Raw genomic sequence first — 57671 nt, forward strand, 5'->3', positions numbered from 1 at the left:
GCCTGCACCCACAGCAGTTCCACGGCGTGCGACCCGGTACCGACGTACACGTTGTTCTTGCCGACGGACAGCTCCCCCGGAGTGAGGTCGTCCCGGTCAGGGGTGAGCGCGACCTGGACGAGCTTGAGCCGCTCGCCCCGGAACACGGTCCACGCACCGGGCGCCGGCGTGCAGCCGCGCACGACGCGGTCCACGCGTAGCGCGGGCGCCGACCAGTCCACCTGCGCGTCCTCGACGGTGATCTTCGGCGCGATGGTGATGCCCTCGGTGGGCTGCGGCACGGCCTTGAGGGTGCCGTCCTCGATGCCGTCCATCGTCGCGGCGAGCAGCCCGGCGCCCGCGAAGGCAAGCCGGGTGAGCAGATCGCCGCTGGTGTCGGTGGGGCGCACCTGTTCCGTCACGGTGCCGTAGACGGGCCCGGAGTCGAGCCCCTCCTCGATGAGGAAGGTGGACGCGCCGGTGATCTCGTCGCCCGCCATGAGGGCGTGCTGCACTGGGGCGGCGCCGCGCCAGGCGGGCAGCAGCGAGAAGTGCAGGTTGACCCAGCCGTGGACCGGGATGTCGAGGGCGGTCCTGGGCAGCAGCGCCCCGTAGGCGACGACCGGGCAGCAGTCGGGCGCGATCTCCCGCAGCCGCGCCAGGAAGTCCTCGTCGCGCGGCTTCGCGGGCTTGAGCACCTCGATCCCGGCCTCCTCGGCACGCGCGGCGACCGGGCTGGCGACCAGGTGGCGTCCGCGCCCGGCGGGCGCGTCCGGCCGGGTGACGACGGCGGCCACCTCGTGCCGTCCGGAGGCGATCAGGGCGTCCAGAGCGGGAACGGCGACCTCGGGGGTCCCTGCGAAGACCAGCTTCACTCGGAAATACCTCGCATCTCTCGTGCAGGCCCACATATGCCCGGCCGCTGGCCGGGTCTGTGACGGCAGCTCACCAGTCTATGGGCCGCGGGTGGGCGAGGGATCGGCCCGGTCGGTGACGCCGAGCGGGCACCCGATGACCTCGGGCGGGCGTCGCGGGGGCGTACGCGCAGATGTGCGCCCTGCGCATATGCCCTTACGCCCTATCAGCGTGACCACACACCGTTCGGCGCGTTGGTCAAGAAAGAGTTGACACCATGGGCCGCCGACACGGCCCGATCCCTTTCAACGCCGGTTCGAGAGGCTTGTTCATGGCCGACCATGCAACCCACGACGCCCAGGCTCGGGCCAGCCTGCACCTGCTGGTGCGGGACATCGAGCGGGTCCGCCGGCAGGTGGACGCATTGCGCACCCTCACCGCCCAGTTGGGCAACGTCTACCGCCCGCGCCGCTCCGGCCCCGCCACGGGCTTCGTCGTCTACGGACGGGCACCCGCCCCCACGGTCCGTCTCGCCCAGGAACTGCGGGACAGCGTAGAGACCCTGGTCACGGCCGCCGTGGACTTCGATCGCTCACTGGGGTTCTCGTGGGACGCGGTGGGCTCGGCGCTCGGCGTGACGAAGCAGGCGGTCCACCGGCGGTACGGTGCCCGGCGGGCCGCGGCTCAGGCGGCGGCCAACGCGGAGCGCGCGGCGGAACCGTCGGGCGCCCGCGCCGTGCCCCTCGGCACGGCGATCCCGGCCGTCCCCGCCGCCCGGTCCATGCCGACCCAGCCGACGGCGGGCAGCCCCGGACTCCGCGACGAGGCGCGTCCCGGGGCCTTCCCCGGCCCGCGCAACGGCTGACCCCAGCGTCTGCCTCCCGACCACGCGGCGACGGGGCGTGGTCGGGAGGCAGACGCATGTCGCTCTCGCTCGCCTGCGGGCTCACGTGGAGCCCCTGAGCGCCTGGGCATACGCCGCACCCGCTGCGGGCAGGCGTTCCTCCTCGCCCAGCTAACGCCGGGGCCCCCAGGGCGACTGGTCCCCTGCTCGTGAGAGCCGAGAGCCCTGGGCTGGGCACAGCCGAGCCCCCGCGGCGCCGGGTTGCGCATCCATCCCGGTCGGCGCGCGCTCGGGTGAACCCGAGCGCGGTGCTGCCGCAGCTTCGCCATCGCCGCCTTCCTCCCGCGCCAGCGGCCGGCCGCCGCTGTGGGGCGGCGGCCCCGCTTCCGCGACGCCGTCCGCCGGGGACTCGGCCCTGGCGGGGAAGATCGACCGCTTCGGGACGAGCGCCCTTCGCCGAGGTCTCCGCCGCCCTGCTCGAGCGCCTGGCCGGGAGGCGCCGAGCATGTCGGTCGCCGCCCCGCGGTCCCGCAGTGCGCTCTCTCGGCCCCTCAGGTGCCGAGTCCTCCCCGCGAGGCTCACCCGATGTCCGGCGGATCGATCCGAATCCGGACCGGCTCCACACCACCCCGCGCCATCCGCGCGGCCTGGGCCGCCTTCAGCGCGGACGCCAGTGCCGCTCCGCGGCCGGGCGGCACGCGGATGAGCGCGCGCTCCCAGAGCTCGCCGGGCGGCGGCGCCCCCGGGCGGCGCGACTGCCCGGGCCCCGTCACGGGCAGCGGCACGGGGCCCAACACCTCGGCGTCCGGGGGCAGTTCGGTGCCGGCGAGGAAGGACGCCAGAGCCTCCGGTGTCCCCGACACCGCCGCCATCCGGGACACTGGAGGAAAGCCCAGCTCCGCACGCTCGGCGAGCTCGCGCGCCGCATGCCCGACGGGGTCCCACCGCACCAGTGCCTGCACAGGCCGCAGCGTCGGCTCGGCGACGACCACAACCGTCCCGCCCGCGCCCTGGTCCCGTACGAGCGCGGCAGCCCCGATCCACCGGCGCAGCGCATCCTCACCCGCCCGCAGATCCGGCCGCCCCAGCATCGCCCAGCCGTCCAGCAGCAACGCCGCCGCGTAGCCGCCTTCGGCGACGGGTTCGGCCCCCGGCGTACTCACCACCAGGGCAGGCGCCGCCGGCACCGTGTCCAGCACGTGTTCGCGCCCGGAGGTGCGCACCGGCACCGCGGGGAACGCTCGTCCCAGCTCCTCAGCGGTGCGCCGGGCCCCGACTATCCGGGCCCGGAGCCCGAAGCCCCCGCACTCGGGGCAGTGCCAGGCGGTCTCGTCCCGCCCGCACCAGGCGCACCGCAGCGGCCCGGCGTCCGGGGCGGCCTCCAGCGGCCCGGCACAGTGCCGGCAGCGGGCAGGCGCCCGGCACTGCGTACACGACAGCCTCGGCACATAGCCACGTCGCGGCACCTGCACCAGCACGGGCCCGTGCTGGAGCGCGTCCCTGACGATCTGCCAGCCGATTGTGGGCAGGCGTGCGGTCCGCGCCGCCTCGTCCCGCGCGAGGTCCGCGTCCCCCACCGTGCGTACGAGAGGGGCCGCGCGGCGTATCTGCTCGCGGTCGGCCACGAGGGGCAGTGCCCAGCCGCTGTCGACCAGTTGAGCGGCCTCCACTGTGCAGCTCCAACTCCCGAGCAGGAAGGCGGACTTGGTGTGCGCGGCCCTCAGCAGCAGCACCTCGCGTGCATGGGGCTGCGGGGCATGCTGCTCGCTGTGGCTGCCGTCCCCGTCGTCCCAGATCGCGACAAGCCCCAGATCGCGGACCGGAGCGAACATCGCGGCCCGCGTCCCCACGACGGCCCGCACGGACCCGCGCCGGGCGCCGAGCCACTGCCGGTACCGCTTCTCCGGCCCGGCCTCGGCGGTCAGGACCGCGTGCCGTCCCGTGCCGAGCACCGCGGTCAGTGCGGCATCGACCCGGGCGACCGTCCGCCCGTCCGGCACCACGACCAGGGCTCCGCGCCCCGAGGCGAGTGTCGCGGCGACGGCACGCGCCAGCTCGTCCGCCCACTCAGGCCCCGGAAGGGCGTTCCACACCGCCCGCGGAGAGGCCCCCGTGGCGAGCGCCTCCAAAAACGCCGCGCCCTGCGCGTACCGCCCCCACGATCCGGGCTCTGGCGCCGGCGGCGCCGGCAGGGGTTCCGGTGAGGGCTTGCCCTCTGCCCGCCCGTTGCGCGGCGGAACGGCCAGCTGCAGCACATCGGCGAGGCTCCCGGCATACCGGTCGGCGACGGCCCGTGCGAGCCCGAGCAGTTCCTCGCTGAGCACGGGCTCGGTGGACACCACCTGTGCCAGCGCGGCCAACGGCCCTGAGTAGTCCGACTCGGCGACCCGCTCGACGAGGAACCCGTCGACGAGCCCGCCGCCCTCGCGACGCCCCTCCCGCACGTGATGCCGCCCGGCTCCGAACCGCACCCGGACCCGCACGCCCGGCTGCGCCTGCTCGTCCAGTTCCTCGGGCACCGCATAGTCGAAGTACCGGTCGAGGTGCAGGACGCCCTTGTCGACGAGCACCCGCGCCACCGGCCGCTCCTTGGCAAGCGCGGCGCCCCGCCAGGTCCGCGGCTTGGCCCGCGGCGTCCTGGCCCTCCGCACACTCTCCCGAATCAGCGCGAGCTGCTCCGGCGGCACGCCCCCTGCGCCCGCATCCTGCCCGTTGTCGCTGCTCACAGCAGCATTCCTACCAGACACCACCGACAACCGGCCCAGGCCGAGCTCCCGGCCGACGGTGTCCGGAAACGGCGCGAGGCCCGGACCCCTGTGGGGTCCGGGCCTCGCGGCATGCTCGGTCTTGCGGGCCTTACAGACCCACCGCCTTGCGCAGCGCGTCCACCCTGTCCGTGCGCTCCCACGTGAAGTCCGGCAGTGCGCGGCCGAAGTGGCCGTACGCCGCGGTCTGGGCATAGATCGGGCGCAGCAGGTCCAGGTCGCGGATGATCGCCGCCGGGCGGAGGTCGAACACGGCACCGATAGCCGCCTCGATCTTCTCCGGGTCCACGGTGTTCGTACCGAACGTCTCCACGAAGAGGCCGACGGGCTCGGCCTTGCCGATCGCGTAGGCGACCTGCACCTCGCAGCGGGCCGCGAGGCCCGCTGCGACGACGTTCTTGGCGACCCACCGCATCGCGTACGCGGCGGAGCGGTCGACCTTGGACGGGTCCTTCCCGGAGAAGGCACCGCCACCGTGGCGGGCCATGCCGCCGTACGTGTCGATGATGATCTTGCGGCCGGTCAGGCCGGCGTCGCCCATCGGGCCGCCGATCTCGAAGCGACCGGTGGGGTTGACCAGCAGCCGGTAGCCGTCGGTCTCCAGCTTGATGCCGTCGTCGACCAGGGCCTTCAACTCCGGCTCGACGACGAACTCGCGGATGTCGGGGGCGAGCAGCGAGTCCAGGTCGATGTCGCTCGCGTGCTGCGAGGAGACCACCACGGTGTCCAGACGGACCGCCTTGTCACCGTCGTACTCGATGGTGACCTGCGTCTTGCCGTCCGGGCGCAGGTAGGGGATGGTCCCGTTCTTGCGGACCTCGGTCAGGCGGCGCGAGAGCCGGTGCGCGAGGTAGATGGGCAGCGGCATCAGCTCGGGCGTCTCGTCGCACGCGTAGCCGAACATCAGGCCCTGGTCGCCCGCGCCCTGCTTGTCCAGCTCGTCGTCGTCGCCCTCCACCCGGGACTCGTACGCCGTGTCGACACCCTGCGCGATGTCCGGGGACTGCGAGCCGATGGACACCGACACACCGCAGGAGGCGCCGTCGAAGCCCTTCTTCGAGGAGTCGTACCCGATCTCGAGGATCTTGTTCCGGACGAGCGTCGCGATGTCCGCGTACGCCTTGGTCGTGACCTCACCGGCCACGTGCACCAGTCCGGTGGTGATCAGCGTCTCCACGGCGACCCGGGACGTCGGGTCCTCCCGCAGAAGCGCGTCGAGAATGGTGTCGCTGATCTGGTCAGCGATCTTGTCGGGGTGACCCTCGGTCACGGACTCCGAGGTGAACAGGCGACGGGACACAACGCTCCCTGTGGTTGCAGCGGCTGCTGGCTGATCATTGACGGACCGGCCGGAGGCTGCGCCCGGCGTCGTCCGAGACCAGTTTATCGGTCGTGCCCGGCCGCCGGACCACGTGTCTCGACACATGGAAGCCCTGTGACCTGGGGCACTGGCATTCTGCGGTACGACGATCGGCCCACACCAGGGCTTCAGGCCCCGAAAATGCGGGGTCCGCGACGTCCGGGGGAACGCAAGGCGACGTTCGCGTGAACGGCGCCTCCCATCATTGTTCGAATGAAGAATGACACGGCCGAGGGCGGATCCTTCGGCGTGTCGCGTCACCGTATGTGCTGCCGTCGCGCCTTGGGTGTGTCACCCGCCACAGGCGGGCCGCAACGCCGCTGGCCTCTGTCAGGCGAGGCGGCTCAGGCGAGGCGCTGTGCGACCAGGTCCCACACGGTGTCGGCGAGCGCCTCCTTGGGGCCGTACGGCACGGGGGTCTCGCTGCCGTCGGCGCTGAGCACCACGGCCTCGTTCTCCTCGGAGCCGAAGGTCTTGCGCTCCCCCACCTCGTTCACGACGAGCAGGTCGCAGCCCTTGCGCTGCAGTTTGGTGCGGCCGTTCGCCAGTACGTCGTCGGTCTCGGCGGCGAATCCGACGATCACCTGGCCGGGGCGGGGCCGGTCGGCGGAGATCTCGGCGAGGATGTCCGGGTTGCGGACCAGCGTGATCGCCTCCGGATCCTCGCCGTCCTTCTTCTTGATCTTGCCCGTGGCGTACGTCGCGGGGCGGAAATCGGCCACGGCGGCGGCCATGACGACTGCGTCGGCGTGTGCTGCGGCCTTGATGACCGCCTCGCGGAGCTGGACGGCGGTCCCCACCGGGACGACCTCCACGCCCGCCGGGTCGGGCAGCCCGGTGGTGTTGGCGGCGATCAGCGTGACACGGGCGCCGCGCGCCGCGGCGGTACGGGCGAATGCGTACCCCTGCTTGCCGGAGGACCGGTTCCCGAGGAATCGGACGGGATCGAGCGGTTCACGGGTGCCGCCCGCGCTCACGACGACGTGGCGGCCGGCGAGGTCCACGGTGTGGGTGTCACGGGCCAGTGTCCGGCGGCAGAGCTCGAAGATCTCCACGGGATCCGGGAAGCGGCCCTTGCCGGTGTCGACGCCGGTGAGGCGGCCGACGGCGGGCTCGATGACGATGGCGCCGCGGCGCCGCAGCGTCGCCACGTTCTCCTGCGTTGCGGGGTGCTCCCACATCTCGGTGTGCATGGCGGGGGCGAAGATCACCGGACACCGGGCCGTGAGCAGGGTGTTCGTGAGCAGGTCGTCGGCGAGGCCGTGGGCGGCCTTGGCGATGATGTCGGCGGTGGCGGGGGCGACGACGACGAGGTCGGCCGCCTGTCCGATCCGTACGTGCGGAACCTCGTGCACGTCCGACCAGACCTCGGTCGACACGGGATGGCCCGAGAGCGCCGACCAGGTGGCGGCGCCGACGAAGTGCAGCGCGGACTCGGTGGGCACGACGCGTACGTCGTGTCCCGACTCGGTCAGCTGCCGCAGCAGCTCGCATGCCTTGTAGGCGGCGATGCCACCGCTGACGCCCAGAACGACCTTCGGCTTGTCCACCGTCTGCTCTTCTCCCTGCCGGCTGCCGGCCCGCTGATCTGCTGGCTGACCTGCGGACCCGGTGACGAACGCGTACCCACTCATGACACACCACAGGCCCGGCAGTCGAGCTGCCGGGCCTGTGGTGCTGCGAAACGCCCCCTTGGGCGCTTCGGAAAACGCCTTACTGCGCCGGGCCCTCGACGGACTCGGAGGTCAGCAGTCCCGCGTTGATCTCGCGCAGGGCGATCGAGAGCGGCTTCTCGTGCACGTGCGTGTCCACGAGCGGACCCACGTACTCGAGGAGGCCCTCGCCGAGCTGCGAGTAGTACGCGTTGATCTGGCGAGCACGCTTGGCCGCGTAGATCACGAGGCTGTACTTCGAGTCGGTTGCCTCGAGGAGCTCGTCGATCGGCGGGTTGATGATGCCCTCGGGCGTGGTGATGGAAGAGGACACGCTCTACCTTCCGATGGATGGGAAAACCAGAAAGATCAAACACTGGGGTCCGGGGATGCTGGGATCCGGGGGTTGTTCCCCGCTGCGGCTCGTCCCCCCATTGAGAGGCGTTCCCCGCTGGGAGTGGATCCCTATTCCCCAGAAGACACCGCCATCAAGGCTAGCAGCTCACGCGCCACGTCCTCGACGGAGGTGTTGACCAGGGTGGTGTCGAACTCTGACTCGGCTGCCAGTTCGACCTTGGCTGCTTCCAGACGGCGCTCGATGACCTCGGGCGGCTCGGTGCCGCGGCCGGTCAGCCGACGCACCAGCTCCTCCCAGGAGGGAGGAGCCAGGAACACCAGCAAGGCGTCCGGCATGGACTCCCTGACCTGACGCGCGCCCTGGAGGTCGATCTCCAGGAGAACGGGCTCGCCGGCCTCCAGCTTCTCGACCACGGCACGGCGGGGAGTGCCGTAGCGGTTGCCCGCGAACTCGGCCCACTCCAGCAGCTCGCCGTTGGCGATCAGCTTGTCCATCTCCTCGTCGGTGACGAAGAAGTAGTGGACGCCGTGCCGCTCACCCGGGCGCGGCTTGCGGGTCGTCGCCGACACCGAGAGCCAGACCTCGGGGTGCTTTGCGCGCATATGAGCGACGACCGTGCTCTTGCCGACCCCGGAGGGGCCGGAGAGCACGGTCAGCCGCGGACGTACGTCCGGGGGTGCGGGGGTCGCCCCCCGGGTTGTTGCAGCCATGCAGTGATTATCCAGGTTCTCAGGGGTGCCCGAGAACGTCAGGCGGCGCCGCCGCCGAACTCGCGCTCCAAGGAGGCGATCTGGTTGGAGCCGAGGCCGCGCACCCGACGGCTCTCGGAGATACCGAGTCGCTCCATGATCTGCTTGGCGCGGACCTTGCCCACGCCCGGGAGGGACTCGAGGAGGGCGGAGACCTTCATCTTGCCGATGACGTCGTTCTCCTGGCCCTGCTTGATGACCTCGTGAAGGGAGGCGCCGGAGTGCTTGAGTCGATTCTTGACCTCGGCCCGCTCCCGGCGAGCCGCGGCGGCCTTTTCGAGCGCGGCTGCGCGCTGTTCAGGGGTAAGGGGCGGAAGAGCCACGCCTACGTCACCTCGGATGTCGAACTGTCGGATACGGACCGGTGAGGAACCTAGTCGCCCCACACCTGGGGAGCAACGAGCAACGCTTTGCCCGTGCACTCTCGACGGAGACTAGCGGCCAAGTCCGCCGGAGTCAGCGAGAACAGACGAAAAGTCCTGGTCAGCCTCCATTGAACCCGACATAACGGGCATATTGCCCCGGATTTGAGGGTGTATTCGCCTGGAGCTCGGGCCGCGAGGCCCTGTGACGGGGGGCTTGGACACCCTGCGGGGCGTGCGGGGTGGCCCCCAGACCCAGAAGAAACGCTCCCTCGGGGCATCGGTGCGGGTGGGCCGGGGCGGGGTGGGGGTGTGCCGCGCGGCGCGCGGCGGGCGGCGGGCGGCGGGCGGCGGGCGGCGGGCGGCGGGCGGCGGGCGGCGGGCGATCGTCCCGACGCAGGGCGGCGGGCAGCCCGGGTCCGTGGCCGCAGCGGCCGATCGTCCGGCCGCAGGGCGCCACGGGGCACTGGAGCGGTGTGCCGGCGCCCTTGCCGCGCCCCGGGCCGGGCGGCGAGCGCCCGGCGGGCCGAAACGGGCCGGCACCGGGCTGCGGTGGACCACCCCCATCGCTCGCCGGGCGCCACGAGGCAGTGGAGCGGTGTGCCGGCGCCCTCCGCCACGCCTCGGGCCCGGGGCGGGCCGCGAGCGCCCGGCGGGCCGAAACGGGCCGGCACCGGGCTGCTGGGGTGGACCACCGGCCCATCGCTCGCCTGGCGCCACGGGACACCGGAGCGGTGCGCCGACGCCCGTGCCGCGCCTAAGGGCGGCACCCTTAGGCGACCGCCGAGCCAAAGCGGGCCGGAACGGGCCGCAGCAGCCGACCGTCCCGCGGCCGACAGCCGCTGCCGGACACGGGGGGCAATCGGCCAGCGAGTGGAACCGCTTGAGCCCCGGGCCCGGCCGGGGAGCGCCCGGCCGATGCGGGTCGGCACCGGGCCGCACAAGGCCATCGTGCCGTTGCCGGGCGCCACGAACGGGACACCGGAGCGGTGCGCCGACGCCCGTACTCAGGCCAAGGGCCGGGCGGGCGGGCGCCAGGCAAGGGGGCAGGACCGGGCCGAAGCGGCCGGATCGGCCCGCCACGAGGGGCCGCCGGCTCCCGGAGCGACGAACCGGCGCTGATGCCGTGCCGCAGGACCAGAGCCGGGCGGCGAGCGCCGGGGTATGCGGGACAGTACCGGGAGGGGCAGAGGCCGTAGTGGTCGAAGCCGACGGCGGTCGTGGCCCGGTCGAAGGGAGACTTTGCTCACGCCGGCCGGGCCGCAGCAGGCCACGGGCCACAGGCGGGTGCAGGCCACGGACCAGAAGGTCACCGCCAGGAGGTCACCGCCCCGCCCGGTGCATCCGGCGTCTTACGCGCTCTCCACCGCCTCGCGCACCTCGTCCGCGAAGCGGACCGCCGCGTCGCGCAGGGCGGCCGGAGAGGGGCCGGCCTTCAGGACGGCCCGGCTGACGTTCGGCACGACATTGCGTACCGATTCGCCGAAGACCCGCGGAAGGTCGGCGGGGGTGGCGCCCTGGGCGCCGATGCCGGGGGCCAGGAGCGGGCCGTTGATGGCGAGGTCGTACGACGAGAGGTCGCCCAGCGTGGCGCCGACGACCGCGCCGAAGGAGCCGAGCGGCTCGGCGCCCGCGTTGTCGTCGGCAAGGTGCGCGAGCATGGTCGCGCCGACGGTGCGGCCGTCCGCGCGCACCGCGTGCTGGACCTCGGCCCCCTCCGGGTTGGAGGTAAGGGCGAGGACGAAGAGCCCGGCGCCGCTCTCCCGCGCGAGATCGACGGCCGGCTTCAGCGAGCCGTACCCGAGGTACGGGGAGACCGTCAGCGCGTCCGAGAACAGCGGCGCGTCCTTGCGGAGATACGTCTCCGCGTACGCGGCCATGGTGGAGCCGATGTCACCGCGCTTGGCGTCCATGACGACGAGGCCGCCCGCGTCGCGCAGGTCCGCCACGGCCTTCTCCAGGACGGCGATGCCGGGCGAGCCGAAGCGCTCGAAGAAGGCCGACTGCGGCTTGAACACAGCGACCTGGTCGGCGAGTGCGTCGACGACGGTGCGCGTGAAGGTCTCCAGGCCCTGGATGTCGTCGTTCAGGCCCCAGCCGGCGAGCAGCGACGCGTGCGGGTCGATGCCGACGCAGAGCGGCCCGCGGGTGTCCATGGCGTGGCGCAGACGCGCGCCGAAGGGTTCCAGAGGGCTCATGCGGATGCCTTTCGGGTGTCGGCGCCGACGGCCTCGGCGAGGGTGGCGTACGGGCTGGTGCGCAGCCGGGCGGCCAGGCCCTTGTGGATGGCGCGCGCCCAGAACGGGCCCTCGTAGATGAAGGCGCTGTAGCCCTGTACGAGCGTCGCGCCCGCGAGGATCCGCTGCCAGGCGTCCTCGGCGTTCTCGATGCCTCCGACGCCCACGAGGGTGATCCGGTCCCCCACGCGCGCGTAGAGGCGCCTCAGGACCTCCAGGGAGCGCTCCTTGAGGGGCGCTCCGGACAGACCGCCGGTCTCCTCGACGAGGGCCGGGTCGGACTTGAGTCCCAGCCCGTCCCGGGCGATCGTCGTGTTCGTCGCGATGATGCCGTCCAGGCCGAGCTCGACGGCGAGGTCGGCGACGGCGTCGATGTCGTCGTCGGCGAGATCGGGCGCGATCTTGACGAGCAGGGGTACGCGGCGGTCGGGGACGCTCCGGTCGGCGGCCTCGCGGACCGCGCTGAGCAGCGGACGCAGCTGGTCGACGGCCTGGAGGTTGCGCAGGCCCGGGGTGTTCGGCGACGACACGTTCACGACCAGGTAGTCGGCGTGGCGGGCGAGCCGCTCGGTCGACTTCACGTAGTCGCCGACGGCCTCGGCCTCCGGCACGACCTTGGTCTTGCCGATGTTGACGCCCACGGTGGTCTTGAAGACCGGTACGCGGGAGGCGAGGCGCGCGGCGACGGCGGCCGAGCCGTCGTTGTTGAAGCCCATGCGGTTGATCAAGGCGCGGTCGGGGACCAGCCGGAACAGCCGCTTCTTCGGGTTGCCGGGCTGCGGCTCGCCGGTGACGGTGCCGATCTCGATGTGGTCGAAGCCGAGCATCGACATGCCGTCGATCGCGACGGCGTTCTTGTCGAAGCCCGCGGCGAGCCCGAACGGGCCGTGCATACGCAGCCCGAAGGCCTCGGTACGCAGCTCCTTGTAGCGGAGGGCGAGCGCGGCCGCGACGAAGGTGCGGAGCACCGGGATGCGGGCGGCGAGGCGGATCCAGCGGAAGGCCAGGTAGTGGGCCTTCTCGGGGTCCATCCGGTGGAAGACCAGCCGGAAGAAAAGCTTGTACATGGTCATGTCCTCATGAAGGGCTTCATGAAGCCTCGTGAAGAAGCCTCAAGAGACTGAGAAGCCTCACGAAGAGGGGGACACCGTTTCCGGTGTCCCCCTCTTCTGGGCTGCTAGTCGCGGGCCGCGGTCAGATGCTCTGCGTGTTCCTGGAGCGAACGCACTCCCACGCCTCCGTGGTTGAGCGCGTCGATGCCCTGGACGGCCGCGGCGAGCGCCTGGACCGTCGTCAGGCACGGGACCGACCGCGCCACGGCGGCCGTACGGATGTCGTAGCCGTCGAGGCGGCCGCCCGTGCCGTACGGGGTGTTGACGATCAGGTCGACCTCGCCGTCGTGGATCATCTGCACGATCGTCTTCTCGCCGTTCGGGCCCTCGCCCTCGCTCTGCTTGCGCACGATCGTGGCGTTGATGCCGTTGCGCTTGAGGACCTCGGCCGTGCCGGACGTGGCGAGCAGCTCGAAGCCGTGGGCGACGAGTTCACGCGCCGGGAAGATCATGGCCCGCTTGTCGCGGTTGGCGACGGACACGAACGCCCGGCCCTTGGTCGGCAGCGGGCCGTACGCACCCGCCTGCGACTTGGCGTACGCCGTGCCGAACACCGAGTCGATGCCCATGACCTCGCCCGTGGAGCGCATCTCCGGGCCGAGGACGGTGTCGACGCCGCGGCCGTGGATGTCGCGGAAGCGCGACCACGGCATGACGGCCTCCTTGACGGAGATCGGCGCGTCGAGCGGGAGCTCACCGCCGTCGCCGTTCGCCGGGAGCAGGCCCTCGGCCCGCAGCTCGGCGATGGTCGCACCCAGCGAGATGCGGGCGGCGGCCTTCGCCAGCGGCACCGCGGTCGCCTTCGAGGTGAAGGGGACGGTGCGCGAGGCGCGCGGGTTGGCTTCGAGGACGTACAGGATGTCGCCCGCCAGCGCGAACTGGATGTTGATCAGTCCGCGCACCCCGACACCGCGGGCGATGGCCTCCGTGGAAGCGCGCAGCCGCTTGATGTCGAAGCCGCCGAGCGTGATCGGGGGCAGCGCGCACGCCGAGTCACCGGAGTGGATACCGGCCTCCTCGATGTGCTCCATGACGCCGCCGAGGTACAGCTCCTCGCCGTCGTACAGCGCGTCCACGTCGATCTCGATGGCGTCGTCGAGGAAGCGGTCGACGAGGACCGGCCGGGTCGGGCTGATCTCGGTCGACTCGGCGATGTACGCCTCGAGTCGCGCCTCGTCGTACACGATCTCCATGCCGCGACCGCCGAGCACGTACGAGGGCCGCACCAGGACCGGATAGCCGATCTCGTCGGCGATGGCCTTGGCACCGGCGAACGTGGTGGCGGTGCCGTGCTTCGGAGCCGGGAGACCGGCCTCGGCGAGGACGCGGCCGAAGGCACCGCGGTCCTCGGCCGCGTGGATGGCCTCGGGCGAGGTGCCCACGATCGGCACGCCGTTGTCCTTGAGCGCCTGCGACAGGCCCAGCGGGGTCTGGCCGCCGAGTTGGACGACGACGCCCGCGACCGGGCCGGCGAGCGACTCGGCGTGGACGATCTCCAGCACGTCCTCGAGCGTCAGCGGCTCGAAGTACAGGCGGTCGGAGGTGTCGTAGTCGGTCGAGACGGTCTCGGGGTTGCAGTTGACCATCACGGTCTCGTAGCCCGCGTCGCTCAGCGCGAAGGAGGCGTGGACGCACGAGTAGTCGAACTCGATGCCCTGGCCGATGCGGTTCGGGCCGGAGCCCAGGATGATCACCGCGGGCTTGCTGCGGGGCGCGACCTCGGACTCCTCGTCGTAGGAGGAGTAGAAGTACGGCGTCTTCGCGGCGAACTCGGCGGCGCAGGTGTCGACCGTCTTGTAGACCGGGCGGACGCCGAGGGCGTGCCGAACCTCACGGACGACGTCCTCGCGCAGGCCGCGGATCTCGGCGATCTGGGCGTCGGAGAAGCCGTGGCGCTTGGCGTCGGCGAGCAGCTCGGGGTCGAGCCGCTCGGCGGCGGCCAGCTCGTCGGCGATCTCCTTGATCAGGAAGAGCTGGTCCACGAACCACGGGTCGATCTTCGTCGCCTCGAAGACCTCCTCCGGGGTCGCACCGGCGCGGATGGCCTGCATGACGCAGTTGATGCGGCCGTCGGTCGGGCGGACCGCCTCGCGCAGCAGCTCGGCCTTGTCGCCGGGCTCGCCGACGAACGTGAACTGGCTGCCCTTCTTCTCCAGCGAGCGCAGCGCCTTCTGCAGCGCCTCGGTGAAGTTGCGGCCGATCGCCATCGCCTCGCCGACCGACTTCATGGTGGTGGTCAGCGTGGAGTCGGCGGACGGGAACTTCTCGAACGCGAACCGCGGGGCCTTGACCACAACGTAGTCGAGCGTCGGCTCGAAGGAGGCCGGGGTCTGCTCGGTGATGTCGTTGGGGATCTCGTCGAGCGTGTAGCCGACGGCCAGCTTGGCGGCGATCTTCGCGATCGGGAAGCCGGTGGCCTTGGATGCCAGGGCCGACGACCGGGACACGCGCGGGTTCATCTCGATGACGATCACACGACCGTCCTCGGGGTTCACCGCGAACTGGATGTTGCAGCCGCCGGTGTCGACGCCGACCTCGCGGATCACGGCGATGCCGATGTCCCGCAGGATCTGGTACTCGCGGTCGGTGAGCGTCATCGCGGGCGCGACGGTGATCGAGTCACCGGTGTGCACGCCCATCGGGTCGAAGTTCTCGATGGAGCAGACGACCACGACGTTGTCGTTCTTGTCGCGCATCAGCTCCAGCTCGTACTCCTTCCAGCCGAGGATGGACTCCTCCAGGAGCACCTCGGTGGTGGGAGACAGGGTCAGGCCCTGACCGGCGATACGGCGCAGCTCCTCCTCGTCGTGCGCGAAGCCGGAGCCGGCGCCGCCCATCGTGAAGGAGGGGCGGACGACGACGGGGTAGCCGCCGAGCGTATCGACGCCCTTGAGGACGTCGTCCATCGAGTGGCAGATGACCGAGCGGGCGGACTCGCCGTGCCCGATCTTCGCGCGGACGGCCTCCACGACCTCCTTGAAGAGGTCGCGGTCCTCGCCCTTGTTGATCGCCTCGACGTTGGCACCGATGAGCTCGACGCCGTACTTCTCGAGGGTGCCCGCCTCGTGCAGCGAGATGGCCGTGTTGAGAGCCGTCTGGCCACCCAGCGTCGGCAGCAGCGCGTCGGGGCGCTCCTTCGCGATGATCTTCTCGACGAACTCGGGGGTGATCGGCTCGACGTACGTGGCGTCGGCGATCTCCGGGTCGGTCATGATCGTCGCCGGGTTGGAGTTGACGAGGATGACCCGCAGGCCCTCGGCCCGCAGGATGCGGCACGCCTGGGTGCCGGAGTAGTCGAACTCGGCGGCCTGGCCGATGACGATCGGGCCGGAGCCGATGACCAGGACGGACTGGATATCGGTGCGCTTAGGCACGCTGGCCCTCCATCAGGACTGTGCTCATCAAAGACGTGAAGCGGTCGAACAGGTAGGCGGCGTCGTGCGGGCCGGCTGCCGCTTCGGGGTGGTACTGGACGCTGAAAGCCGGGCGGTCGAGGAGCTGCAGCCCCTCCACCACGTTGTCGTTGAGGCACACGTGGGAGACCTCGGCCCGGCCGTAGGGGGTGTCGGAGACCTTGTCGAGCGGGGCGTCGACGGCGAATCCGTGGTTGTGCGCGGTGACCTCGACCTTGCCGGTCGTACGGTCCTGCACGGGCTGGTTGATGCCGCGGTGGCCGTACTTCAGCTTGTAGGTGCCGAAGCCGAGTGCGCGGCCCAGGATCTGGTTGCCGAAGCAGATACCGAAGAGCGGCGTGCCGCGCTCCAGCACCGCCTGCATCACGGAGACCGGGTGGTCGGCGGTGGCGGGGTCGCCCGGGCCGTTGGAGAAGAACACGCCGTCCGGGTTGACCGCGTACACGTCCTCGGCGGTCGCCGTGGCGGGCAGCACGTGCACCTCGATGCCGCGCTCGGCCATGCGGTGCGGGGTCATGCCCTTGATGCCGAGGTCGACGGCGGCGACGGTGAATCGCTTCTCCCCGATGGCCGGGACGACGTACGTCTCGGTGGTGGCGACCTCGGCGGAGAGGTTCGCGCCCTTCATCTGGGGGGCTTCCTGCACGCGGGCAAGCAGCTGCGCGTCGTCGGCAACCGCCTCGCCGGAGAAGATGCCGACGCGCATGGCGCCGCGCTCGCGCAGATGGCGGGTCAGGGCCCGGGTGTCGATGCCGGAGATCCCGACGACGCCCTGCGCGGCGAGCTCCTCGTCCAGCGAGCGCTTGGCGCGCCAGTTGGACGGCACGCGCGCGGGGTCGCGTACGACGTAGCCGGATACCCAGATCCTCTTCGACTCGGGGTCCTCGTCGTTGACGCCGGTGTTGCCGACGTGGGGGGCGGTCATCACGACGACCTGGCGGTGGTACGACGGGTCGGTGAGGGTCTCCTGGTAGCCGGTCATGCCGGTGGAGAACACCGCTTCGCCGAAGGTCTCCCCCACGGCCCCGTAGGCACGGCCGCGGAAGATCCGGCCGTCCTCCAGGACGAGTACGGCAGGAACCTTTGAGGCTCCCCTTGTGGAGGTGGTCATCGTGCGCCTTCCGTTTGCTTGATCATCTGGTTCAGGGCCTCGACCCACTCGTTGTGCTCGGCCGCGCGGTCGGAGCGGAATCCGGAGTCGAGCAGCTTGTCGCCGTGGGCCCAGGTGACGACGAGCAGTCCGCCCTCGGCGAGGACCTTGCCCGCAATGCCCTTGTCGAGCCGGGCCTCGCGCAGCTGCGCGGCCGGGACGAAGAAGTCGGTCGCTCCGGGGCGCACGACGTCCAGTCCCGCGTCCGTCAGCGTGAGCTCGACCCGGCTGCGGGTGCCCAGGCCGTGCGCCACGATGCGGTCGAGCCACTGTCCGGCGGTGGTAGAGCCGTGGTAGCGGCCGCTCATCGTCAGTTTCGCCGGACCGGGGTCGGCGGGCGCGCCGGGCAGCTCGGGCAGATCGCCCTGGAGCGTGCCGCGCCACTTCCAGCCCTCGCGCATCAGCCAGTAGACGAGGGCGATGAAGAGCAGCAGCCCGACGACCCAGCCGATGCGGGCGGCCCAGTCGGTCACTTCCGCCGACTTCTGTTCCGCGGCGGTGTACGCGGCAGAGGCGTACGCCAGAGATGTCAGAGCTGTCACGCGAGCTTCCCGTCGACGAGCGTGGCCCGGCCCCGCAGCCACGTGTGGGTGACGCGTCCCGGCAGCTCACGGCCCTCGTAGGGGGTGTTGCGGCTGCGGGAGGCGAAGCCCGCGGGGTCCACGGCTCCACGGTATGCGGTATCGACCAGCGTGAGGTTGGCGGGCTCACCAGCCGAGACGGGCCGTCCGTGGCCGTCTGCGCGGCCGATCCTCGCCGGCTTGAACGACATGCGCTCGGCGACGCCCGCCCAGTCGAGGAGGCCGGTCTCGATCATCGTGTGCTGGACGACGGACAGCGCCGTCTCGAGGCCGACCATGCCCATGGCGGCCGCGGCCCACTCGCAGTCCTTGTCCTCGTGCGGGTGCGGGGCGTGGTCGGTGGCGACGATGTCGATCGTGCCGTCCGCCAGGGCCTCGCGCAGCGCCATCACGTCGCGCTCGGTGCGCAGCGGCGGGTTGACCTTGTAGACAGGGTTGTACGTACGAACCAGGTCGTCGGTGAGGAGCAGGTGGTGCGGGGTGACCTCGGCGGTCACGTCGATGCCGCGGGACTTGGCCCAGCGGACGATCTCGACCGAGCCGGCGGTCGACAGGTGGCAGATATGGACGCGCGAGCCGACGTGGTCGGCGAGCAGCACGTCGCGGGCGATGATCGACTCCTCGGCGACGGCCGGCCATCCGCCCAGGCCCAGCTCGGCGGAGACGACGCCCTCGTTCATCTCGGCGCCCTCGGTGAGCCGCGGCTCCTGCGCGTGCTGCGCGACGACGCCGCCGAACGCCTTCACGTACTCCAGCGCCCGCCGCATGATCACGGCGTCGTGGACGCACTTGCCGTCATCGGAGAAGACCGTGACGCCGGCCGCCGACTCGTGCATCGCACCCAGCTCGGCGAGCTTCTTGCCCTCCAGGCCGACGGTGACCGCGCCGATGGGCTGCACGTCGCAGTAGCCGTGCTCCTGGCCGAGCCGGTAGACCTGCTCGACCACGCCGGCGGTGTCGGCGACCGGGAAGGTGTTGGCCATGGCGAACACGGCGGTGTAGCCGCCGCTCGCGGCGGCCCGCGTTCCGGTCAGGACGGTCTCGGAGTCCTCGCGGCCGGGCTCGCGCAGATGGGTGTGCAGGTCCACGAGGCCCGGCAGCAGCACCTTGCCGTCGGCCTCGACGACCTCCGCTCCGTCAGCGGACAGTCCGGCACCGACCTCGGCGATCGTCTCGCCGTCGATCAGCACGTCCTGCGGCTCGCCGCCCAGCACCTTCGCACCACGGATCAGGATCTTGCTCATGTTTCTTACTTCTCCTCGGTGCGGGTGTGGGTGACGGCGGGTTCGTTGCCGCCGAGCAGCAGGTACAGGACGGCCATGCGGATGGAGACGCCGTTGGCGACCTGCTCGACGACGGTGCAGCGGTCGGAGTCGGCGACCTCGGCGGTGATCTCCATGCCGCGGACCATCGGTCCCGGGTGCATCACGATGGCGTGCTCGGGCATCTTCGCCATGCGGTCGCCGTCGAGCCCGTACCGCCGCGAGTACTCGCGCTCGGTCGGGAAGAACGCGGCGTTCATGCGCTCGCGCTGCACGCGCAGCATCATCACGGCGTCGGACTTCGGCAGCACGCTGTCGAGGTCGTACGCCACCTCGCACGGCCAGTGGTCGACGCCGACCGGCACCAGCGTGGGCGGGGCGACGAGGGTGACCTCGGCGCCGAGGGTGTGCAGCAGGTCGACGTTGGAACGGGCGACCCGGCTGTGCAGGACGTCGCCGACGATCGTGATGCGCTTGCCGCTCAGGTCCTGGCCGAGACCGGCGTCGCGGCCGATGAGGCGGCGCCGCATCGTGAACGCGTCGAGCAGCGCCTGCGTGGGGTGCTGGTGTGTGCCGTCACCGGCGTTGATCACGGCGGCGTCGATCCAGCCGGAGGTGGCGAGCCGGTAGGGCGCGCCGGAGGCGCCGTGCCGGATGACGACGGCGTCGACGCCCATGGCCTCCAGCGTCTGAGCGGTGTCCTTGAGGGACTCGCCCTTGGAGACGCTCGAGCCCTTGGCGGAGAAGTTGATGACGTCGGCGGAGAGGCGCTTCTCGGCGGCCTCGAAGGAGATACGGGTGCGGGTCGAGTCCTCGAAGAAGAGGTTGACGACGGTGCGGCCGCGCAGCGTCGGCAACTTCTTGATCGGCCGGTCGGCGACGCGGGCCATCTCCTCGGCGGTGTCGAGGATGCGTACGGCGTCGTCGCGGGTGAGATCGGCGGCCGAGATGAGGTGTCGCTTCATCTTGGGAAGGCTCCGTAAGGCGGTTCAGGAGTGGGGGTCCCCCCTGCTCTGGGGGTCCCTCCCAGGCCCTTAAGGCACTGGGGGAGAAGCCGAGAGCTTGGGAGAGGGGCCCGGGGTGTCCCCCCGGACGCGGGCATGCGGGCGCGCAGGAGCGCACTCGTCGGCGGAGAGCGAGTGCTGCTACTGCCGGCCGGCCGGGGAGGTCTGCTTGGCACCGAGCAGCACGGCGTCCCGGCCGTCCTCCTCGGCGAGCTGGACCTTGACGGTCTCCCGCAGCGACGTGGGCAGGTTCTTGCCGACGTAGTCGGCGCGGATGGGCAGTTCGCGGTGGCCGCGGTCCACGAGGACCGCGAGCTGGACCGCGCGCGGACGGCCGATGTCGTTCAGCGCGTCGAGGGCGGCGCGGATGGTGCGGCCCGAGAAGAGGACGTCGTCGAGGAGGATCACCAGGCGGCCGTCGATGCCGTCACCGGGGATCTCCGTGCGTGCCAGCGCCCGCGGCGGCTGCAGGCGCAGGTCGTCGCGGTACATGGTGATGTCCAGGGAGCCGACCGGGACCTTGCGTCCGGTGATCTCCTCGAGCTTGGCTGCGAGCCGCTGGGCGAGGAAGACGCCCCGGGTCGGGATGCCGAGGAGCACCACGTCGTCGGCGCCCTTGGCGCGTTCGACGATCTCGTGGGCGATGCGGGTCAGCACCCGCGCGATGTCCGGGCCCTCGAGAACGGGGCGGGCGGCATCGGAATCGACAGCGGAGCCGCTGTCGTGGGTCGTTGCGTCCATACGAAACGGACCTCCTTCTCCGCCTCACGGGACGGACCTTAAAGGACGTCGGATTTGCGCCACCAACGGTACCAGGCCGCCGACGTCGCTGATCACACCCCCCGCACCCCCTGGCACACCCGTGATGACCTGCTCCACGGAAGTGTCGGTCCGTACCATTCGGCTTGACGGGGGACCGTAACGCTGCGTAACCTCACAGTGAGTTACCAGTCTGCGTCCGGGGAGCTATATGTCCAGCGAATACGCCAAGCAGCTCGGGGCCAAGCTCCGGGCCATCCGCACCCAGCAGGGCCTTTCCCTACACGGTGTCGAGGAGAAGTCCCAGGGACGCTGGAAGGCGGTCGTGGTCGGTTCTTACGAGCGCGGCGACCGCGCCGTCACCGTGCAGCGCCTCGCCGAGTTGGCCGACTTCTACGGTGTGCCGGTGCAGGAGCTGCTGCCCGGCACGACCCCCGGTGGTGCCGCGGAGCCGCCGCCGAAGCTCGTCCTGGACCTGGAGCGCCTTGCCCATGTCCCGGCCGAGAAGGCGGGCCCCCTCCAGCGGTATGCCGCCACGATCCAGTCACAGCGTGGCGACTACAACGGCAAGGTGCTGTCGATCCGCCAGGACGATCTGCGCACCCTCGCCGTCATCTACGACCAGTCCCCCTCGGTCCTGACCGAGCAGTTGATCAGCTGGGGCGTGCTCGACGCCGACGCGCGCCGTGCCGTTGCCCACGAGGACAGCTGACGCATATCTGCAGAAACGTGCCGTCGGGGTGGCCGGGACCATGGGGATTCCGGCTACCCCGACGGCCTTTTTGTACCCCCCGACGGCATGTGGTTCCCCGAAGGCCTTGCCGCATATGCCAGGGACCGGCGCGCGGCCGACAGCCAGGCGCCGCGCGGCTGGGGCGGCGACTCCGTGCGCCGCATCGAGTGCCCCGGCGTTGCCTTTCGGGGCACTAGTGCCCGGAGGAACGCCGGAGGGCCCGCAGCTCGGTTGCTGCGGGCCCTCCGGCGTGACGTCGGCTCTCAGTCGGCGGCTCGCTCACGCCTCGTCTCGGCGCAGCGTCGGCTTGAGGTCCTTCAGCCGGCCGAGCAGACCGTTGACGAAGGCCGGGGACTCCTCCGTGGAGAACTCCTTGGCGAGCTCCACCGCCTCGTCCAGCACCACGGCGTCCGGCGTCCCGTCGACCCAGATCAGCTCGTACGCGCCGAGCCGCAGGATGTTGCGGTCGACGACCGGCATCCGGTCCAGCGTCCAGCCCACCGCGTACTGCGCGATGAGCTCGTCGATGCGGCTCGCCTTCTTCGCGTACCCCTCGACCAGCTCCATCGTGTACTCGCTGACCGGCGGCTGCCGGGTGTCCGTCCGGGAGTGCCGGATCCAGTCCGCGAGGACCGTGAGGACGTCGGTGTCGCGCTGGTCGCCCTCGAAGAGGATCTGGAAGGCGCGCTTACGGGCCGTGTTACGGGCAGCCACGGTTAGCTGCTCACCCGGCCGAGGTAGTCGCTGGTGCGCGTGTCGACCTTGATCTTCTCGCCGGTGGTGATGAAGAGCGGAACCTGGATCTGGTGGCCGGTCTCCAGCGTGGCGGGCTTGGTGCCGCCGGTGGAGCGGTCGCCCTGGACGCCCGGCTCGGTCTCCGCGATGGTCAGCTCGACAGCGGCGGGCAGGTCGACGAAGAGAACCTCGCCCTCGTGCTGCGCGACGGTGGCCGTGAAGCCCTCGATGAGGAAGTTGGCGGCGTCACCGACGGCCTTGCGGTCGACGTGCAGCTGGTCGTAGGTCTCCATGTCCATGAAGACGAAGTAATCGCCGTCCATGTACGAGAACTGCATGTCGCGCTTGTCGACGGTGGCCGTCTCGACCTTGACACCGGCGTTGAACGTCTTGTCGACGACCTTGCCGGAAAGCACGTTCTTGAGCTTGGTGCGCACGAAGGCCGGGCCCTTGCCGGGCTTGACGTGCTGGAACTCGACGACGGACCAGAGCTGGCCGCCTTCGAGCTTGAGCACCATGCCGTTCTTGAGGTCGTTCGTGGAAGCCACGGTTGCGGAATCTCCTGGACTGACGTGACGACCAGGGGACACGCGCGGAGCGGCGCCGGGGAAGTGCGGTGCGTGCCTGAACTTCCCTGGTGTCGCTAGAGCGCGAGCAGCTCCTTGGTCGTGATGGTGAGTAGCTCGGGTCCGCCATCCGCCTCTGGGCGGACGACGAGCGTGTCATCGATCCGGACACCACCCCGGCCCGGGAGGTGGACCCCCGGTTCGACAGTGACCGGCACGCAAGCGTCCAGTTTACCCATGGCCGCGGGACCGAGCTGCGGGTCCTCGTCGTTTTCCAGCCCCACCCCGTGCCCGGTGAGTGGCGCGAGGCTCTCGGCGTAACCGGCGGAGTCCAGCACCTGGCGGACCGCGCGGTCCACATCACGGCAGGCGGCGCCCGGGGCCAGCATCTCACGGCCCGCCCGCTGAGCGGCGAAGACCAGGTCGTAGAGCTCGATCTGCCAGTCCGCGGGCGACGTGCCGATCACGAACGTACGGCCGATCTCGCAGCAGTAGCCGCGGTAGGCGGCGCCGAGGCAGACGGAGAGGAAATCTCCCTCCTCGACGCGCCGGTCGGTGGGCCGGTGACCGCCGCGGCCGGAGTTCGGGCCGGTGCCGACCGAGGTGGGGAAGGCCGGTCCGTCGGCGCCGTGGTCGACCAGGCGGCGCTCCAGTTCGAGCGCGAGATGGCGTTCCGTACGACCGACGAGGATGGACTCCAGCAGCTCGCTCAGGGCCTGGTCGGCGATCTCGGCAGCGATCCGCAGACAGCCGATCTCCTCCTCGTCCTTCACCAGGCGCAGCTGCTCGACCGCTCCGCCCAGGTCCGTGAGCCGCAGCCGGGGCGCGACGGATCCGATCGCGCGATGCCGGGCGACGGTCAGATGGTGCTCCTCGAGCGCGAGGGAGTCGACGCCGTGGCCGGCGGCGAGATCCGCGGCGGCGACCGCCGGGTCGCCGTCCGTACCCGGCAGCACCTGCGTGGGCAGCGCCTCGTCGGGCCGCTCGTCCTCCGGGCGGCCGACGGGCGGGCCGGCGTACAGCAGGACGTCCTCGTTCCTGCTGAGCAGGAGTACGGCGCCGTGCGGCGCCGCGCCCGCGAGATAGCGGACGTTGGCGGGGCGGGACACGAGCGCCGCCGCGCTGCCGCCCGCAGCACACCGCTCCCGCAGCCGCTCCCGGCGGGCCGCGTACACCTCTGACATATCTCGAGCGTACGAGCGGGGACGCGAGGCGGCCCGGTGTGCGCGGCCGTCCGGGTCGGGCGGCGGGATCCGGCCGGCCGATGTGCCCACGACGGCGGTGCAGTCCGACGCCGAGGGGCCGGACGGGGCCTAAGCGCTCCGCTGGCTGTGCCGATGTGCGGCTCCGCCGCGGGGCCGCGATGTGCCGTCGGTTCGCTGCAGCGCCGTCGTGGCTGGTCGCGCCCACGCGGCGGAGCCGCACAATGTCACAGCCCCGCGCCCCTTCAGGGCGCTGCCGAACCGCAGCCGACTTCATCCGACCTGCTTAGCCCGGCAGCCCGCTCACCACTGGGGCGGGCTCGCAATCGAGCGGGCGAGGACATCGTCCAGGAGGCGGGCCGTCGCCGGGACGTCGAGCTGGGAGTTGTCGATGATCGGCAGGCCCGAGCCGTACCAGCCGGCCATCCGCCCGTGGATACGGGCCACCTCCTCGTCCGTGAGGCGTCGGTTGCCGCTGCGCTCGGCGTTGCGCTCGAGGACGACGTCCAGCCCCGGCAGGAGCACCACCGGGAGCAGCCCGGGACCGACATGCCGTTTCCAGCCGCCGAGGCCGACGACCGGGCGGTCGGGGAACACGGCGTCGTCGAGGATGCACGAGATGCCGTTGGCGAGGAAGTTGCGCGCGGCGAAGCCGCAGGTGCGACGGGCCAGGCGGTACTGCGCCTCGGAGTTGTCGTTCCAGCCGGACTGGGGGTTCGCGAAGCCGGAGCGGACCCATTCGCGTACGTCGTCAAGGCTGATGTGCGCGGTGGGAACGCGGCGCTGGTCCGCCCAGTATCTGGCGACGCTTGTCTTGCCCGCGCCCGCGGGGCCGATGAGCAGCACGGCGAGTGTGGTGGAGGTGGCGTCGGCGGCTCCCTGGGCGTGCGGCGCGCTCGGCACGGTCACGGGTCCGCCGGGGGGGAGCTGGACATGTCCCGTGGTGTCCGGGGTGGGCGGCATCGGCGTGGGGTGCGGGGCCACATGGTGCTGCGGTGCGGGAGCGTGCGGTCGGCCCGGGGCCTGCGGCACGGCGGGCCCCTGTGGGTGCGCGACCGGCCCTTGGGACACGGGGGCATGCGGCGCGGTCGGCCCAGGTGGGGGCTGCGCGGCCGGGCCCTGGGGCACATGGGCATGCGGCGGGGACGGCGTGGTCGGGGGCGGGGGCGGCGTGGTCGAGCTCTGGGAGCCTGGCCCGTGCGCGGGGATCGGCGTGTTGGGGTGGGGGGCGGCCGGACCCTGGGAGCCGGTGGCGAGCGACGCGACGGGGCTGCTCGGGTGCCCGGCAGTTGCTGGAGGCACGGCAGCTGTTGAAGGTGAGCCCAGCGGCCGGTCTGACGCCTGCCCTCTGCGGGCGTGCGGCGGGTGCGCGGGGGTCGGGCCGATCGGCGCTCCACCGAAGCCCGGCGGGTTGGCCGATGGCCCCGCGGGCACGGACTCGGCGGGAACAGGGCCTGCGGGGGCGGGGCCGGGATGCGATCCCGGCTGCTCTGCTGCCGGCAGCCGGCCGTCGGCGGGTCCCTGCTCTGCTGCCGGCAGCTGACCGTCAACAGGTCCCTGCGGCGCCGACTCGGCGACCGGTGAACCCGCGGGGACGGAGCCCGCGGGAACAGAGCCCGCAAGAGCAGGGCCCGTGGCATCCGGACCCGGATGCGATCCCGGCTGCCGTGCTGCAGGCGACCCGCCGTCGGCAGGCCCCTGCCCCGGCCGATAGGGCGGCGGCAGCGGAGCCCCCACTGCATGCTGCATCCGGTGCCACTCCGTCTCGTACAGGCAACTGGTGCGGGCGAGCGGGTCTTGCGGGCCGCTCGCTACCGAACGGTACCTTCCCCGGCCGCCGTTGTGTGAACGGCCGGGGACGTCGCGAAGTGCCCGGGCCTGACTACCCGGAGAACTGGACGGACAAGCCGCGTGTTCAGCCCGCGACTTCGCCGTACGCGGCGAGCAGCACGGCCGGGTCGGGCCCCTCCAGAACGGTGGGCTTGGCGAGGCCGTCGAGGACGATGAAACGCAGCACGTTCCCGCGCGACTTCTTGTCGACCTTCATCGTCTCGAGGAGCTTGGGCCACTGGTCGTAGCGGTAGCTGAGGGGCAGTCCGACCGACTCCAGGATGGTGCGGTGACGGTCGGCGGTCGCATCGTCCAACCGCCCGGCCAGACGGCCGAGTTCGGCGGCGAAGTGCATGCCGACGGAGACAGCCGCGCCGTGCCGCCACTTGTAGCGCTCGTTCTTCTCGATGGCGTGCGCCAGCGTGTGACCGTAGTTGAGGATCTCGCGCAGCCCCGACTCCTTGAGGTCGCCGGAGACCACCTCGGCCTTGACCTTGATGGAGCGTTCGATGAGCTCGGCGGTGTGCGGCCCGGCCGGGGTGCGGGCCGCCTGCGGGTCCTCCTCGATGAGGTCGAGGATCACCGGGTCGGCGATGAAACCGGCCTTGATGATCTCCGCGAGACCCGACACGAAGTCGTTGACCGGCAGCGAGTCGAGCGCGGCCAGATCGCACAGGACGCCCGCCGGCGGATGGAAGGCACCGACGAGGTTCTTGCCCTCGGCGGTGTTGATGCCGGTCTTGCCGCCGACGGCCGCGTCGACCATGCCGAGCACGGTCGTCGGTACGGCGATCCAGCGCACCCCGCGCAGCCACGTCGCGGCCACGAACCCGGCGAGGTCCGTGGTGGCGCCGCCGCCGACGCCCACCACGACGTCCGTACGCGTGAACCCGGACTGGCCCAGTGCCTTCCAGCAGTACGCGGCGACCTCGGCGGTCTTGGCCTCCTCGGCGTTCGGCACCTGGATCGCGACGGCCTCGTAGCCCTGCTCGGCCAGGTCGGCGCGGAGCGCCTCGCCGGTCTCGGCGAGCGCCTCGGGGTGGATCACCGCGACGCGCTGCGCCTTCTCGCCGATGAGCCCGCCGAGCTCTTCCAGCAACTGCCGCCCGACGAGCACCTCGTACGGCTCGGTGCCCGCCGTGCCGCCGACCTGGATACGCGTCACTGCCTGCTCGGTCATGCTTCTTTCAACTCCAGTGCGTCGAGGACCGCTTGGGCGACCTCTTCGGGGGTACGGCCGTCGGTGGGCACGACGGCGTCGGCGACTTCGGTGTACAGATGGCGGCGCGCCTCCATCAGCTCGCGCCACTGGCGGCGGGGGTTGACGGCGAGCAGCGGGCGCGCGGTGTTCAGGCCCGTGCGCTTGACGGCCTCTTCGACGTCCATCGACAGATACACGACGCGGTGCGGTGCGAGCAGCGCGCGGGTGTCGGGGTCGAGGATCGCGCCGCCGCCGAGCGCCAGCACGCCGTCGTGCGCGGCGATCGCGGCGTGCACGGCACGCTTCTCGATCGCGCGGAAGTGGGGCTCGCCCTCGTCCACGAAGATGTCGGCGATCGACCTGCCCTCGGCGGCCACGATGTCGTCGTCGGTGTCCCGGTAGCCGCAGCCCAGCCGCTCGGCCAGCAACTGGCCGACCGTGGACTTGCCGACCCCCATGGGCCCGACCAGGACGATGACCGGCCGCCCGTTCACGGCGCTCACCGGATCTTCAGGTTCTCGAGGTACGAGGTGACGTTACGGCGGGTCTCGCCCACGCTGTCGCCACCGAACTTCTCGGCGACCGCGTCCGCCAGGACCAGCGCGACCATGGCCTCGGCCACGATGCCGGCGGCCGGGACGGCACACACGTCGGAGCGCTGGTGGTGCGCCTTGGTCGCCTCGCCGGTGACCACGTCGATGGTGGCGAGCGCCCGCGGCACGGTCGCGATCGGCTTCATCGCCGCACGGACGCGCAGCAGCTCGCCCGTGGACAGACCGCCCTCGGTACCCCCGGAACGGCCGGTCGCGCGCTTGATGCCGTCCTCGGTGGACACGATCTCGTCGTGCGCCTTCGAGCCCGGCACCCGCGCCAGCTCGAAGCCGTCACCGACCTCGACGCCCTTGATCGCCTGGATGCCCATCAGCGCGGCGGCGAGCCGCGCGTCAAGGCGGCGGTCCCAGTGCACGTGCGACCCGAGGCCCACCGGCACGCCGTACGCCAGCACCTCCACGACACCGCCCAGGGTGTCGCCGTCCTTGTGGGCCTGGTCGATCTCCGCGACCATCGCCTTCGACGCGTCCGCGTCCAGGCAGCGCACCGGGTCCGCGTCCAGCTTCTCGACGTCCGAGGGCTTGGGGTACACGCCGTACGGGGCCTTGGCCGCGGCCAGCTCCACGACGTGCGAGACGATCTCGATGCCGGCCGTCTCCTTCAGGTACGAGCGGGCGACCGCACCCAGCGCGACGCGGGCCGCCGTCTCGCGCGCGGAGGCGCGCTCCAGGATCGGCCGGGCCTCGTCGAAGTCGTACTTCTGCATGCCGGCCAGGTCCGCGTGGCCGGGCCGCGGGCGGGTCAGCGGCGCGTTGCGGGCCAACTCGGCGAGCTCGGCCGGGTCCACCGGGTCGGCCGCCATGACCTGCTCCCACTTGGGCCACTCGGTGTTGCCGACCATGATCGCGACCGGGGAGCCGAGGGTGAGGCCGTGGCGAACGCCGCCGAGGAAGGTGACCTCGTCGCGCTCGAACTTCATCCGCGCACCGCGCCCATAGCCGAGGCGCCGCCGGGCCAGGTGGTCCGCCACCATCTCCGTGGTGATCGGCACGCCGGCGGGAAGTCCCTCCAGCGTCGCGACGAGTGCGGGTCCGTGGGACTCTCCCGCGGTCAGCCAGCGCAACCTGCTCAACGGTGCTCCTCATGCTCGCGCCCGGAACTGCGTACTGCGTTCGCCTACGCGCGTCCTCGCGTACGGCGATGGCGCGACCGGGTGCGCGGCCCTGGCCCGCCACCCCCGATCCTCCCACGTCGGGCGGCAGACCCGGCCCTCGGTCCACAAGGCGGACGGCGCGGCGGTCAGGACCGGCGGTCCTCCGGGCGGCCTGGGGCGCGTACGAGACCAGGTGGGTGCCACGGGTTCGACGGGAACTCCGTGACTGAATGGGACTTCAGGCGCTCGCCAGGGCGTGGCTCTAGCGGGCCGCCAGCGCCTCTTCGCCGGCTTTCCTCATGACGTCGACCGGTGCCGGCGCATGCCCGGTCATCTGCTCGACCTGGAGCACCGCCTGGTGCACCAGGAGGTCGAGGCCGCTGACGACCGCTCCGCCGTACGCCGACCAGCGGGCTGCGAGGTTGGTCGGCCACGGCTCGTACAGCACGTCGAAGAGTGTGGCCGGCCGCTCGGGCACGGCTGCGGCGAGCGCGTCCGTGGTGCCCGCCGGGGTCGTGGCGATCACCAGCGGGGCGCGCAGGGCCTGTGCGGCGTCGTCCCAGTCCTCGGTGCGCACCTCGACGTCCAGCCGCTCGCCCCAGTTGCGCATCTCGGCCGCGCGCGCCTCGCTGCGTACATAGGCCACGACCTCGCCCTCGCAGATCCGCGACAGCGCGGCCAGCGCCGAGGAGGCGGTGGCACCCGCGCCGAGGATGGCCGCCGACTCGACGCGGTCGATGCCGCGCTCACGCAGAGCCTCGACCATGCCCGGGATGTCGGTGTTGTCGCCGAGGCGCCGGCCGTCCTCGGTGAACACGACCGTGTTCACCGCCTCGACGGAGGCCGCGGTGTCACTGATCTCGTCGAGCAACGGAATCACCGCGCGCTTGAGCGGCATGGTCAGCGACAGCCCCGCCCACTCCGGCCCGAGCTTCTCGATGAAGCCGGGCAGCGCCGCTTCGTCGATCTCGAACCGGTCGTACGTCCAGTCGCCCAGGTGCAGCGCCTCGTACGCCGCGCGGTGCAGCACCGGCGAGAGGGAGTGAGCGATGGGAGAGCCGAGAACTGCGGCGCGGTGCTTTGTTGAGGTGACGCTCACTGTCCGTTCTTCTTCAACTCTTCGAGATACTTCTCGCGGTTTCGGTTCTGCTCCTCGTTCGTTTCGGCGAAGAGAGTCTTGTCCTCGCTGACCGAGACGAAGTAGTACCAGTTTCCCTTCGCTGGATTGAGAGCGGCGTTGATCGCCACTTCACCAGGATTACTGATCGGGCCGGGCGGCAGACCCTTGATCTTGTAGGTGTTGTACGGATCGTCGATCTTCCGCAGCTGGTCGACCGAACCCGTGGCCAGCTTCGACTGACCCCGCAGATAGTTCACGGTCGAGTCGAAGTCGAGCAGGCCCCATGTCTCGGTGTTGTCCGGCTTCAGGCGGTTGTAGACGACGGTCGCGACCTTCTCGAAGTCGTGCTTGTACTTGCCTTCGGCCTGGACCAGGCTCGCCACCGTCAGAACCTGCAGCGGGTTCTCGAGGTTCAGGTCGTCGGCCTTCTCCTTGAGGCCGAGTTCGTCGTACTTCTCCGTGGCCTGCTTGACCATGGCCTTGAGCACGACGTCGGGCTTCATGCCCTTGGCGACCGGATAGGCGGACGGATAGAGGAAGCCCTCGAGGGGATCCTTGATGTCCTTGTCGTTGTTGGCCCAGTCCGGAAGTCCCAGGCTCTTCCATTCCTTCTTGGCGACGCTCGCCGTGGTGCCCTTCTTGAGCTCAAGGCGTGTGTCGATCTGCGCGTAGACCCAGGAATTCCGCTGGCCTTCGGGAATGATCAGGTTGTTGCGGCTCTTCGGGTTCAACATGAGCTCGACAGCGCTCGCCGCCGACATCTTGGCGTTGAGTGTGTAGACGCCCGCCTGGATGGTGTTCCCGTCCGGATTCGCCGCCTGGGCGGCCACAAAGGCGTCCACGCTCTTGACGACGCCTGCCCGCTTCAGCGCCTGACCGATCTCGTAGCCGCCGGCACCCTTGGGGATCTCGACGTTCACCTTGTCGCCGGTCCCGTTACCCGCGTAGTCCGGAGCCGGGCCGAAACGGTCCTGGTAGTACTGGTAGCCGAAGTACCCGACCCCGCCGATGCCGCCGCCGAAGACGAGCACCACGACCAGGCACGCGCATCCACTGCGCCGTTTCTTCTGCCCGCCGCCGCGGCCGCGCCGGTCGCGTCCTCTACCGCCGGGAGCGTCGTCGTCCCGGTCGTCGTCATCGTCGCCGCCCGCGAAGAAGGCGTGCTCACCCTGGTCCGGGCCCGGGTCCCAGTCGGTCTCCCGTTCGGGCGCCGGGCGCCGACGGGCGGGCGGCTCGGGCGGCGGGTACGCCTCGGACGTGCGGTAGTAGTCCTGCTGCTCGCCGCCGTACGCGGGCTGGCCGTACGGGTCCGCCGGATCGGCGGCGTACGGGACCTGGCCGTGCTGGCCCGTGTCCCAGCCACCGCCGTACTGCTGCTGGCCGTAGCCGCCGGGCTGCTGCTGCCCGCCGTAGCCACCGTGCTGGTTCCGGGGGTCATAGCCGGCGCCCTGGTTCCCGGTGTCGTAGCCGGGGGACTGCTGCTGAGGCCGTCCGTAGGCCGCCTGCTGGCCGGTGCCCCATTCGTCGTACTGCTGGGATTGCTGCGGCTGCTGCGGATAATGCCCCGGCTGGCCGCCGTAGGGGGACTGGCCGGCGTCTGCCTGCTGTCCTCCCCATCCGCCGTCCCCGTACAACGGGTCCTCGGGATGCCACGGTTCGGAGCCTGGGCCCCGGCCATACTCAGTCATCGATCCCCTAGAGCCGCGAGGCGACGGCTGCTCGGCGCTTGTGGCACGGCTCCCGTCCCGCCTCTCTGCTGTGCGGCAGCTGTTCGAACGCTGGCGCATCTCGCGGAACGTTACCGTATCGCGATCAGATGACCACTTCGACGCCCTCGCCCGGAGCTTTACCTGACGCCCGTTCGGACTCCAGTGCGTTCTGGAGGATGATCACCGCTGCCGCCTGGTCGATCACAGAGCGGCCCTTTTTGGACTTCACGCCGGAGGCGCGCAGTCCCTGACTGGCCGTCACTGTGGTCATCCTCTCATCCACGAGTCTGACCGGAACGGGCGCGATCGCACGGGCGAACTCCTGGGCGAAGGCCCGGATCTTGGCCGCGGCCGGGCCCTCGCCCCCGCGGAGGGAGCGGGGCAGGCCCACGACGACCTCGATCGGCTCGTACTCCTCGACGAGCTGCCGCAGCCGCCGGTGGGCGGCCGGGACGTCGCGTCCCGGCACGGTCTCCACCGGCGTCGCGAGGATCCCGTCGGGGTCGCACGAGGCGACCCCGATACGGGCGTCCCCGACATCGATCGCGAGGCGACGGCCGCGGCGCATGTCCGTCGTCACGCCGTCTCGGCGACGAGGCGTTCGACTGCGGCCACGGCGTCGCCGATGGCGGCCGGGTTCTGGCCGCCGCCCTGGGCGACGTCAGGCTTGCCGCCGCCACCGCCGCCGAGGGTCTTGGCGGCGGTACGGACCAGCTCGCCGGCCTTGAGGCCGCGCTCACGGGCGGCCTCGTTGGTGGCGATGACCGTCAGCGGCTTGCCGTTCACCGTCGTGAACAGGGCAACGACGGCCGGGCGGTCGCCCTGGATGCGGCCGCGCACGTCGAGGACCAGCTTGCGCAGGTCGTCGGCGGTCGTGCCGTCCGGGACCTGGCCGGTCACGAGGGCCACGCCGCGTACGTCCTGGGCGCCCTGGGCGAGACCGGCGGCGGCCTGGAGGACCTTCTCCGCGCGGAACTTCTCGATCTCCTTCTCGGCGTCCTTCAGCTTGCCGAGCATGGCGGCGATCTTCTCGGGGAGCTCCTCGGGGCGGCCCTTGACCAGCTCCTGGAGCTGGGCGACGACCGTGTGCTCGCGGGCGAGGAAGTTGTAGGCGTCCACGCCGACGAGGGCCTCGATACGGCGCACGCCCGAGCCGATCGACGACTCGCCGAGCAGCTTCACCAGACCGAGCTGGGCGGTGTTGTGGACGTGCGTACCGCCGCAGAGCTCCTTGGAGAAGTCGCCGATGGTGACGACGCGCACGCGCTCGCCGTACTTCTCGCCGAACTCGGCGATGGCGCCCTGCTTCTTGGCCTCGTCGATGCTCATCACATCGGCCCGGACGTCCAGATCGCGGGCGAGCACCTCGTTGATCTTCTGCTCGACGTCGGTCATCACGGCCGTGGGTACGGCGGACGGGGAGCCGAAGTCGAAGCGGAAGCGGCCGGGCTGGTTCTCGGAACCGGCCTGGGCGGCCGTCGGGCCGAGGGCGTCACGCAGGGCCTGGTGCGTGAGGTGCGTGGCGGAGTGGGCGCGGGCGATGGCCTTGCGGCGACGCACGTCGATGACGGCCTGGGCGGAGGCGCCGACGGTCACCTCGCCGACCTGGACGACGCCCTTGTGGACGTACACACCCGGGACCGGCTTCTGGCAGTCGCGGACCTCGATGACGGCACCGGTGTCGATCTTGATGCGGCCGGTGTCGCCGATCTGGCCGCCGCCCTCGGCATAGAACGGGGTGCGGTCGAGGACGATCTCGACCTCGTCGCCCTCGGTGGCGGCGGGCGAGGAGACGCCGTCGACGAGGATGCCGACGACCCGGGACTCGCCCTCGGTGTCGCTGTAGCCGATGAAGTCGGTCGCGCCGGAGGCGTCGGCGATCTCGCGGTAGGCGCCGAGGTCGGCGTGGCCGGTCTTCTTGGCCTGGGCGTCGGCCTTGGCGCGCTCCCGCTGTTCCTTCATCAGGCGGCGGAAGCCGTCCTCGTCCACGGACAGCCCCTGCTCGGCGGCCATCTCGAGGGTGAGGTCGATCGGGAAGCCCCAGGTGTCGTGGAGCAGGAAGGCCTTGTCGCCGGGCAGCACGGCGGAGCCGGCGGTCTTGGCCTCGGTCACGGCGGTGTCGAGGACGTTGGTGCCGGCCTTCAGCGTCTTGAGGAAGCGCTCCTCCTCGGCGAGGGCGACGCTCTCGATGCGCTTGCGGTCCTGGATGAGCTCCGGGTACTGCTGGCCCATCGTGTTGATGACGACGTCGATGAGGTCGCCGACGACCGGTCCTGTGGCGCCGAGCAGGCGCATGTTGCGGATGGCGCGGCGCATGATGCGGCGCAGGACATAGCCGCGGCCCTCGTTGCCGGGGGTGACGCCGTCGCCGATGAGCATGACGGACGTGCGCATGTGGTCGGAGACCACACGCAGCGAGACATCGCTGGCGTGGGCCTCGCCGTAGCGGACGCCGGTGAGCTCGGTGGCCTTGTCGATCACGACGCGGGAGGTGTCGATCTCGTACATGTTCTGCACGCCCTGCAGGATCATGGCGAGGCGTTCCATGCCGAGACCGGTGTCGATGTTCTTGCTCGGCAGCTCGCCGAGGATCTCGAAGTCCTCCTTGGAGGTGCCCTCGCCGCGCTCGTACTGCATGAAGACGAGGTTCCAGATCTCCACGTACCGCTCGTCGTTGACGGCAGGGCCGCCCTCGACGCCGAACTCGGGGCCGCGGTCGTAGTTGATCTCGGAGCAGGGTCCGCAGGGGCCGGGGACGCCCATGGACCAGTAGTTGTCCTTCTTGCCCAGGCGCTGGATGCGCTCGGCCGGGACGCCGACGACGTCGCGCCAGATGCGCTCGGCCTCGTCGTCCTCGAGGTAGACGGTGATCCAGAGCTTCTCCGGCTCCAGGCCGTAACCGCCCTGGTCCTGGGGCGTGGTGAGCAGCTCCCAGGCGTACTTGATGGCGCCTTCCTTGAAGTAGTCGCCGAAGGAGAAGTTGCCGCACATCTGGAAGAACGTGCCGTGCCGGGTGGTCTTGCCGACCTCTTCGATGTCCGGCGTGCGCACGCACTTCTGCACGCTGGTGGCGCGCGGATAGGGCGGCTTGACCTCGCCCAGGAAGTACGGCTTGAAGGGCACCATGCCGGCGGGGACCAGCAGCAGGGTCGGGTCGTCCGCGATCAGCGACGCCGACGGCACGACGGTGTGCCCGCGCTCTTCGAAGAAGCGCAACCAGCGGCGGCGGATTTCAGCCGACTCCATCAGTGGTCCTCATTCCGGTTGTACGAGTACGCCGTCCTGTCGGCGTGCTTCGGGTTGTTGCGGTTTTCGATGGCGGCGAGGCGCCGCGGGGCCGGGAGGTCGTGGTCCGTCGTGGCGTTCAGCCCGAGCGCCTCGTCGAGTTCGGCCTCCCGCTGGGCCATGCCGTCGCGGACGTCGAGGGCGAAGTCCTTGAGCTTGTGGCCCGTCTCGATCGCCTTGTTCGCGGCCTGCGCCGCCAGGCTCTCGGGGGTCAGCTGCTTCAGCTTGCGGTTGACCTTGGTGGTGGCCCACACACCGGCGGCTGCGCCCGCGGTGAACCAGAACGTACGGCGGAACATCGCTGCGTCAGTCCTTCTTCCGCTTTCCGCGTCGCGCGGACGGGAGGGTGCGGCCCACGATCACGGTACGCCGCGAGCGCTCGGCGGTCACCTGCGTTTCGGCGGGGCCGGTCCGGCGGCCGATGGCCCGGCGCACGCCGTAGCCGAACGCCGCGACCTTGACCAGAGGGCCGCCGAAGGTGGACGCGACGGTGGTGGAGAGCGCCGACGCGTTCGACGTGACTTCCTGGACATCCGACGCGATGGCGTCGACCCGGTCGATCTGGGTCTGCGCGGAGCGCACTGCCGCGGAGGCGTCGGCCAGCAGCGGGACGGCCTGATCGGTCACATCCGCCACGAGTTTGGTGGTCGCTCTGAGCGTCTGGGCCAGCCTCGCCAGCGCCACGGCGAGGAAGGAGACCAGGATCGCCCAGAAGACGGCCACCAGGATCCCGGCAACCTCTCCACCGGACACTGTGCACCGCTCTCTGTTCGTCGTGCGTGAACATCCAAAAGTCGTCCCCCGAGCCTATCGCGCCGGTGGCGCCGCTCCGTACCGCATTACCCGCTCGGGCACGGGCCCCTGCGGCCTGCGTGCGGCCGGAGGGACTTGGGTGAAGCGATTGTACGGATCGCATATGCCTGAGTACGCTGCGTTTGCATGCGGCACTTAGAGCGCTTAAGCCCCGGCCCGGGCGACTCCGGACGAAAGTCGATCAAGCCCGGCAATCTCACTCTCGACCTCAACGCCTTCGTGGGCCGCGCGGCCGAACTCGCGGAGCTGAGGGGTGCGCTGGAGGCGGAGCGGCTGGTCACGGTGACCGGGGTGGGAGGGGTCGGCAAGTCGCGGCTGGCGGCGCGTGCCGCGTCCCTGACCGAGCCGCGTGACGGAGTCTGGCTGGTGGAGCTGGCGTCGTTGCAGGAGGCGGAGCTCGTCGAGTACGCGGTCGCCGAGGCGCTCGAACTGACGGACTGCACGACCCGGCCGCCGCGCCAGGTGCTCTTCGACCATCTCGCGGACCGCCAACTGCTGCTCGTACTGGACGGGTTCGAGCATCTCGTCGAGGCGAGCGCGTCACTCGTGCGTGACTTGCTGTGCCGGGCCCCGGGGCTACGGGTGCTGGCCGTGGGGCGCAGGCCGCTCGGCGTCGACGGCGAGCGGCTGTTTCCCCTCTCCCCCATGCCTGCGGAGGAGGCCGCCGAGCTCTTCGCGGACCGCGCCGCGACCGTACTGCCCGACTTCACGCTGCATGACGGCAATCTTCCCGACGTCCTGGAGGTGTGCCGGTGCCTGGACGGGATTCCGCTCGCCGTGGAGCTGGCCGCGGGCAGGCTGCGGGCCCTGTCTCCGGCGCAGCTGGTGTCCCGGCTCGACGACCGGTTCGGCCTGCTGACGGGCGGTGGGCGCAGCGCCCTGCCGCGTCACCAGACCATGCGTACGGCCATCGGCTGGAGCCATGAGCTGTGCACGCCGGACGAGCGGCTGCTGTGGGCGCGGCTCTCGGTGTTCTCGGGGAACTTCGATCTTGAGGCGGCCGAGTACGTCTGCGGTGGCTGCGGGCTGTCCGACGAAGCGGTGCTCGACGTGCTGGGTGAGCTGCTCGCGCAGTCCCTGGTGACCCGCGAGGAGACCCCGGCCGGAGTGCGCTACCGGATGCTGGACACCGTCAGGGCGTACGGCGCCGACTGGCTGGAGGCGACGGGCGACGGCGCCCGGCTGCGGCGCCGGCACCGCGACTGGTACATAGGCCTGGCCACCTGGTGCGAGATGGAGTGGTTCTCGCCCAGGCAGTCGGAGGTCGCGGCACGCGTCGAGGCGGATCTGCCGAACTTGCGGATCGCGCTGGACCAGTGCCTGTCGGAGCCGGGCGAGGCGCACATGGGCCAGTATCTGGCGGGCACGCTGTGTTTCTACTGGACGGGCTGCGGGCGGCTGTCCGAGGGCCGGCACTGGCTGGAGCGGAGTCTCGAGCTGGGCGCCGACCATGTGGAGTCGCGGCTGAAGGCCCTGTGGGCGCTCGGCTATGTGGCGATCCTGCAGGGCGACGTGGCGCCCGCACTGACCGCGCTGCAGGAGTGCCGGGACGGGGCCGAGCACCACGGTCATGCGACGGCGTTCGCCAGCGCGATGCACCGCACCGGGTGTCTGGCGCTGGTGACGGACGACATGCCCCGTGCCGAGGAGCTGCTGCGCGCTGCCCTCGACCGCTATCACGAGATCGGCGAGCTCAGCAGCTACGTGCTGATGTGCCAGGTCGAGTTGGCGTTGGCGATGGCCTTCCAGGGGGATCTGCCGGCAGCCGTCGTGCTGTGCGAGGACGTACGCCTGGTGTGCGAGGACCACGGCGAGCGCTGGGCTCGGGCGTATGCGCTGTTCGTGCTGGCGTACGCGGCCTGGGCGGACGGCCGCCTGGAGCGGGCGCGGGAACTGCTGGAGCAGTCGCTCGCCATCCACCACGGCTTCCACGATCTGCTGGGCTCGGTGCTCTCGATCGAGTTGCTCGCGCTGGTCACGGTGGCCCAGGGGGACCCGGAGGAGGCCGCTCTGCTGCAGGGAGTGGCGGGCCGGATCTGGCCCTCGGTCGGGCTGCCGCTGTTCGGCTCGAGCCACTTCAACGCGCCGCACCAGCTGTGCGCGGAGCTGGTCCGCGAGGAGCTCGGTGCCGAGCGGTATGAGGAGTGCCTCGACGCCGGAGGGCGGCTCGGTACGGATGCCGCGGTGGCTCGGGTGCTGGACCGGCAGCGCGCCGACCTGCGGGGGTTGCTGCCGCAGCAACGGGGGCCGATGCAGGAGGACGACGCCTCCGGCGACGCTCCGGACACGCGAAAGCCCGCCGCTTCCCCCACCCAGCAGGGCGGGGACGCGGCGGGCTGAATCGCGGTGTCTACGACCGGATCAGGCGAGGCTGATCAGCGGGCGTAGTACTCGACGACGAGCTGCTCGTCGCAGATCACCGGGATCTCCTTGCGGTTCGGGTCCCGGTCCAGGCGGAACGCCAGGGCCTTCAGGTTGACCTGCAGGTAGCGCGGGGTCTCACCATCGGTGTCGTAGCCACCCTCACGGGCGACCTGGAAGGGGTGCTTCTCGCGGGAGCGCTCGCGGACCATCACGACGTCGTCGGGGCGGACGCGGAAGGACGGCTTGTCGACCTTCTTGCCGTTGACCTCGATGTGGCCGTGGACGACCATCTGACGGGCCTGGTAGATGGTGCGGGCGATGCCGGAGCGGAGCACCAGAGCGTCGAGACGGCGCTCGAGCTCGATGATCAGGGCCTCACCGGTCTTGCCCTGAACCTTGCTGGCGCGCTCGTAGGCACGGACCAGCTGACGCTCGGAAACGTCGTACTGCGCGCGCAGACGCTGCTTCTCGAGCAGACGGACCTTGTAGTCCGAGTTCTGCTTGCGGCCACGGCCGTGCTCACCCGGCGGGTAGGGGCGGGCCTCGAAGTACTTGACGGCCTTCGGGGTCAGCGCGATACCGAGCGCACGCGACTTCTTGACCTTGGGGCGGGACTGGTTCGCCACGAACCAAACCTCTCTATCTATGTGAATCGGCTTCACCAGGGTTAGGGGAGGTCGCATCCGCAGCCGGGGAGACCCGTCGGGGCCTGCCGCGATCGTGTGATCACGGCGGTCTCGGCGGGCAGCCGCTCCCTGGTCTGGGCACATACGTGCAGCACGCGAGTGGCCCACCGACCGCCGTATTACCGGGGTGGTGGGCTGCCCGCGACACCGTTCGACGGTGCGCGACGCTCCTGGAGTTCCCCGCCCGAGGGCATTGGGGGCTCCGGCTGCTTGTCCCGCTCTGGTGGTGCCGGCCGAAACCGGACGCGGAACGCAGCGCTTCTGGGAAGTCTACTAGGTCGCGGACAGTGCCGCGGACCGGCCGTGCCGCTCAGCCGTCCGCCGCTCCCGCGTCCTTGGCCGCTCCCGGCTGCTCGCCCCTGAGGCGCTCGCGGACGCGCTCGGCCACGTCCGCGTACCGCGCCTCCGCGCCGTACCGCGTGGGCTTGTAGTACTGCCGGCCGTCGATGGCGTCGGGGGCGTACTGCTGGTGTGCGATGCCGCCCGGCACATCGTGCGGGTACACATACCCCTGCGCATGGCCGAGCTTGGCCGCGCCCTTGTAGTGGCCGTCGCGCAAGTGCGGCGGGACGGGGCCGGCGAGGCCCTTGCGTACGTCCTCCAGGGCCGCGCCTATCGCGAGCGTCGCCGCGTTCGACTTGGGGGCGAGGGCGAGCGCGATCGTCGCATGGCTCAGCGTCAGCGCGGCCTCCGGGAAGCCGATCATGGCGACGGCCTGGGCGGCGGCGACCGCCGTCGGCAGGGCCGTCGGGTCGGCCAGCCCGATGTCCTCGCTGGCGGAGATCATCAGGCGGCGGGCGATGAACCTCGGGTCCTCCCCCGCCTCGATCATCCGCGCCAGGTAGTGCAGCGCCGCGTCCACGTCCGAGCCCCTGATGGACTTGATCAGGGCGCTCGCCACGTCGTAGTGCTGGTCGCCGTCCCGGTCGTACCGCACGGCCGCGCGGTCGACCGACTCCTCGAGGGTCTGGAGCGTGATCTCCTGCTCGCCCTTGGCGAGGGCGGACCCGGCGCCTGCCTCGAGCGCGGTGAGCGCGCGCCGCGCGTCACCCCCGGCGATACGCAGGAGATGGTCCTCGGAGTCCTCGGGGAGGCTGACCGCTTCGCCGAGTCCGCGCTCGTCGGCCAGCGCGCGGCGCAGCAGGCCCCGGATGTCGTCGTCCGTGAGCGGTTCGAGCGTGAGGAGCAGGGAGCGGGACAGGAGGGGTGAGATCACCGAGAAGTACGGGTTCTCGGTGGTCGCCGCGATCAGGGTCACCCAGCGGTTCTCCACGGCGGGGAGCAGGGAGTCCTGCTGGGCCTTGCTGAAGCGGTGGATCTCGTCGAGGAAGAGGACGGTCTCCTTGCCGAAGCCGCCCGTGGCGCGACGGGCGCCGTCGATGACCGCTCGGACTTCCTTCACTCCCGCGGTGATCGCGGAGAGCTCGACGAAACGCTTGTTCGTGGCCTTGGAGACGACATACGCGAGGGTCGTCTTGCCCGTGCCCGGCGGGCCCCAGAGGATCACCGACGAAGGCCCGGCCGGGCTCGGCCCGCCGTGGGCTCGATCGCCCTCGCCGACGAGCCGGCGCAGGGGCGAGCCGGGCTTCAGCAGATGCTGCTGGCCGACGACTTCGTCGAGTGTGCGCGGGCGCATCCGCACGGCCAGGGGGCTGCTTGCCGGATCCTTCTCCTGGCGGGCTTCTGCGGCGGCGGTGAACAGGTCGGGCTCCACGCAGAGAACCCTATGTCACCCCACTGACAGTCCCTCCGCGCACTTGCGCCGCAAGGTCTCGGAGCTCTTCCGGCCCTGGGGTCAGCTGGTCCAGAAGTCCCACCAGCGGGTCAGGATCAGCATCCCGATGATCCCGATGTGCAGCACCGGCACGACCCAGGTGAACTCGTCGAAGAAACCGCGCAGCCATCCGGGCGCGGGCAGCAGGCCGTTACGGATGTTGAACGACGTCACGTACCAGAACATGACGATCGTGGCGACCCAGGCCAGGCAGCACCACAGGCACAGCGCGTTGATGTTGTACAGCGACTGGTACTGCAGCCATGTGCAGAAGGCGACGCCGAAGAGCGTCCCGGCGTTGAGGGTCAGCCAGTACCAGCGCGGGAAGCGCGCCCGGCCGAGCAGGCTCATGCCGACGCAGATCACGATGCCGTACGCGACGAGGCCCAGCATGGGGTTGGGGAACCCGAAGGCCGCGGCCTGCTTGCTCTCCATGACGCTGCCGCAGGAGACCACGGGGTTCAGGCTGCAGCCCGGTGTGAAGGTCTTCCCCTCGACCTTCGCCTCGAGCAGCTTGAACTTGTCGATGGTGATGACCCAGGCCGCGAGCAGCCCGGCCGCGCCCGTGATCACCAGCAGCAGCGCGAGTGCGCGGCTCCCGCCGACCGTCCGGGGGCCCTCGGGCCGGTTCTGGCCGGCGGGATCGGAGGAGGCGACGCCGTCCCTTGCTGTCATCGTCTTGCTCATCACGCCGTTCCGTCGCTCGAATGGTGGCCTGCGGGCACCGTCATTGTGCCGCACGCGCGCGTGCGTCCACCGTTCGATGGACACAAATCAAGAACGACCGAGGGTCCCGGAACGTTCGGTCCCGCGGGACGCTCTTCGCTATGACGCACCTAGGCCCTGTCGTCAAACTCCCGCCGTCCGCCCGAAGGGCGGGCCCCGCGGCGTCTGGTGCGTGCGATCGCAAGGCGCCGGAAAGTCCTCGTAGCGGAGCTACTAGGGCTTTTCGGCAACGCGGCGAGCGTGCGTGCCAGGCGTCGCGGGGCAGGCGGGAGTTTGACGACAGGGCCTAGGCCGGACGGCGCCTGCCGTCCGGCCTCCGCGCTCGGCTCAGGCGAGCCGTGAGCGAAGCTTCTCCAGGAGCGCGTCGAGGGGGACCGCCTCCTGCTCCCCGGACTCCATGTCCTTGAGCTGGACGACGCCCTCGGCGAGATCGCGCTCACCGGCCACGACCGTGTACCGGGCGCCCGACCGGTTGGCCGACTTCATCGCGCCCTTGAGGCCCCGGCCGCCATACGCGAAGTCGGCTGCGACGCCGGCCTTGCGCAGCTCGGTGACCACGCCGAAGAGGACCCGCCTGGCCTCGTCGCCGAGCGGCACCGCGTACACGCTGGTGCCCGCCGGGATGTCCAGCTCGATTCCCTCCGCCTGCAGCGCCAGCACGGTACGGTCCACGCCGAGTGCCCAGCCGACCGACGGCAGCGAGGGGCCGCCGATCATCTCGGACAGGCCGTCGTAGCGCCCGCCGCCGCCCACCGCGGACTGCGAGCCGAGGCCGTCGTGCACGAACTCGAAGGTGGTGCGGGTGTAGTAGTCGAGGCCGCGCACGAGCTTCGGGTCGTCCTCGTACGCGACGCCCGCGGCCGTGATCAGCTCGCGGACCTCCGCGTGGTACGCCTTGCAGGCGTCGCACAGGTAGTCGCCGAGGAGCGGCACGCCCACGAGCTGCTTCTGCACCTCGTCGCGCTTGTCGTCGAGGACGCGCAGGGGGTTGATGTCGATGCGGCGCCGGGTGTCCTCGTCCAGGTCGAGGCCTCGCAGGAATTCCTGGAGCGCGGCGCGGTAGACGGGACGGCACTCCTTGTCGCCCAGGGAGTTCAGCAGGATGCGGAAGTTGCTGAGGCCCAGCGAGCGGTACGCCTGGTCGGCGAGGATGATCAGCTCGGCGTCCAGCGCCGGGTCCTCGGCGCCGATCGCCTCGGCGCCGACCTGCGAGAAGTGGCGGTAGCGGCCCTTCTGCGGGCGCTCGTAACGGTAGTACGAGCCGGAGTACCAGAGCTTGACGGGGAGGTTGCCCGCCTTGTGCAGGTTCGCCTCCAGCGCGGCGCGCAGCACGGACGCGGTGCCCTCGGGGCGCAGCGCCAGCTCGTCGCCGCCCTTGGTCGTGAAGGCGTACATCTCCTTGGTCACGATGTCGGTGGACTCGCCGACACCGCGGGCGAACAGCTCGACGTTCTCGAAGCCGGGCGTCTCGATGTAGCCGTAACCGGAGTTCTTCAGGGGCGCGGCGATGGCCTCGCGCACGGCGAGGTACGTCGCGCTGTCCGGCGGGATCAGGTCGTACGTGCCCTTGGGGGCCTTGAAGGTGCTCACGGGTGAAGTCTCGTCACATTCCTCGTCGGGGAGCCGCCTCGGGGGCCGCTCCCTGGCCGGCGGCCACCTGCCGCAGATACGGGTTGGTGGCACGCTCCTGGCCGATGGTGGTCTGGGGGCCGTGGCCGGACAGCACCACGGTCGAGTCGTCGAGCGGCAGGCACACGCGGGCCAGCGACGCGAGCATCTCGTCCATGGAGCCACCGGGCAGGTCGGTGCGCCCGATGGAGCCGGCGAAGAGCAGATCGCCCGAGAAGAAGACCGAGGGGATCTCGGCGGTCTCGGGCATCCGGAAGGTCACCGACCCCTTGGTATGGCCGGGCGCATGCGAGACGGAGAAGTCCAGTCCCGCCAGCTTCAGCCCCGCGCCGTCGGTCAGTTCCCGCACGTCGTCGGGCTCCCCCACGGTCAGCTCGCCAAGCAGCGGCATCCCGATGGAACGGCCCAGCGCCTTCTCGGGGTCGCTCATCATGAACCGGTCGCCGGGGTGGATCCAGGCCGGTACGTCATGCGCTCCGCACACCGGGACGACCGAGGCCACATGGTCGATATGGCCATGGGTGAGGATGACCGCCACGGGCTTGAGCCGATGCTTCTTCAGTGCGTCCTCGACTCCCTGGGTGGCCTGATGGCCCGGGTCGATGATCACGCACTCCTCGCCTGCGGCGGGGGCGACCAGGTAGCAGTTGGTGCCCCAGGCCCCGGCGGGGAACCCGGCAATGAGCACGATCGTCCTTCGTTTTCTCGTCCGGCGGGAGGCCGCCGCACCCTCCCGTACCGCTTCGGTGGATGGTCCGAAGCTCTCCGGCAGAGGATGCAGCAGATCAGAGCCTACCGGCGCTGCCGATTCCACAGCGAACCCATATACGGTACGGGGCACAACGAAAGGCCATTGACTCATGACGCAGGCGCCCCACAGGACGCAGGCGTCCCACCCCGACGTATGAGACGCACGAGGAGAGAACACCGGTGGTCAGCCAGGAACAGCGGCGGCGGCAGCTCGCCCGGGAGAAGTTCTTGCGGCAGCAGGAGCGGCGCAGGAGCGCACGGCGCAAGGCACGCACGCGTAACGCGGTGATCGCATCGGTGCTCGGCGTGGTCCTGGTGGGCAGCGTCGTCTCGTACGCGACCGGGGTGTTCAAGGGCGACGACTCGAAGGACACGGCGGCCGCCGAGGCGACCCCGAGCGCCTCCCCCAGCAAGGCCCCGGACCCGTGCGAGAAGGCCGCCGCGGGCAAGGTGAAGTCGCTGAGCTACAAGAAGGAGCCGGCGATGACCATCGACACGTCGGCCAAGTACACGATGAAGCTGCAGACGACATGCGGCGACATCGACATCGACCTGAAGACCGCCGCGGCCCCGCACACGGTCAACTCCTTCAACTTCCTGCTGAACAAGGGCTACTTGGACCACACCAAGTGCCACCGGCTCACCACCATGGGCATCTACGTGCTCCAGTGCGGCGACCCGGAGGGCACCGGCATGGGCGGCCCCGGCTACACGATCCCGGACGAGAACCTGAAGGACAAAAGCCTGAAGGGGAACGTGTACCCGGCGGGCACGGTCGCGATGGCCAATCAGTACAACTCCTCGACGAAGCAGGGCCGCGACACCGGCGGCAGCCAGTTCTTCCTCGTCTACCAGGACAGTCAGCTTCCGCCCGACTACACACCGTTCGGCACGATTTCCGAATCCGGAATGAAGGTGCTGAAGAAGATCGCGACGGCCGGCGAGAGCACCGGGCAGGGCGACGGCGCCCCGACCGCAACGGTCGTGATCAACAAGGCGACTGTGACCAAATCCTGAGGCCCGAGTGCCTAATTTCGGTCGCGCGGGATGCGGACAGCCGCCCCGCCGGTCGCCTATGTTGGCCGTGACGAAACTGTGGACGATGCCCGGGGGCCGCGGAGCCCGCCGCGAGCATCATGTGGAGGAGGCGCTGTGAGCAGCGACCCGTGGGGCCGCGTCGACGAGACGGGGACCGTGTACGTGCGTACGGCCGATGGCGAGCAGGTCGTCGGCTCCTGGCAGGCCGGTTCGCCCGACGAGGCCCTGGCCTATTTCAAGCGCAAGTACGAGGGCCTGGTTGTCGAGATCGGCCTCCTCGAGCGTCGGGTGAGGACCACCGACCTGTCCGCGAAGGACGCCCAGACCGCTGTCGACCATCTGCGCGAGCAGGTGGACGCGCACCACGCGGTCGGCGATCTGGACGCGCTGCGGGCCCGGCTGGACAAGCTCGTCGAGGCGGTCGAGGCGCGGCGTGAGGAGCGCAAGGCGCAGAAGGTCAAGCAGTCCGACGAGGCCCGGCACGCCAAGGAGGCGCTGGTCGCCGAGGCCGAGGAGCTGGCGCAGAGCGAGCAGTGGCGGGCGGCCGGCGAGCGGCTGCGCGCCCTGGTGGACACCTGGAAGGGCCTGCCCCGGCTCGACCGGAAGTCCGACGACGAGCTGTGGCACCGCTTCTCGCACGCGCGGTCGGCGTTCTCCAAGCGTCGCAAGGCGCACTTCGCGGCGCTGGACGCGCAACGCGAAGAGGCCCGTAAGACCAAGGAGAAGCTGGTCGCGGAGGCCGAGGCGCTGTCCGGGTCTACGGACTGGGGTCCGACGGCCGCGCGCTACCGCGAGCTGATGGCGGAGTGGAAGGCCGCGGGCCGCGCGCAGCGCGAGCACGAGGACGATCTGTGGAACCGCTTCCGCGGCGCCCAGGACGTGTTCTTCGCGGCCCGCAGCTCGGTCTTCGCCGAGCGGGACGCGGAGCAGGCGGAGAACCTCAAGCTCAAGGAGGAGCTGGCCGAGGAGGCCGAGAAGCTCCTTCCGGTGACGGATCTGAAGGCGGCCCGTGCGGCCTTCCGCTCCATCAACGAGCGCTGGGAGGCCATCGGCCATGTGCCGCGCGACGCCCGGCCGAAGGTCGAGGGCCGGATGCACGCCGTCGAGCGGGCCATCCAGGAGTCCGAGGAAGCCGAGTGGCGGCGGACGAACCCGGAGGCACGCGCGCGTGCGGCGGGTCTGACCGGTCAGCTCCAGGCTGCCGTGGACAAGCTGAGGGGCCAGATCGAGGCCGCGCGGGCGCAGGGCAACACCGCGAAGGCCGAGAAGCTGGAGCGGGAGCTGGAAGGCCGCCAGGCACTCCTGGACCAGGCGCTGAAGGGCCTGCAGGAGTTCGGCGGCTGAGGCTGTCGTCCGATACGCGAGAGGGGCTCCCGTACCTCGGTACGGGAGCCCCTCTCGCGTATGCGAAGGTCACGGCCTGCGCGCCGACGTCACCCGGTACACGTCGTAGACGCCCTCCACTCCCCTGACCGCCTTCAGGACGTGTCCGAGGTGCTTGGGGTCGCCCATCTCGAAGGTGAAGCGGGATGTCGCGACGCGGTCGCGGGATGTCTGGACGGCCGCGGACAGGATGTTCACGTGCTGGTCGGACAGAACGCGCGTGACGTCCGAGAGCAGTCGCGAACGGTCCAGCGCCTCGACCTGGATGGCGACCAGGAACACCGAGGACTGCGTGGGCGCCCACTCGACGTCGAGGATGCGCTCTGGCTCCCTGGACAGTGACTCGATGTTGACGCAGTCGCTGCGGTGCACCGATACGCCGCTGCCCCGCGTGACGAACCCGATGATCGGGTCGCCCGGTACCGGCGTACAGCAGCGGGCCAGCTTGACCCATACGTCGTCGACGCCCTTGACCACGACCCCCGGGTCCGCGCTGGAGCGGCGCTTGCGGCCGCGCCCACGGGGCGGTGCGGTCTCGGCGATGTCCTCGGTGGCGGCCTCCTCGCCGCCGAGCGCCTGGACGAGCTTCTGTACGACGTTCTGCGCGGCCACGTGGCCCTCGCCGATCGCCGCGTACAGGGACGAGATGTCGGGGTAGCGCATCTCGTGGGCGAGCGTGACCAGCGAGTCGCCGGTGAGGATGCGCTGGATCGGCAGGTTCTGCTTGCGCATGGCACGCGCGATGGCGTCCTTGCCCTGCTCGATCGCCTCGTCGCGGCGCTCCTTGGAGAACCAGGCGCGGATCTTGTTCCTGGCCCGCGGCGACTTGACGAAGCCGAGCCAGTCCTGGGACGGGGCCGCACTGGCCGCCTTGGAGGTGAAGACCTCCACCAGGTCGCCGTTGTCCAGGGTCGACTCGAGCGGTACGAGACGGCCGTTGACGCGGGCGCCGATGGTGCGGTGGCCCACCTCGGTGTGCACGGCGTAAGCGAAGTCGACGGGGGTCGCGCCCGCGGGGAGCGCTATGACGTCGCCCTTCGGCGTGAAGACGAAGACCTCGTTGCGCGACAGGTCGAAGCGCAGGGACTCGAGGAACTCGCTCGGGTCCTCGGTCTCCTTCTGCCAGTCGAGCAGCTGGCGCAGCCACGCCATGTCGTTGATGTGGTCGTCCTTGCCGGCCTTCTTCGGTAGGTCGGTGCGGACCTTGGAGGCGCCTGCGACGGCCTCCTGCTTGTACTTCCAGTGCGCGGCGATGCCGTACTCGGCACGGCGGTGCATGTCGAACGTTCGGATCTGGAGTTCGACGGGCTTGCCGTTGGGGCCGATGACCGTCGTGTGCAGCGACTGGTACATGTTGAACTTCGGCATCGCGATGTAGTCCTTGAACCGGCCGGGGACCGGGTTCCATCGCGCGTGCACGGTGCCGAGCGCCGCGTAGCAGTCGCGGACCGTGTCGACCAGGACACGGATGCCCACCAGGTCGTAGATCTCCGCGAAGTCACGGCCGCGGACGATCATCTTCTGGTAGACGCTGTAGTAGTGCTTCGGGCGGCCGGTGACGGTGGCCTTGATGCGGGCGGCGCGCAGGTCGGACTGGACCTCGTCGGTGACTATGGCGAGGTACTCGTCGCGCTTGGGGGCGCGCTCGGCGACGAGGCGGACGATCTCGTCGTACATCTTCGGGTAGAGGATCGCGAAGGCGAGGTCCTCGAGCTCCCACTTGATGGTGTTCATGCCCAGCCGGTGGGCCAGCGGGGCATAGATCTCCAGGGTCTCGCGGGCCTTCTTCTCCTGCTTCTCCCGCTTGAGGTAGCGCATGGTGCGCATGTTGTGCAGGCGGTCGGCGAGCTTGATGACCAGGACGCGCGGGTCCTTGGCCATGGCGACGACCATCTTGCGCACGGTCTCGGCCTGCGCGGCCTCACCGAACTTGACCTTGTCCAGCTTGGTGACACCGTCGACCAGCAGGGCGACCTGGTCGCCGAAGTCGACGCGCAGTGCCTCCAGGCCGTACTCGGTGTCCTCGACCGTGTCGTGCAGCAGGCCGGCCATCAGCGTGGCCGGGTCCATGCCCAGCTCGGCGAGGATCGTCGTCACCGCGAGCGGGTGCGTGATGTACGGGTCGCCGCTCTTGCGCTTCTGGCCGCGGTGCCAGCGCTCGGCGACCTGGTAGGCGCGCTCGATCTGGCGGAGCGTGGAGGTCTCGATCTTGGGGTCGTTGCTGCGGACTATACGCAGCAGCGGCTCCAGGACCGGGTTGTACGGGTTGGACCGCTGGACGCCGAGGCGGGCGAGACGGGCGCGTACACGGTTGGAGGAGCCGGAGCGCGCGGTCGCCCCTGCGGGCCGGGTCGCGGGCGTCGGAGTGGGCGCGGGGGCTGGGCGTTCGGCCGCGGGTTTGGGGCGCGGCTGTTCCGCCGGTGGCTTGGGCCGCTCCTGTTCGGCTGCCCGGCCGGTCTGCGCGGCCCCCGTGTCATGGGCGCCTGCGGGCTTCGTGTGCTCCGCGGACGCCTGGCCCTGGGCCGCATTCGCGGGCGCGGCTGAGGCCGCCGCGGCCTGGCCGGGCTGCTTCTGGTCGGCCTTGGCGGCTGGGGACGCCCCCAGGCGTTCGGCACTGGGGGAGAGTGGCTGGGCCTCGTCTGGCAAGAGGGCTCCTCGTGCGCGATCCGGGTCCCCCGATCAGGCCCCGGAAGCCCATGGTATCGATCCCCGGCCTCCGGTTCGCCCTTGGCCGGTGAGACGGCCTCGTACCCCTGCAACGCGAGAGGCGGGCCCAGGATTCCTCCGGGACCCGCCTCTGCCTGTGACGACGAGGTCGACCAGGTGTTCAGACGATGAGCAGCGACTCCAGCGGGGCACCGTCCAGGGCGCCCTCCAGGCGTGCGCGGCCGCCGAGGAAGCCAAGCTCCATCAGCATGATCACGCCCGCGATCTCGGCCCCGGCACGGCGGATGAGCTGCAGCGACGCCTCGGCGGTGCCGCCGGTGGCGAGGACGTCGTCGATGACCATGACGCGGTCGCCCGCGGCCAGGTCCTCGGCGTGCACCTCGATCTCGGCCGAGCCGTACTCCAGGTCGTACGCCTGGCGGAGCGTCGCGCCGGGGAGCTTGCCCGCCTTGCGTACGGGGATGAAGCCGATGCCGGCGCGGACCGCGGCCGGGGCGGCCAGGATGAACCCGCGGGCCTCGAGGCCGACGACCTTCGTGGCGCCGGTCTGCACGCAGAAGTCGGCCAGTGTGTCGGTGAGCGCGGTGAACGCCTCCGGGTCGGCCAGAAGCGGCGTGATGTCCTTGAACATCACGCCCGGCTTCGGGTAGTCCGCCACATCGCGGATGCGGCTGAGGAGGAGCTGCTGGAGGTCGGTCATCGGCGCTTCCCCGAGGGTCGGCCGCGGCCGCGGCTGCGGGAGACGGGCTGCGTACGGGGGCCGACGACCGCGTGCGCCGTGTCCTCCGGCTCGGCGTCCCGCGGTTCGGGGGCGCCGCCGGGTGCCGTGGCCTCCGCGGACTCGCCCTGAGCGGCCGCGGCGCGCTTGGCGAGCACCCGCTTCTTCAGGGCCTTCATCTGCGGCTCGCGCTCCTTGAGCTCGGCGACGAGCGGCGTGGCGATGAAGATCGACGAGTACGCACCGGCGGCGAGACCGACGAACAGCGACAGCGAGATGTCGTTCAGCATGCCCGCGCCGAGGACACCGCCGCCGATGAACAGCAGACCCGCGACGGGCAGCAGCGCGACCACCGTGGTGTTGATGGAGCGCACCAGCGTGGCGTTGATGGAGCGGTTGGCGATCTCGCTGTACGTCCACCGCGTCTGCTTGGTGATGTCCTTCGAGCTCTCCTTCAGGGAGTCGAAGACGACGACCGTGTCGTACAGCGAGTAACCGAGGATCGTTAGCAGACCGATCACGGTGCCGGGGGTCACCTCGAAGCCGACCAGGGCGTAGATCCCGACCGTGATGGTGATGTCGTGGATCAGCGCGACCAATGCGGCCACGGCCATGCGCCATTCGAAGGCGATCGCCAGATAGATCACCACGAGGACCATGAAGATGGCGAGGCCGGTCCAGGCCTTGTTGGCGATCTGCTCACCCCAACTCGGGCCTACGAGGTCGGCGTTGATGTCGTCCGACTTGACGCCGAGGTCCTTGGCGAGCTCCGCCTTGATCTCGTCGGACTTGGCGGTGTCCACACCGCTGATCATGATGCGGAGACCGCCGGTCCCGAGCTCCTGGACGATGGCGTCGTGCCCTGCAGCCTCCTCCGCCTTCTCCTCGGCCTGGGAGGCCGACACGCTGGTCTTCGGGGTGGTGAAGACGGCGCCGCCCTGGAACTCGATGCCCATGTTCAGCCCCTTCACCGTGAGGCCGAGGATGGCCGCCACCGTGATCAGGAGCGAGACGCCGTACCAGATCTTGCGCTTGCCGACGAAGTCGTAGCCGACCTCGCCGCGGTGGAGCCTGGCGCCGAGAGTGCCGAGTCGCGACATCTCACGCCTCCTTCGGTTCGACGGGGGCGGATACGCGGCGGGTGCGGCGCAGCGGGGGCTTCGCGCCGAGCCGCTTCGGGTCCAGGCCGGACCACGAGTGACCGCTCGAGAAGAACTTGCTGCGGGCGAGGATGGTCATCAGCGGCTTGGTGAAGAGGAAGACGACGACCACGTCGAGCAGGGTGGTCAGGCCGAGCGTGAACGCGAAGCCCTGCACCTTGCCGACGGTGACGATGAAGAGCACCGCGGCGGCGAGGAACGACACGAAGTCGGAGACCAGGATGGTGCGCCGGGCTCGCGGCCAGGCCCGCTCGACGGCGGGGCGAAGCGTGCGGCCCTCGCGGATCTCGTCCCGGATGCGCTCGAAGTACACGATGAACGAGTCCGCTGTGATGCCGATCGCCACGATGGCACCGCAGACCGCCGGCAGGTTGAGCGCGAAGCCGATGGTCGGGCCGAGCAGCGCCATGATCGTGTACGTCAGGGCGGCCGAGACGAGCAGCGAGAAGATGGCGATGAGCGACAGACCCCGGTAGTAGACCACCAGGTAGATGATGACCAGCGCGAGGCCGATGGCGCCGGCGATCAGGCCCGCCTGCAGCTGCTCGCCGCCGAGGGCCGCGGTGACGGTGGTGACGCTCTGCTCCTCGAAGGAGAGCGGCAGCGCACCGTAGGAGAGCACGTTGGCCAGGCTCTCCGCGGACTCCTGGTTGAAGCTGCCGGAGATCTCGGCGCTGCCGCCGGTCAGTGCCTGGCTGACGTACGGGTCGGAGACGACCTCGCCGTCGAGCACGATGGCGAACTGGTTCTGCGGGGACTGGTTCTGCGCGAGCTTGCCCGTGATGTCCGCGAACTTCTTGGCACCCGCGTCGGTGAACTCCATCGTGACTTTCCAGCCCGCGGCGCTCTGCGTGTCGAAGACGGCGCTGGCGTCGTCCACGTCGGTGCCCTCGACCTCGGCCGGGCCCAGGATGTACTTCTGCCACTGGCCCTGCGAGTTCGTGCCGCAGGCCACGGTGGACTCGGACGGCTTGACGCCGTCACCGGCCTTGGCCCGCTGCTCGGGGTCGGTGCAGTCGAGCGCGGCGTACTGCTGCTGCAGGTCGCTGGAGGGGTCCGGCGTGCCGGTCGCGGCCGGGGAGGCGCTGGCCGCCGCGGATGCACTGCCGGACGGCGAGGCGCTAGCGCTCGGCGACGCGGTGGAGTCCGCCTTGAGTGCGTCGGTGACCGCGCGTCCCTGGGATGTGGCGGAGGCCGAGGGGGTCGCGGAGGACGAGGGGGTGGCGGAGGAGTCGGACGAGGTCGCCTTGTCCTTGTCGGCCGACGGGGAGGCGCTGCCGGACGCGCTCGGCGAGGGGCTGGCCGTCGCCTCGCCGGCGCTGACCTCCGTCGCGATGACCGGGCGGAAGTAGAGCTGGGCGGTGGTGCCGACCTGCTCTCGCGCCTGCTTCTCGTTGGTGCCCCGGGGGATGTTGACGATGATGTTGTCGTTGCCCTGGGTCTGCACCTCGGCCTCGGAGACGCCGAGACCGTTGACACGGCGCTCGATGATCCCCACGGCCGTGTTCATGTTGGTCTGGTTGACCGCATTCTCCTGACCCGGCTCACTCTTCGCCTTGAGCGTGATGCTGGTGCCGCCGGCGAGGTCGATGCCGAGACGCGGAGTGGTGTGCCCGGAGAGGAACATCCCCCCGGTGAGCGCCACGATGGCGATCAGGATGAGGACCAGCGAGCGGCCCGGCCTGCTCTGGGCGCTCGTCCTCCGGCCCTTCTTCGGTGCTGCCACCTTCTCGTTCTTCCTCTCCAACCGTCCTGCGCGAGAATCTACGCGCATCCGGCCATGACATGGTGTCGAGACGTGCCGAACATCCGCACGCCCCGGGGACCGCGGTGCGCAGGCGAGCGCTCCGCGGTCCCCGGTCGTGGCTACTTCGCGTCGGACTCGCCGTCGGTCTTCTTCGGCTCGACGTCGGCGGCATCGGCCTGCGCGGCCTCGTCCTTCTTACCGAGGTCGATGCGCGAGTCGTCGGAGGCGTCGGCGGGCTCGTCGGTCTCGGTGAGGGAGGAAGCGTCGTCGGGGACGACGGGGGTGTCGACCTTCAGGTCGTCGCCGGTGCCGTGGACGATGCGGTTGTACTCGTCGTCCTCGAGGACGGCGCCGATCGCGTTCTTCGCGAAGACGAGGTGGACACCGGGGGCGGCCTCGAGGAGGACGGTGTCGGTGTTGACCTCCTTGACCGTGGCGTACATGCCGCCGATCGTGCGGACGCCGGTACCGGGCTGCATCTGGTCGCGCATGTTGGCGGCCTGCTGCTGCTTCTTCTTGGCAGAGCGGGTCATCAGGAACATGGCCCCGATGAGCACGATGAACGGGAGGAGGGTCACGATATTCACGGGACGGAATTTCCTTCGCACGACCGCGCTGGTGTGGCGGCCTGATGGATGGGGGTGGGCCTGCCGCCCGCAGAGGCGGCATCGGCGGAGTCTAGGCGAGTCCGCACCGATGGAACAACGCTCAGCATGGCAGCGTAGTTCCTGACCGGCTCAGTGCCCGCGTCGTCACGCCCCGAACAGGTCCTGTTGTCCGTTTCCGCCGGTCGCCTGGTGTGGCGGGGTGAGGCCGAGATGGGCCCATGCGGCAGGCGTCGCCACCCGGCCGCGCGGGGTCCGGGCCAGCAGCCCCTCCCGGACGAGGAACGGTTCGGCCACCTCTTCGACCGTCTCGCGCTCCTCCCCCACGGCCACGGCGAGGGTGGACAGTCCGACCGGTCCGCCGGCGAAAAGCTTGAGCAAAGCCTGTAGAACGGCGCGGTCGAGGCGGTCGAGGCCCCGGGCGTCGACCTCGTAGACGGCGAGGGCCGCGGCGGCGATGTCGCGGGTGATCACGCCGTCGGCCTTGACCTGGGCGTAGTCGCGGACCCGGCGCAGCAGTCGGTTGGCGATACGGGGCGTGCCACGCGAGCGGCCCGCGATCTCGGCGGCGCCGTCAGCCTCGATCTCGACGTCCAGCAGGCTCGCGGAGCGGTGGATGACGCGCTCGAGCTCGACGGGCTCGTAGAACTCCATGTGCGCGGTGAAACCGAAGCGGTCGCGCAGCGGCGGCGGCAGCAGGCCCGCGCGCGTGGTGGCGCCGACCAGGGTGAAGGGCGGCAGTTCCAGCGGGATGGCGGTGGCGCCGGGGCCCTTGCCGACGATGACGTCGACGCGGAAGTCCTCCATCGCCATGTAGAGCATCTCCTCAGCGGGCCGGGACATGCGGTGGATCTCGTCGAGGAAGAGGACCTCGCCCTCCTGGAGGGACGAGAGGATCGCGGCGAGGTCGCCCGCGTGCTGGATTGCCGGGCCGCTGGTGATGCGGATCGGGGCGCCCATCTCCGCGGCGATGATCATGGAGAGCGTGGTCTTGCCGAGACCGGGCGCGCCGGAGAGCAGGACGTGGTCGGCTGTTGCGCCGCGCTGCCGCGCCGCCTTCAACACGAGGTCCAGCTGCTCCCGGACCCGTTCCTGGCCGACGAACTCGTCCAGCGACTTCGGCCGCAGCGCGGCCTCGACGGCCTGGTCCTCGCCATCGGCCACGGCTCCGACCAGTCGGCCGGCCTGGGTGTCGTCGGTGACGGGTGACGTGTCGTCCCAGTTCACGGGTGATCGCCTCACGGGTTGGTGGCGGGCGTGCCGCCTGTTGTACGGGTGGTGGGGGCCTGCGGAGGCCGGCGGCGCGTGGAAGCGCTGGGGTCCACGGCCGCGGGCCCGGGGCGCGGCCGGTTCCGCTGCAGCGTTTCCGGCTCGGGGACACGGGCGGCCGCGCGCCTCGCAGGCCCGAGACATGACCGACGCGGTCCGAGCGATTCAGGCCCCGAGACCTGGACCGCCGCACGCCCCTCAAGCCCGGGACGCCGCCGGTGCCGTCCGAACGACCCCTGCCCCAACACCTGGACATGGCGCCCCGCAGGCCCGGGACGCCGCCGGGGCAGTCGGAGCGACCCCGGCCCCAACACCTGGACCGCCGCACGCCCCACAGGCCCGAGAAACGGCCGGTGCCGTCCGAACGACCCCTGCCTCAAGAGCCGGGCCGCCGCACGCCCCACAAGCACGGAGCGCCCCCGACGCCGTCGGAGCGACCCCGGGCCCGGCAGGTGAGCGGCTGCGCGCCGGTGGAGGACGGACGCCGCACCGGCCACCCCGCCGGTCGCGTGTGCCGCCGTGGTGGCTTGGGGCCGGTGATGCGGCGAGCCCACCAGGCCGGTCACGGTGTCCGCCCGGCTCATCGAGTGCGGTTCAGTGTCTGCAGCGCCGCCTTCAGCAGCATGCCCACCTGAGGGTTGCCCCCGGCCGCCTCCGCCTGCGGTGAGACGGCCGTGACCGCTTCGTCGGCCTCGCGGGTGGCGTAGCCGAGGCCGACGAGCGCCGCGTGCAGCTGGTCACGCCAGCCGGAAGTGACAGGGCTGCCGACTCCCGCGCCCGTGCCGATGGGCTCGCCGAGGCGGTCCTTGAGCTCCAGCAGAAGCTTCTGGGCGCCCTTCTTGCCGATGCCCGGAACGGCGGTGAGGGCCTTCTCGTCGCCGGTCGCGACGGCCCGGCGCAGCGCGTCCGGGCTGTGCACCGCGAGCATCGCCTGCGCGAGACGCGGACCGACGCCACTCGCCGTCTGCAGGAGCTCGAAGGTCTGGCGCTCGTCGTCGTCCGCGAAGCCGTAGAGGGTGAGCGAGTCCTCCCGTACGACCAGGGACGTGGCCAGCTTCGCCTGCTGGCCGATGCGCAGGGTCGAGAGGGTGTTGGGCGTGCACTGGACGGCCATCCCGATGCCTCCGACCTCGACCACCGCGGCGTCCGGGGCGAGGGCGGCGACCGGGCCGCTGACGAAGGCGATCATGCCGTACGGCCTTTCGATGCGTGCAGGGCGACAGCCTGCCGAAGTCTGTTCTGCGCGGGGGCGCGCCAGATGTGGCAGATGGCGAGGGCGAGCGCGTCGGCGGCGTCGGCCGGCTTGGGCGGCGCTCCGAGGCGGAGCAGGCGGGTCACCATGGCACCGACCTGCGCCTTGTCGGCGCGGCCGCTGCCCGTGACGGCGGCCTTGACCTCGCTCGGAGTGTGCAGGGCGACGGGGATGCCGCGCCGGGCGGCGCACAGCATGGCAACCGCACTGGCCTGGGCCGTGCCCATGACCGTACGGACATTGTGCTGGCTGAACACCCGCTCTACGGCCATGAATTCAGGCTGGTACTCATCGAGCCATTCCTCGATGCCGTGTTCGATGGCGACGAGGCGATGGCCCAGGTCCGCCTCGACGGGGGTCCGTACGACACCGACGCCGCGCATCGTCAGGGGCCGCCCCGCGACGCCTTCGACCACACCGACACCGCACCGGGTCAACCCCGGGTCAACGCCGAGTACGCGCACCCGCCCCGCCCTTCTTTGCGGCTAAACCGCCGCCGCTCTCGCGGACCTGGTTGATCGCCGTCTGGGTGCCTCAATTGATGGTTGCGGTCCGCGTACGACGATCTTTGACTGTCTTCGTCAGGCTATCCGGTGCCACTGACAACGACAGCGGGCCGGGGGACGTGTCCCACCGGCCCTCTGTACAGAGTCGAATGCGACGCCCGTCAGGCCTCGACCTTCTCCATGATGTCGTCGGAGACGTCGAAGTTGGCGAAGACGTTCTGCACGTCGTCGCTGTCCTCGAGGGCGTCGATCAGCTTGAAGATCTTCTTGGCGCCCTCCTCGTCCAGCTCGACCTGCATGGTCGGGACGAAGTTGGCGTCGGCCGAGTCGTAGTCGACACCGGCGTCCTGGAGGGCGGTGCGGACCGCGACCAGGTCGGTCGCCTCGCTGATCACCTCGAAGGACTCGCCGAGGTCGTTGACCTCCTCGGCGCCCGCGTCGAGCACGGCACCCAGGACATCGTCCTCAGTGAGGTCGCCCTTGGGGACGATCACGACGCCCTTGCGGTTGAACAGGTACGAGACGGAGCCCGGGTCGGCCATCGAGCCGCCGTTGCGGGTCATGGCGACGCGGACGTCCGAGGCCGCGCGGTTGCGGTTGTCGGTGAGGCACTCGATGAGCACCGCGACACCGTTGGGGCCGTAGCCCTCGTACATGATCGTCTCGTAGTCGGCGCCGCCGGCCTCGAGACCGCCACCGCGCTTGATCGCGGAGTCGATGTTCTTGTTCGGAACCGACGACTTCTTCGCCTTCTGCACAGCGTCGTACAGCGTCGGGTTACCGTCCAGGTCGACTCCGCCCATGCGGGCCGCGACCTCGATGTTCTTGATGAGCTTCGCGAAGAGCTTGCCGCGCTTGGCGTCGATCACGGCCTTCTTGTGCTTCGTCGTGGCCCATTTAGAGTGGCCGGACATCTGCCTGTCTCCTTCGCGTAACCCATCTTTGAAAACGAACTCCAGAGATCCTACAAGGCCCCGGGGTTCCGATTCTCGCGCACCATGTCGACGAACAGGGCGTGCACGCGGTGGTCTCCGGTCAGTTCCGGGTGGAAGGACGTGGCCAGGGCATTGCCCTGGCGTACGGCGACGATGTGGCCCTCGTGCTCGGCGAGCACCTCGGCGCGGGCACCCACGGACTCCACCCAAGGAGCGCGGATGAAGACGCCCTCCACGGGGCCGTCCTCGATGCCCGCGATGTCGACCGCGGCCTCGAAGGACTCGTTCTGCCGCCCGAAGGCGTTGCGGCGCACGATCATGTCGATGCCGCCGATGGTCTCCTGGCCCGAGCGTGGGTCGAGGATCTTGTCGGCGAGCATGATCATGCCTGCGCACGTGCCGTAGACCGGCATTCCGGCCTGCACGCGCGCGCGGAGGGGCTCCATGAGGCCGAAGAGGACGGCCAGCTTGGAGATGGTGGTGGACTCGCCGCCGGGGACGACCAGACCGTCGGCCTCGGCGAGCTCCTCGGGACGCCGGACCTGCCTGGCCACGGCGTCCGCCGCGGCCAGGGCGATCAGGTGCTCCCGTACGTCGCCCTGGAGCGCCAGGACGCCGATGACAGGTGCGTCGCTCATGTGGTTACCAGCCGCGGTTCGCGTAGCGCTCGGCCTCGGGGAGGGTGTCGCAGTTGATGCCGACCATGGCCTCGCCCAGGTTGCGGGACGCGTCCGCGATGATCTTCGGGTCGTCGTAGAAGGTGGTGGCCTTCACGATGGCGGCGGCGCGCTTGGCGGGGTCGCCCGACTTGAAGATGCCGGAGCCGACGAAGACGCCCTCGGCGCCGAGCTGACGCATGAGCGCGGCGTCGGCCGGGGTGGCGACGCCACCCGCGGAGAAGAGGACGACGGGCAGCTTTCCGAGCTCGGCGACCTCCTTGACCAGCTCGTACGGGGCGCGCAGCTCCTTGGCGGCGGCGTACAGCTCGTGGTTGTCGTAGCCGCGCAGCCTGGCGATCTCGTTCTTGATCTGGCGCAGGTGGCGGACGGCCTCGACGACGTTGCCGGTGCCGGCCTCGCCCTTGGAGCGGATCATGGCCGCACCCTCGGCGATACGGCGCA

Annotated in this window: 50 protein-coding genes (2 of these 50 running past the window's edge); 6 read left to right on the top strand and 44 right to left on the bottom strand. The window is 70.8% G+C overall.

Annotated elements, in window-relative coordinates; genetic code table 11:
* On the bottom strand, positions 1-854 hold the 5' portion of the coding sequence (fmt, locus tag ACSMXV_RS09185; RefSeq protein ID WP_473177203.1) for a methionyl-tRNA formyltransferase. 91 nt of this gene lie to the left of the window's left edge; only the first 854 of its 945 coding nucleotides appear in the window; it begins with the start codon at positions 852-854; the stop codon falls past the left edge of the window.
* A 311-nt stretch (positions 855-1165) separates the two neighbouring features.
* On the opposite strand from fmt, the gene ACSMXV_RS09190 reads away from it, so the two are divergent.
* Complete coding sequence (locus ACSMXV_RS09190) at positions 1166-1699, top strand: hypothetical protein (protein WP_473177204.1); 534 nt, start codon at positions 1166-1168, stop codon at positions 1697-1699.
* A 557-nt stretch (positions 1700-2256) separates the two neighbouring features.
* Here the strand turns inward: ACSMXV_RS09190 and ACSMXV_RS09195 are convergent.
* The 6 genes from ACSMXV_RS09195 to ACSMXV_RS09220 form a co-directional block, all read right to left on the bottom strand.
* On the bottom strand, positions 2257-4404 hold the full coding sequence (locus tag ACSMXV_RS09195; RefSeq protein WP_473177205.1) for a primosomal protein N': 2148 nt from the start codon (positions 4402-4404) through the stop codon (positions 2257-2259).
* Positions 4405-4534: 130 nt separating this feature from the next.
* Complete coding sequence (gene metK, locus ACSMXV_RS09200) at positions 4535-5743, bottom strand: methionine adenosyltransferase (RefSeq protein WP_181657171.1); 1209 nt, start codon at positions 5741-5743, stop codon at positions 4535-4537.
* Positions 5744-6147: 404 nt separating this feature from the next.
* Positions 6148-7353: a bifunctional phosphopantothenoylcysteine decarboxylase/phosphopantothenate--cysteine ligase CoaBC gene (gene coaBC / locus ACSMXV_RS09205; protein WP_473177206.1), complete on the bottom strand. Its 1206-nt coding sequence runs from the start codon at positions 7351-7353 to the stop codon at positions 6148-6150.
* Positions 7354-7516: 163 nt separating this feature from the next.
* Complete coding sequence (rpoZ, locus tag ACSMXV_RS09210; RefSeq protein WP_067276962.1) at positions 7517-7789, bottom strand: DNA-directed RNA polymerase subunit omega; 273 nt, start codon at positions 7787-7789, stop codon at positions 7517-7519.
* 131 nt (positions 7790-7920) lie between these two features.
* Complete coding sequence (gmk, locus tag ACSMXV_RS09215) at positions 7921-8523, bottom strand: guanylate kinase (RefSeq protein ID WP_181657173.1); 603 nt, start codon at positions 8521-8523, stop codon at positions 7921-7923.
* Positions 8524-8561: 38 nt separating this feature from the next.
* Positions 8562-8885, bottom strand: a complete 324-nt coding sequence (locus ACSMXV_RS09220; RefSeq protein WP_005319887.1) for an integration host factor — start codon at positions 8883-8885, stop codon at positions 8562-8564.
* Between the two features lie 957 nt (positions 8886-9842).
* Between ACSMXV_RS09220 and ACSMXV_RS09225 the strand changes: the two genes are divergently transcribed.
* Positions 9843-10046, top strand: coding sequence for a hypothetical protein (locus tag ACSMXV_RS09225; protein WP_473177207.1), 204 nt, complete (start codon positions 9843-9845; stop codon positions 10044-10046).
* Between the two features lie 230 nt (positions 10047-10276).
* Here the strand turns inward: ACSMXV_RS09225 and pyrF are convergent, their stop codons facing one another.
* From pyrF to pyrR, 8 genes are all read right to left on the bottom strand, one after another.
* Positions 10277-11122: an orotidine-5'-phosphate decarboxylase gene (pyrF, locus tag ACSMXV_RS09230; RefSeq protein WP_473177208.1), complete on the bottom strand. Its 846-nt coding sequence runs from the start codon at positions 11120-11122 to the stop codon at positions 10277-10279.
* Positions 11119-12228 (bottom strand): quinone-dependent dihydroorotate dehydrogenase, encoded by a 1110-nt coding sequence (locus ACSMXV_RS09235; protein WP_473177209.1) that lies wholly within the window; start codon positions 12226-12228, stop codon positions 11119-11121. Before ACSMXV_RS09235 ends, pyrF begins: the two co-directional genes overlap by 4 nt.
* Positions 12229-12338: 110 nt before the next feature.
* The gene (gene carB, locus ACSMXV_RS09240) at positions 12339-15647 is read right to left on the bottom strand and encodes a carbamoyl-phosphate synthase large subunit (RefSeq protein WP_473177210.1); all 3309 of its coding nucleotides are present in this window, start codon (positions 15645-15647) and stop codon (positions 12339-12341) included.
* Entirely contained in the window at positions 15640-16797 is a 1158-nt protein-coding gene (carA, locus tag ACSMXV_RS09245) for a glutamine-hydrolyzing carbamoyl-phosphate synthase small subunit (RefSeq protein WP_473177211.1), read from the bottom strand. The genes carB and carA overlap by 8 nt, the downstream gene beginning before the upstream one ends.
* Positions 16794-17378, bottom strand: a complete 585-nt coding sequence (locus ACSMXV_RS09250; RefSeq protein WP_473177212.1) for a PH-like domain-containing protein — start codon at positions 17376-17378, stop codon at positions 16794-16796. Before ACSMXV_RS09250 ends, carA begins: the two co-directional genes overlap by 4 nt.
* Entirely contained in the window at positions 17375-18661 is a 1287-nt protein-coding gene (locus ACSMXV_RS09255) for a dihydroorotase (protein WP_473177213.1), read from the bottom strand. Before ACSMXV_RS09255 ends, ACSMXV_RS09250 begins: the two co-directional genes overlap by 4 nt.
* 5 nt (positions 18662-18666) lie before the next feature.
* Positions 18667-19644 (bottom strand): aspartate carbamoyltransferase catalytic subunit, encoded by a 978-nt coding sequence (locus ACSMXV_RS09260; protein WP_473177214.1) that lies wholly within the window; start codon positions 19642-19644, stop codon positions 18667-18669.
* Positions 19645-19824: 180 nt separating this feature from the next.
* Positions 19825-20424, bottom strand: a complete 600-nt coding sequence (pyrR, locus tag ACSMXV_RS09265; protein WP_473177215.1) for a bifunctional pyr operon transcriptional regulator/uracil phosphoribosyltransferase PyrR — start codon at positions 20422-20424, stop codon at positions 19825-19827.
* A gap of 229 nt (positions 20425-20653) precedes the next feature.
* Here pyrR and bldD point away from each other — a divergent pair, with 229 nt between their 5' ends.
* The gene (bldD, locus tag ACSMXV_RS09270; RefSeq protein WP_181657181.1) at positions 20654-21154 is read left to right on the top strand and encodes a transcriptional regulator BldD; all 501 of its coding nucleotides are present in this window, start codon (positions 20654-20656) and stop codon (positions 21152-21154) included.
* A 300-nt stretch (positions 21155-21454) separates the two neighbouring features.
* On the opposite strand, the gene nusB is transcribed toward bldD, so the two are convergent.
* The 13 genes from nusB to ACSMXV_RS09335 all read right to left on the bottom strand — a co-directional run bounded on the left by nusB (position 21455) and on the right by ACSMXV_RS09335 (position 35281).
* Positions 21455-21889, bottom strand: a complete 435-nt coding sequence (gene nusB, locus ACSMXV_RS09275) for a transcription antitermination factor NusB (protein WP_473177216.1) — start codon at positions 21887-21889, stop codon at positions 21455-21457.
* Positions 21890-21891: 2 nt separating this feature from the next.
* A complete protein-coding gene (gene efp / locus ACSMXV_RS09280; RefSeq protein ID WP_181657183.1) occupies positions 21892-22458 on the bottom strand; it encodes an elongation factor P in 567 nt (188 codons plus the stop codon).
* A 95-nt stretch (positions 22459-22553) separates the two neighbouring features.
* Entirely contained in the window at positions 22554-23660 is a 1107-nt protein-coding gene (locus tag ACSMXV_RS09285; RefSeq protein ID WP_473177217.1) for an aminopeptidase P family protein, read from the bottom strand.
* A gap of 321 nt (positions 23661-23981) precedes the next feature.
* A complete protein-coding gene (locus ACSMXV_RS09290) occupies positions 23982-24887 on the bottom strand; it encodes an AAA family ATPase (RefSeq protein WP_473178869.1) in 906 nt (301 codons plus the stop codon).
* Between the two features lie 706 nt (positions 24888-25593).
* On the bottom strand, positions 25594-26688 hold the full coding sequence (gene aroB / locus ACSMXV_RS09295) for a 3-dehydroquinate synthase (RefSeq protein ID WP_473177218.1): 1095 nt from the start codon (positions 26686-26688) through the stop codon (positions 25594-25596).
* The gene (locus ACSMXV_RS09300; RefSeq protein ID WP_473178870.1) at positions 26685-27167 is read right to left on the bottom strand and encodes a shikimate kinase; all 483 of its coding nucleotides are present in this window, start codon (positions 27165-27167) and stop codon (positions 26685-26687) included. The genes aroB and ACSMXV_RS09300 overlap by 4 nt, the downstream gene beginning before the upstream one ends.
* A 41-nt stretch (positions 27168-27208) precedes the next feature.
* A complete protein-coding gene (gene aroC, locus ACSMXV_RS09305) occupies positions 27209-28393 on the bottom strand; it encodes a chorismate synthase (RefSeq protein ID WP_473177219.1) in 1185 nt (394 codons plus the stop codon).
* 283 nt (positions 28394-28676) lie between these two features.
* Entirely contained in the window at positions 28677-29513 is an 837-nt protein-coding gene (locus tag ACSMXV_RS09310; RefSeq protein ID WP_473177220.1) for a shikimate dehydrogenase, read from the bottom strand.
* The gene (gene mltG / locus ACSMXV_RS09315; protein WP_473177221.1) at positions 29510-31222 is read right to left on the bottom strand and encodes an endolytic transglycosylase MltG; all 1713 of its coding nucleotides are present in this window, start codon (positions 31220-31222) and stop codon (positions 29510-29512) included. The genes ACSMXV_RS09310 and mltG overlap by 4 nt, the downstream gene beginning before the upstream one ends.
* Before the next feature lie 124 nt (positions 31223-31346).
* Positions 31347-31811: a Holliday junction resolvase RuvX gene (gene ruvX / locus ACSMXV_RS09320; RefSeq protein WP_473178871.1), complete on the bottom strand. Its 465-nt coding sequence runs from the start codon at positions 31809-31811 to the stop codon at positions 31347-31349.
* Between the two features lie 8 nt (positions 31812-31819).
* Complete coding sequence (gene alaS, locus ACSMXV_RS09325; RefSeq protein ID WP_473177222.1) at positions 31820-34489, bottom strand: alanine--tRNA ligase; 2670 nt, start codon at positions 34487-34489, stop codon at positions 31820-31822.
* On the bottom strand, positions 34489-34827 hold the full coding sequence (locus ACSMXV_RS09330; protein WP_473177223.1) for a DUF6167 family protein: 339 nt from the start codon (positions 34825-34827) through the stop codon (positions 34489-34491). Before ACSMXV_RS09330 ends, alaS begins: the two co-directional genes overlap by 1 nt.
* A 7-nt stretch (positions 34828-34834) precedes the next feature.
* Complete coding sequence (locus ACSMXV_RS09335) at positions 34835-35281, bottom strand: DUF948 domain-containing protein (RefSeq protein ID WP_181657192.1); 447 nt, start codon at positions 35279-35281, stop codon at positions 34835-34837.
* 186 nt (positions 35282-35467) lie between these two features.
* On the opposite strand from ACSMXV_RS09335, the gene ACSMXV_RS09340 reads away from it, so the two are divergent.
* Positions 35468-37681, top strand: coding sequence for an ATP-binding protein (locus tag ACSMXV_RS09340; RefSeq protein WP_473177224.1), 2214 nt, complete (start codon positions 35468-35470; stop codon positions 37679-37681).
* Between the two features lie 35 nt (positions 37682-37716).
* Here the strand turns inward: ACSMXV_RS09340 and rpsD are convergent, their stop codons facing one another.
* The 5 genes from rpsD to ACSMXV_RS09365 form a co-directional block, all read right to left on the bottom strand.
* Positions 37717-38331 carry a 30S ribosomal protein S4 gene (gene rpsD, locus ACSMXV_RS09345; protein ID WP_181657194.1) on the bottom strand — a complete coding sequence of 205 codons (615 nt, stop codon included), beginning with the start codon at positions 38329-38331 and terminating at the stop codon, positions 37717-37719.
* A 370-nt stretch (positions 38332-38701) separates the two neighbouring features.
* Positions 38702-40105, bottom strand: a complete 1404-nt coding sequence (locus ACSMXV_RS09350) for a replication-associated recombination protein A (protein ID WP_473177225.1) — start codon at positions 40103-40105, stop codon at positions 38702-38704.
* Between the two features lie 81 nt (positions 40106-40186).
* Entirely contained in the window at positions 40187-40852 is a 666-nt protein-coding gene (locus ACSMXV_RS09355) for a vitamin K epoxide reductase family protein (protein WP_473177226.1), read from the bottom strand.
* Between the two features lie 366 nt (positions 40853-41218).
* Positions 41219-42481 carry a histidine--tRNA ligase gene (gene hisS, locus ACSMXV_RS09360; RefSeq protein ID WP_473177227.1) on the bottom strand — a complete coding sequence of 421 codons (1263 nt, stop codon included), beginning with the start codon at positions 42479-42481 and terminating at the stop codon, positions 41219-41221.
* A 13-nt stretch (positions 42482-42494) separates the two neighbouring features.
* The gene (locus tag ACSMXV_RS09365) at positions 42495-43208 is read right to left on the bottom strand and encodes an MBL fold metallo-hydrolase (RefSeq protein WP_473177228.1); all 714 of its coding nucleotides are present in this window, start codon (positions 43206-43208) and stop codon (positions 42495-42497) included.
* Between the two features lie 242 nt (positions 43209-43450).
* Here ACSMXV_RS09365 and ACSMXV_RS09370 point away from each other — a divergent pair, with 242 nt between their 5' ends.
* Positions 43451-44287: a peptidylprolyl isomerase gene (locus tag ACSMXV_RS09370; RefSeq protein WP_473177229.1), complete on the top strand. Its 837-nt coding sequence runs from the start codon at positions 43451-43453 to the stop codon at positions 44285-44287.
* Between the two features lie 135 nt (positions 44288-44422).
* Positions 44423-45652 (top strand): DUF349 domain-containing protein, encoded by a 1230-nt coding sequence (locus tag ACSMXV_RS09375; RefSeq protein ID WP_473177230.1) that lies wholly within the window; start codon positions 44423-44425, stop codon positions 45650-45652.
* A 69-nt stretch (positions 45653-45721) separates the two neighbouring features.
* Here the strand turns inward: ACSMXV_RS09375 and ACSMXV_RS09380 are convergent, their stop codons facing one another.
* The 11 genes from ACSMXV_RS09380 to pdxS all read right to left on the bottom strand — a co-directional run.
* Positions 45722-48337, bottom strand: coding sequence for a RelA/SpoT family protein (locus ACSMXV_RS09380; RefSeq protein ID WP_473177231.1), 2616 nt, complete (start codon positions 48335-48337; stop codon positions 45722-45724).
* 181 nt (positions 48338-48518) lie between these two features.
* Positions 48519-49058 (bottom strand): adenine phosphoribosyltransferase, encoded by a 540-nt coding sequence (locus ACSMXV_RS09385; protein ID WP_181657201.1) that lies wholly within the window; start codon positions 49056-49058, stop codon positions 48519-48521.
* Entirely contained in the window at positions 49055-50176 is a 1122-nt protein-coding gene (gene secF / locus ACSMXV_RS09390; RefSeq protein ID WP_473177232.1) for a protein translocase subunit SecF, read from the bottom strand. Before secF ends, ACSMXV_RS09385 begins: the two co-directional genes overlap by 4 nt.
* A gap of 1 nt (position 50177) precedes the next feature.
* Complete coding sequence (secD, locus tag ACSMXV_RS09395) at positions 50178-51962, bottom strand: protein translocase subunit SecD (protein WP_181657203.1); 1785 nt, start codon at positions 51960-51962, stop codon at positions 50178-50180.
* Positions 51963-52102: 140 nt separating this feature from the next.
* On the bottom strand, positions 52103-52570 hold the full coding sequence (yajC, locus tag ACSMXV_RS09400) for a preprotein translocase subunit YajC (protein WP_473177233.1): 468 nt from the start codon (positions 52568-52570) through the stop codon (positions 52103-52105).
* Positions 52571-52735: 165 nt separating this feature from the next.
* Positions 52736-53815 carry a Holliday junction branch migration DNA helicase RuvB gene (gene ruvB / locus ACSMXV_RS09405; protein ID WP_473177234.1) on the bottom strand — a complete coding sequence of 360 codons (1080 nt, stop codon included), beginning with the start codon at positions 53813-53815 and terminating at the stop codon, positions 52736-52738.
* Between the two features lie 622 nt (positions 53816-54437).
* Positions 54438-55046, bottom strand: a complete 609-nt coding sequence (ruvA, locus tag ACSMXV_RS09410) for a Holliday junction branch migration protein RuvA (protein WP_473177235.1) — start codon at positions 55044-55046, stop codon at positions 54438-54440.
* Entirely contained in the window at positions 55043-55573 is a 531-nt protein-coding gene (gene ruvC / locus ACSMXV_RS09415; RefSeq protein WP_473177236.1) for a crossover junction endodeoxyribonuclease RuvC, read from the bottom strand. Before ruvC ends, ruvA begins: the two co-directional genes overlap by 4 nt.
* Positions 55574-55776: 203 nt before the next feature.
* Positions 55777-56529 carry a YebC/PmpR family DNA-binding transcriptional regulator gene (locus ACSMXV_RS09420; RefSeq protein ID WP_473177237.1) on the bottom strand — a complete coding sequence of 251 codons (753 nt, stop codon included), beginning with the start codon at positions 56527-56529 and terminating at the stop codon, positions 55777-55779.
* A gap of 50 nt (positions 56530-56579) precedes the next feature.
* Entirely contained in the window at positions 56580-57188 is a 609-nt protein-coding gene (gene pdxT / locus ACSMXV_RS09425) for a pyridoxal 5'-phosphate synthase glutaminase subunit PdxT (protein ID WP_473177238.1), read from the bottom strand.
* Positions 57189-57192: 4 nt separating this feature from the next.
* Positions 57193-57671, bottom strand: the 3' portion of a protein-coding gene (pdxS, locus tag ACSMXV_RS09430) for a pyridoxal 5'-phosphate synthase lyase subunit PdxS (protein ID WP_181657210.1). 451 nt of this gene lie beyond the right edge of the window; 479 of the gene's 930 nt are visible here — the last part of the coding sequence; the start codon falls outside the window, past its right edge; it ends in the stop codon at positions 57193-57195.

Source organism: Streptomyces sp. DSM 42067 (assembly GCF_055792885.1).

What these genes read in the sequence shown, in the direction of transcription:
- ACSMXV_RS09340 (WP_473177224.1), top strand. Translation starts at nt 35,468, where the DNA reads ATGCGGCACTTAGAGCGCTTAAGCCCCGGCCCGGGCGACTCCGGACGA.
- ACSMXV_RS09260 (WP_473177214.1), bottom strand. Translation starts at nt 19,644, where the DNA reads ATGAAGCGACACCTCATCTCGGCCGCCGATCTCACCCGCGACGACGCC.
- ruvA (WP_473177235.1), bottom strand. Translation starts at nt 55,046, where the DNA reads ATGATCGCCTTCGTCAGCGGCCCGGTCGCCGCCCTCGCCCCGGACGCC.
- aroB (WP_473177218.1), bottom strand. Translation starts at nt 26,688, where the DNA reads ATGACCGAGCAGGCAGTGACGCGTATCCAGGTCGGCGGCACGGCGGGC.
- ACSMXV_RS09235 (WP_473177209.1), bottom strand. Translation starts at nt 12,228, where the DNA reads ATGTACAAGCTTTTCTTCCGGCTGGTCTTCCACCGGATGGACCCCGAG.
- carA (WP_473177211.1), bottom strand. Translation starts at nt 16,797, where the DNA reads ATGACCACCTCCACAAGGGGAGCCTCAAAGGTTCCTGCCGTACTCGTC.
- gmk (WP_181657173.1), bottom strand. Translation starts at nt 8,523, where the DNA reads ATGGCTGCAACAACCCGGGGGGCGACCCCCGCACCCCCGGACGTACGT.
- ACSMXV_RS09330 (WP_473177223.1), bottom strand. Translation starts at nt 34,827, where the DNA reads ATGTTCCGCCGTACGTTCTGGTTCACCGCGGGCGCAGCCGCCGGTGTG.
- mltG (WP_473177221.1), bottom strand. Translation starts at nt 31,222, where the DNA reads ATGACTGAGTATGGCCGGGGCCCAGGCTCCGAACCGTGGCATCCCGAG.
- bldD (WP_181657181.1), top strand. Translation starts at nt 20,654, where the DNA reads ATGTCCAGCGAATACGCCAAGCAGCTCGGGGCCAAGCTCCGGGCCATC.
- pdxT (WP_473177238.1), bottom strand. Translation starts at nt 57,188, where the DNA reads ATGAGCGACGCACCTGTCATCGGCGTCCTGGCGCTCCAGGGCGACGTA.
- pyrR (WP_473177215.1), bottom strand. Translation starts at nt 20,424, where the DNA reads ATGGACGCAACGACCCACGACAGCGGCTCCGCTGTCGATTCCGATGCC.
- pyrF (WP_473177208.1), bottom strand. Translation starts at nt 11,122, where the DNA reads ATGAGCCCTCTGGAACCCTTCGGCGCGCGTCTGCGCCACGCCATGGAC.
- ACSMXV_RS09420 (WP_473177237.1), bottom strand. Translation starts at nt 56,529, where the DNA reads ATGTCCGGCCACTCTAAATGGGCCACGACGAAGCACAAGAAGGCCGTG.
- ACSMXV_RS09190 (WP_473177204.1), top strand. Translation starts at nt 1,166, where the DNA reads ATGGCCGACCATGCAACCCACGACGCCCAGGCTCGGGCCAGCCTGCAC.
- ACSMXV_RS09225 (WP_473177207.1), top strand. Translation starts at nt 9,843, where the DNA reads ATGCGGGTCGGCACCGGGCCGCACAAGGCCATCGTGCCGTTGCCGGGC.
- alaS (WP_473177222.1), bottom strand. Translation starts at nt 34,489, where the DNA reads ATGGAGTCGGCTGAAATCCGCCGCCGCTGGTTGCGCTTCTTCGAAGAG.
- ACSMXV_RS09355 (WP_473177226.1), bottom strand. Translation starts at nt 40,852, where the DNA reads ATGAGCAAGACGATGACAGCAAGGGACGGCGTCGCCTCCTCCGATCCC.
- ACSMXV_RS09285 (WP_473177217.1), bottom strand. Translation starts at nt 23,660, where the DNA reads ATGTCAGAGGTGTACGCGGCCCGCCGGGAGCGGCTGCGGGAGCGGTGT.
- ACSMXV_RS09255 (WP_473177213.1), bottom strand. Translation starts at nt 18,661, where the DNA reads ATGAGCAAGATCCTGATCCGTGGTGCGAAGGTGCTGGGCGGCGAGCCG.
- ACSMXV_RS09385 (WP_181657201.1), bottom strand. Translation starts at nt 49,058, where the DNA reads ATGACCGACCTCCAGCAGCTCCTCCTCAGCCGCATCCGCGATGTGGCG.
- ACSMXV_RS09300 (WP_473178870.1), bottom strand. Translation starts at nt 27,167, where the DNA reads ATGGGGGTCGGCAAGTCCACGGTCGGCCAGTTGCTGGCCGAGCGGCTG.
- ruvX (WP_473178871.1), bottom strand. Translation starts at nt 31,811, where the DNA reads ATGCGCCGCGGCCGTCGCCTCGCGATCGATGTCGGGGACGCCCGTATC.
- secF (WP_473177232.1), bottom strand. Translation starts at nt 50,176, where the DNA reads ATGTCGCGACTCGGCACTCTCGGCGCCAGGCTCCACCGCGGCGAGGTC.